At 55.5% G+C, this 57671-nt stretch carries 50 protein-coding genes, 1 tRNA gene and 2 pseudogenes (1 of these 53 running past the window's edge); 27 read left to right on the plus strand and 26 right to left on the minus strand.

The genetic code is table 11. The features are described from left to right. The 6 genes from dnaA to yidA all read left to right on the plus strand — a co-directional run bounded on the left by dnaA (position 1) and on the right by yidA (position 7650). A complete protein-coding gene (gene dnaA, locus ACG1VR_RS00440; protein ID WP_039898944.1) occupies positions 1-1383 on the plus strand; it encodes a chromosomal replication initiator protein DnaA in 1383 nt (460 codons plus the stop codon). A 4-nt stretch (positions 1384-1387) separates the two neighbouring features. After that, complete coding sequence (gene dnaN, locus ACG1VR_RS00445; protein ID WP_016538703.1) at positions 1388-2488, plus strand: DNA polymerase III subunit beta; 1101 nt, start codon at positions 1388-1390, stop codon at positions 2486-2488. Further along, positions 2489-3562: a DNA replication/repair protein RecF gene (gene recF, locus ACG1VR_RS00450; RefSeq protein WP_172568770.1), complete on the plus strand. Its 1074-nt coding sequence runs from the start codon at positions 2489-2491 to the stop codon at positions 3560-3562. Between the two features lie 28 nt (positions 3563-3590). Further along, entirely contained in the window at positions 3591-6005 is a 2415-nt protein-coding gene (gene gyrB / locus ACG1VR_RS00455; protein WP_016538701.1) for a DNA topoisomerase (ATP-hydrolyzing) subunit B, read from the plus strand. Positions 6006-6269: 264 nt separating this feature from the next. Continuing rightward, positions 6270-6668, plus strand: coding sequence for a YidB family protein (locus ACG1VR_RS00460; protein ID WP_016538699.1), 399 nt, complete (start codon positions 6270-6272; stop codon positions 6666-6668). Between the two features lie 169 nt (positions 6669-6837). Continuing rightward, entirely contained in the window at positions 6838-7650 is an 813-nt protein-coding gene (gene yidA, locus ACG1VR_RS00465; RefSeq protein ID WP_016538697.1) for a sugar-phosphatase, read from the plus strand. Between the two features lie 72 nt (positions 7651-7722). On the opposite strand, the gene ACG1VR_RS00470 is transcribed toward yidA, so the two are convergent. After that, the gene (locus ACG1VR_RS00470; protein ID WP_395489912.1) at positions 7723-8847 is read right to left on the minus strand and encodes an agmatine/peptidylarginine deiminase; all 1125 of its coding nucleotides are present in this window, start codon (positions 8845-8847) and stop codon (positions 7723-7725) included. 131 nt (positions 8848-8978) lie between these two features. Between ACG1VR_RS00470 and ACG1VR_RS00475 the strand changes: the two genes are divergently transcribed. Together ACG1VR_RS00475 and ACG1VR_RS00480 are read left to right on the plus strand one after the other, a co-directional pair. After that, positions 8979-9854, plus strand: a complete 876-nt coding sequence (locus ACG1VR_RS00475; protein WP_395489914.1) for a LysR substrate-binding domain-containing protein — start codon at positions 8979-8981, stop codon at positions 9852-9854. A 42-nt stretch (positions 9855-9896) separates the two neighbouring features. Next, positions 9897-11165 (plus strand): DUF3748 domain-containing protein, encoded by a 1269-nt coding sequence (locus ACG1VR_RS00480; RefSeq protein ID WP_395489915.1) that lies wholly within the window; start codon positions 9897-9899, stop codon positions 11163-11165. Positions 11166-11169: 4 nt separating this feature from the next. Here ACG1VR_RS00480 and ACG1VR_RS00485 read toward each other — a convergent pair whose 3' ends face one another. Continuing rightward, the gene (locus ACG1VR_RS00485) at positions 11170-11502 is read right to left on the minus strand and encodes a YceK/YidQ family lipoprotein (protein WP_039898939.1); all 333 of its coding nucleotides are present in this window, start codon (positions 11500-11502) and stop codon (positions 11170-11172) included. A gap of 314 nt (positions 11503-11816) precedes the next feature. Between ACG1VR_RS00485 and ibpA the strand changes: the two genes are divergently transcribed. The 3 genes from ibpA to ACG1VR_RS00500 all read left to right on the plus strand — a co-directional run bounded on the left by ibpA (position 11817) and on the right by ACG1VR_RS00500 (position 14554). Continuing rightward, positions 11817-12230, plus strand: a complete 414-nt coding sequence (gene ibpA / locus ACG1VR_RS00490; protein ID WP_016538691.1) for a small heat shock chaperone IbpA — start codon at positions 11817-11819, stop codon at positions 12228-12230. Between the two features lie 113 nt (positions 12231-12343). Next, entirely contained in the window at positions 12344-12772 is a 429-nt protein-coding gene (gene ibpB, locus ACG1VR_RS00495) for a small heat shock chaperone IbpB (protein WP_016538690.1), read from the plus strand. Between the two features lie 123 nt (positions 12773-12895). Then, a complete protein-coding gene (locus ACG1VR_RS00500) occupies positions 12896-14554 on the plus strand; it encodes a putative transporter (RefSeq protein WP_395491140.1) in 1659 nt (552 codons plus the stop codon). On the opposite strand, the gene ACG1VR_RS00505 is transcribed toward ACG1VR_RS00500, so the two are convergent. Continuing rightward, positions 14521-15294, minus strand: coding sequence for a GntR family transcriptional regulator (locus ACG1VR_RS00505; protein ID WP_039898936.1), 774 nt, complete (start codon positions 15292-15294; stop codon positions 14521-14523). The genes ACG1VR_RS00500 and ACG1VR_RS00505 overlap by 34 nt on opposite strands. 225 nt (positions 15295-15519) lie before the next feature. On the opposite strand from ACG1VR_RS00505, the gene ACG1VR_RS00510 reads away from it, so the two are divergent. The 6 genes from ACG1VR_RS00510 to ACG1VR_RS00535 all read left to right on the plus strand — a co-directional run bounded on the left by ACG1VR_RS00510 (position 15520) and on the right by ACG1VR_RS00535 (position 22156). Then, positions 15520-17142: an alpha-glucoside-specific PTS transporter subunit IIBC gene (locus tag ACG1VR_RS00510; RefSeq protein WP_395489916.1), complete on the plus strand. Its 1623-nt coding sequence runs from the start codon at positions 15520-15522 to the stop codon at positions 17140-17142. Beyond that, positions 17139-18461, plus strand: coding sequence for a 6-phospho-alpha-glucosidase (locus tag ACG1VR_RS00515; protein WP_172568775.1), 1323 nt, complete (start codon positions 17139-17141; stop codon positions 18459-18461). The genes ACG1VR_RS00510 and ACG1VR_RS00515 overlap by 4 nt, the downstream gene beginning before the upstream one ends. A 307-nt stretch (positions 18462-18768) precedes the next feature. Then, entirely contained in the window at positions 18769-19764 is a 996-nt protein-coding gene (locus ACG1VR_RS00520) for a glycoside hydrolase family 5 protein (protein WP_395489917.1), read from the plus strand. A 114-nt stretch (positions 19765-19878) separates the two neighbouring features. Further along, entirely contained in the window at positions 19879-20643 is a 765-nt protein-coding gene (locus ACG1VR_RS00525) for a basic amino acid ABC transporter substrate-binding protein (protein WP_167344803.1), read from the plus strand. A gap of 39 nt (positions 20644-20682) precedes the next feature. Beyond that, complete coding sequence (locus ACG1VR_RS00530; RefSeq protein ID WP_016538681.1) at positions 20683-21447, plus strand: amino acid ABC transporter permease; 765 nt, start codon at positions 20683-20685, stop codon at positions 21445-21447. Next, entirely contained in the window at positions 21434-22156 is a 723-nt protein-coding gene (locus tag ACG1VR_RS00535) for an amino acid ABC transporter ATP-binding protein (protein ID WP_395491141.1), read from the plus strand. The genes ACG1VR_RS00530 and ACG1VR_RS00535 overlap by 14 nt, the downstream gene beginning before the upstream one ends. Positions 22157-22185: 29 nt before the next feature. Here the strand turns inward: ACG1VR_RS00535 and ACG1VR_RS00540 are convergent, their stop codons facing one another. From ACG1VR_RS00540 to dsdX, 5 genes and pseudogenes are all read right to left on the minus strand, one after another. Then, positions 22186-23169, minus strand: coding sequence for a nucleoside hydrolase (locus tag ACG1VR_RS00540; RefSeq protein ID WP_395489918.1), 984 nt, complete (start codon positions 23167-23169; stop codon positions 22186-22188). A 5-nt stretch (positions 23170-23174) separates the two neighbouring features. Next, positions 23175-24191 (minus strand): LacI family DNA-binding transcriptional regulator, encoded by a 1017-nt coding sequence (locus ACG1VR_RS00545; RefSeq protein WP_395491142.1) that lies wholly within the window; start codon positions 24189-24191, stop codon positions 23175-23177. A 103-nt stretch (positions 24192-24294) separates the two neighbouring features. After that, entirely contained in the window at positions 24295-25689 is a 1395-nt protein-coding gene (locus ACG1VR_RS00550; protein ID WP_016538676.1) for an MFS transporter, read from the minus strand. 249 nt (positions 25690-25938) lie between these two features. Then, positions 25939-27267 carry a D-serine ammonia-lyase gene (gene dsdA, locus ACG1VR_RS00555; protein ID WP_395489919.1) on the minus strand — a complete coding sequence of 443 codons (1329 nt, stop codon included), beginning with the start codon at positions 27265-27267 and terminating at the stop codon, positions 25939-25941. A 17-nt stretch (positions 27268-27284) separates the two neighbouring features. After that, positions 27285-28627, minus strand: a pseudogene (gene dsdX / locus ACG1VR_RS00560) (D-serine transporter DsdX). 226 nt (positions 28628-28853) lie between these two features. Between dsdX and dsdC the strand changes: the two are divergent. Then, positions 28854-29789, plus strand: a complete 936-nt coding sequence (gene dsdC / locus ACG1VR_RS00565; protein WP_016538672.1) for a DNA-binding transcriptional regulator DsdC — start codon at positions 28854-28856, stop codon at positions 29787-29789. 1 nt (position 29790) lies between these two features. Here the strand turns inward: dsdC and emrD are convergent, their stop codons facing one another. Then, positions 29791-30975, minus strand: coding sequence for a multidrug efflux MFS transporter EmrD (gene emrD, locus ACG1VR_RS00570; protein ID WP_395489920.1), 1185 nt, complete (start codon positions 30973-30975; stop codon positions 29791-29793). 371 nt (positions 30976-31346) lie between these two features. Between emrD and fhuE the strand changes: the two genes are divergently transcribed. After that, positions 31347-33530 (plus strand): ferric-rhodotorulic acid/ferric-coprogen receptor FhuE, encoded by a 2184-nt coding sequence (gene fhuE / locus ACG1VR_RS00575; protein ID WP_395489921.1) that lies wholly within the window; start codon positions 31347-31349, stop codon positions 33528-33530. On the opposite strand, the gene ACG1VR_RS00580 is transcribed toward fhuE, so the two are convergent. Further along, positions 33527-34459, minus strand: a complete 933-nt coding sequence (locus ACG1VR_RS00580; RefSeq protein WP_395489922.1) for a LysR family transcriptional regulator — start codon at positions 34457-34459, stop codon at positions 33527-33529. The genes fhuE and ACG1VR_RS00580 overlap by 4 nt on opposite strands. A 108-nt stretch (positions 34460-34567) precedes the next feature. Between ACG1VR_RS00580 and ACG1VR_RS00585 the strand changes: the two genes are divergently transcribed. Then, complete coding sequence (locus ACG1VR_RS00585) at positions 34568-35347, plus strand: SDR family oxidoreductase (RefSeq protein ID WP_395489923.1); 780 nt, start codon at positions 34568-34570, stop codon at positions 35345-35347. On the opposite strand, the gene ACG1VR_RS00590 is transcribed toward ACG1VR_RS00585, so the two are convergent. Then, positions 35344-35622: a hypothetical protein gene (locus ACG1VR_RS00590; protein ID WP_395489924.1), complete on the minus strand. Its 279-nt coding sequence runs from the start codon at positions 35620-35622 to the stop codon at positions 35344-35346. The two genes, ACG1VR_RS00585 and ACG1VR_RS00590, sit on opposite strands and share 4 nt — an antisense overlap. Positions 35623-35922: 300 nt before the next feature. Between ACG1VR_RS00590 and ACG1VR_RS00595 the strand changes: the two genes are divergently transcribed. Further along, positions 35923-36534 carry a hypothetical protein gene (locus tag ACG1VR_RS00595; protein WP_395489925.1) on the plus strand — a complete coding sequence of 204 codons (612 nt, stop codon included), beginning with the start codon at positions 35923-35925 and terminating at the stop codon, positions 36532-36534. A 51-nt stretch (positions 36535-36585) separates the two neighbouring features. On the opposite strand, the pseudogene ACG1VR_RS00600 reads toward ACG1VR_RS00595, so the two are convergent. The 6 genes and pseudogenes from ACG1VR_RS00600 to ACG1VR_RS00625 all read right to left on the minus strand — a co-directional run. Further along, a pseudogene (locus tag ACG1VR_RS00600) lies at positions 36586-36713 on the minus strand (hypothetical protein); the annotation flags it as partial. A gap of 334 nt (positions 36714-37047) precedes the next feature. Then, complete coding sequence (locus ACG1VR_RS00605; RefSeq protein WP_395489926.1) at positions 37048-38562, minus strand: anti-phage dCTP deaminase; 1515 nt, start codon at positions 38560-38562, stop codon at positions 37048-37050. A 207-nt stretch (positions 38563-38769) separates the two neighbouring features. Beyond that, positions 38770-38864: transfer RNA gene (locus ACG1VR_RS00610), tRNA-Sec, on the minus strand. Positions 38865-39083: 219 nt separating this feature from the next. Further along, positions 39084-39419, minus strand: a complete 336-nt coding sequence (locus ACG1VR_RS00615; protein WP_395489927.1) for a nuclear transport factor 2 family protein — start codon at positions 39417-39419, stop codon at positions 39084-39086. Positions 39420-39595: 176 nt separating this feature from the next. Beyond that, positions 39596-39967 (minus strand): type II TA system antitoxin MqsA family protein, encoded by a 372-nt coding sequence (locus tag ACG1VR_RS00620; protein WP_395489928.1) that lies wholly within the window; start codon positions 39965-39967, stop codon positions 39596-39598. Between the two features lie 95 nt (positions 39968-40062). Then, positions 40063-40305, minus strand: a complete 243-nt coding sequence (locus ACG1VR_RS00625; RefSeq protein WP_395489930.1) for a type II toxin-antitoxin system MqsR family toxin — start codon at positions 40303-40305, stop codon at positions 40063-40065. 197 nt (positions 40306-40502) lie between these two features. Here ACG1VR_RS00625 and ACG1VR_RS00630 point away from each other — a divergent pair, with 197 nt between their 5' ends. The 3 genes from ACG1VR_RS00630 (at position 40503) to ACG1VR_RS00640 (ending at position 41604) form a co-directional block, all read left to right on the plus strand. Next, positions 40503-40724, plus strand: coding sequence for a YgdI/YgdR family lipoprotein (locus ACG1VR_RS00630; protein WP_227318581.1), 222 nt, complete (start codon positions 40503-40505; stop codon positions 40722-40724). Between the two features lie 292 nt (positions 40725-41016). Next, positions 41017-41271: an AbrB/MazE/SpoVT family DNA-binding domain-containing protein gene (locus tag ACG1VR_RS00635; protein ID WP_172568787.1), complete on the plus strand. Its 255-nt coding sequence runs from the start codon at positions 41017-41019 to the stop codon at positions 41269-41271. Continuing rightward, a complete protein-coding gene (locus tag ACG1VR_RS00640) occupies positions 41272-41604 on the plus strand; it encodes a type II toxin-antitoxin system PemK/MazF family toxin (protein ID WP_395489931.1) in 333 nt (110 codons plus the stop codon). A 55-nt stretch (positions 41605-41659) separates the two neighbouring features. Here ACG1VR_RS00640 and fdhE read toward each other — a convergent pair whose 3' ends face one another. Genes fdhE through fdnG form a run of 4 tightly spaced genes read right to left on the minus strand, consistent with a single transcriptional unit; the run spans position 41660 to position 47183 of the window. Continuing rightward, positions 41660-42589: a formate dehydrogenase accessory protein FdhE gene (gene fdhE / locus ACG1VR_RS00645; protein WP_016538657.1), complete on the minus strand. Its 930-nt coding sequence runs from the start codon at positions 42587-42589 to the stop codon at positions 41660-41662. After that, the gene (gene fdoI, locus ACG1VR_RS00650; protein WP_016538656.1) at positions 42586-43221 is read right to left on the minus strand and encodes a formate dehydrogenase cytochrome b556 subunit; all 636 of its coding nucleotides are present in this window, start codon (positions 43219-43221) and stop codon (positions 42586-42588) included. The genes fdhE and fdoI overlap by 4 nt, the downstream gene beginning before the upstream one ends. After that, positions 43218-44120, minus strand: coding sequence for a formate dehydrogenase subunit beta (fdxH, locus tag ACG1VR_RS00655; RefSeq protein ID WP_008458719.1), 903 nt, complete (start codon positions 44118-44120; stop codon positions 43218-43220). Before fdxH ends, fdoI begins: the two co-directional genes overlap by 4 nt. Before the next feature lie 12 nt (positions 44121-44132). After that, complete coding sequence (gene fdnG, locus ACG1VR_RS00660; protein ID WP_395489932.1) at positions 44133-47183, minus strand: formate dehydrogenase-N subunit alpha; 3051 nt, start codon at positions 47181-47183, stop codon at positions 44133-44135. A 211-nt stretch (positions 47184-47394) separates the two neighbouring features. On the opposite strand from fdnG, the gene fdhD reads away from it, so the two are divergent. Beyond that, positions 47395-48186 carry a formate dehydrogenase accessory sulfurtransferase FdhD gene (fdhD, locus tag ACG1VR_RS00665; RefSeq protein ID WP_395491143.1) on the plus strand — a complete coding sequence of 264 codons (792 nt, stop codon included), beginning with the start codon at positions 47395-47397 and terminating at the stop codon, positions 48184-48186. A 148-nt stretch (positions 48187-48334) separates the two neighbouring features. Here the strand turns inward: fdhD and ACG1VR_RS00670 are convergent, their stop codons facing one another. From ACG1VR_RS00670 to ACG1VR_RS00690, 5 genes are all read right to left on the minus strand, one after another. Continuing rightward, complete coding sequence (locus ACG1VR_RS00670) at positions 48335-49873, minus strand: aldehyde dehydrogenase family protein (RefSeq protein WP_016538652.1); 1539 nt, start codon at positions 49871-49873, stop codon at positions 48335-48337. A 180-nt stretch (positions 49874-50053) separates the two neighbouring features. Next, positions 50054-51892, minus strand: coding sequence for a selenocysteine-specific translation elongation factor (gene selB, locus ACG1VR_RS00675; RefSeq protein WP_395489933.1), 1839 nt, complete (start codon positions 51890-51892; stop codon positions 50054-50056). Next, the gene (gene selA, locus ACG1VR_RS00680) at positions 51889-53277 is read right to left on the minus strand and encodes an L-seryl-tRNA(Sec) selenium transferase (RefSeq protein ID WP_395489934.1); all 1389 of its coding nucleotides are present in this window, start codon (positions 53275-53277) and stop codon (positions 51889-51891) included. The genes selB and selA overlap by 4 nt, the downstream gene beginning before the upstream one ends. A 68-nt stretch (positions 53278-53345) precedes the next feature. Continuing rightward, positions 53346-53954, minus strand: a complete 609-nt coding sequence (locus ACG1VR_RS00685; RefSeq protein WP_172568792.1) for a glutathione S-transferase — start codon at positions 53952-53954, stop codon at positions 53346-53348. Positions 53955-54025: 71 nt separating this feature from the next. Next, positions 54026-54910 (minus strand): LysR family transcriptional regulator, encoded by an 885-nt coding sequence (locus tag ACG1VR_RS00690; RefSeq protein WP_395489935.1) that lies wholly within the window; start codon positions 54908-54910, stop codon positions 54026-54028. Positions 54911-55011: 101 nt separating this feature from the next. Here ACG1VR_RS00690 and ACG1VR_RS00695 point away from each other — a divergent pair, with 101 nt between their 5' ends. After that, complete coding sequence (locus tag ACG1VR_RS00695; RefSeq protein ID WP_395489937.1) at positions 55012-55611, plus strand: NAD(P)H oxidoreductase; 600 nt, start codon at positions 55012-55014, stop codon at positions 55609-55611. Between the two features lie 477 nt (positions 55612-56088). Then, on the plus strand, positions 56089-57671 hold the 5' portion of the coding sequence (locus tag ACG1VR_RS00700) for a PTS mannitol transporter subunit IICBA (RefSeq protein ID WP_016538645.1). The gene runs 337 nt beyond the window's last position; the window shows 1583 of its 1920 coding nt (coding positions 1-1583); it begins with the start codon at positions 56089-56091; its stop codon lies off the right edge, out of view.

Below are 57671 nucleotides of genomic sequence, written 5' to 3' on the forward strand. Positions count from 1 at the left end.
GTGTCACTTTCGCTTTGGCAGCAATGTCTTGCCCGATTGCAGGATGAGTTACCAGCCACAGAATTTAGTATGTGGATACGCCCCCTACAGGCGGAACTGAGCGATAACACGCTGGCTTTGTACGCGCCTAACCGTTTTGTGCTCGACTGGGTGCGCGATAAGTACCTTAATAACATCAACGGGCTTCTCAACGACTTTTGCGGCAGCGACGCACCGTTATTACGCTTCGAAGTTGGCAGCAAACCCGTTACTCAGCCCGTTGCAGCTATGGCAACGGCCGCAGCGCCGACTCATGTTGCGCGCGCGGCGGCCCCGATGCGCCCAAGCTGGGATAACATGCCTGCCCCGGCCGAACCTTCATACCGTTCTAACGTTAACCTGAAACACACCTTTGATAATTTCGTTGAAGGTAAGTCGAACCAGCTGGCCCGTGCGGCGGCTCGTCAGGTAGCGGACAACCCGGGCGGCGCTTATAACCCACTCTTCCTTTATGGCGGCACCGGCTTAGGTAAAACTCACCTGTTGCACGCCGTGGGTAACGGCATTATGGCGCGCAAGCCGAATGCCAAAGTGGTTTACATGCACTCTGAGCGCTTCGTTCAGGACATGGTAAAAGCGCTGCAAAACAACGCCATTGAAGAATTCAAGCGTTACTACCGCTCGGTGGATGCGCTGTTGATCGATGATATTCAGTTCTTTGCCAATAAAGAGCGCTCACAGGAAGAGTTTTTCCACACCTTCAACGCCCTGCTGGAAGGCAATCAGCAGATAATCCTCACTTCGGATCGTTATCCAAAAGAGATAAACGGCGTAGAGGATCGTTTGAAGTCCCGCTTCGGCTGGGGGCTGACCGTCGCTATCGAACCGCCAGAGCTGGAAACCCGCGTGGCTATCCTGATGAAAAAGGCCGACGAGAACGATATCCGTCTGCCGGGCGAAGTGGCCTTCTTTATTGCCAAGCGACTGCGCTCTAACGTGCGTGAGCTTGAAGGGGCGCTGAACCGCGTCATCGCCAACGCCAACTTTACCGGCCGTGCGATAACCATCGACTTCGTGCGTGAAGCGCTGCGTGACCTACTTGCCCTTCAGGAAAAGCTGGTTACCATCGATAATATTCAGAAAACCGTAGCCGAGTATTATAAAATTAAGGTCGCGGATCTGCTGTCTAAACGTCGCTCCCGCTCGGTAGCCCGTCCGCGCCAGATGGCGATGGCGCTGGCGAAAGAGCTGACCAACCACAGCCTGCCGGAAATCGGTGATGCTTTTGGTGGCCGCGACCATACTACGGTTTTACATGCCTGCCGTAAGATTGAGCAGCTGCGTGAAGAAAGCCACGATATCAAAGAAGATTTCTCCAATTTAATCAGAACATTATCTTCGTGACGCTATGAAATTTACCGTTGAACGTGAACATTTATTAAAACCGCTGCAGCAGGTGAGTGGCCCTCTCGGAGGCCGCCCGACTCTGCCTATCCTGGGCAATCTGCTGCTGCAGGTGGCTGAAGGTGCACTCTCTTTAACCGGTACCGATCTGGAAATGGAGATGGTGGCGCGCGTGGCGCTGGTACAACCTCATGAACCTGGGGCGACCACCGTACCGGCGCGTAAATTCTTCGATATCTGTCGTGGCCTGCCGGAAGGCGCGGAGATAGCTGTTCAGCTGGAAGGGGACCGTATGCTGGTTCGCTCCGGGCGCAGCCGTTTCTCGCTTTCTACGCTGCCTGCGGCGGACTTCCCTAACCTGGACGACTGGCAGAGCGAGGTAGAATTTACCCTGCCGCAGGCGACCATGAAACGCCTGATCGAAGCCACGCAGTTCTCGATGGCGCATCAGGACGTTCGCTATTACTTAAACGGCATGCTGTTCGAAACCGAAGGTGAAGAACTGCGCACCGTTGCCACCGACGGGCACCGCCTGGCGGTTTGCTCGATGCCGGTTGGCCAGGCTCTGCCGAACCATTCGGTTATTGTTCCGCGTAAGGGCGTGATTGAGCTGATGCGCATGCTCGACGGCGGCGACACTCCGCTGCGTGTGCAGATCGGCAGCAATAACATTCGTGCCCACGTCGGCGATTTCATTTTCACCTCTAAGCTGGTGGATGGCCGCTTCCCGGACTACCGTCGCGTGCTGCCGAAAAACCCGGACAAACATCTCGATGCGGGCTGCGACCTGCTGAAGCAGGCGTTTGCCCGTGCGGCAATCCTGTCGAACGAGAAATTCCGCGGCGTGCGCCTGTTCGTTAGCGAAAATCAGCTGAAAATCACGGCCAACAACCCGGAGCAGGAAGAAGCAGAAGAAATTCTGGACGTTTCCTACGACGGTACCGAGATGGAAATCGGCTTCAACGTCAGCTACGTGCTTGACGTGCTGAACGCCCTGAAGTGCGAGAATGTACGCATTTTGCTGACAGACTCCGTTTCCAGCGTGCAGATTGAAGATGCGGCAAGCCAGTCGGCTGCCTATGTTGTTATGCCGATGAGACTGTAGATGTCACTTTCGCGTTTGCTGATTAAAGACTTTCGCAACATCGAAAACGCGGATCTTGCTCTCTCTCCGGGCTTTAATTTTCTGGTCGGTGCAAACGGCAGCGGCAAAACCAGCGTGCTTGAGGCGATTTATACCCTCGGGCACGGGCGCGCTTTTCGTAGCCTGAAAATTGAGCGTGTGATCCGCCATGAACAAGATTCTTTTGTGTTGCACGGGCGGTTAAAGACCGGTGAAAGGGAAACCTCCATCGGCCTGACAAAAGACCGCGCGGGCGACAGCAAAGTGCGCATTGACGGCAGCGACGGGCATAAAGTGGCCGAACTGGCGATGATGATGCCGATGCAGTTGATTACCCCCGAGGGGTTTACTTTGCTCAACGGCGGCCCCAAATACCGTAGAGCCTTCCTCGACTGGGGCTGTTTTCACAACGAACCGGGCTTTTTTGTCGCCTGGAGCAACCTCAAGCGCCTGCTGAAGCAACGTAACGCCGCGTTGCGCCAGGTGACACGCTACGCGCAGCTGCGCCCGTGGGATCAGGAGTTGATTCCGCTGGCCGAACAAATTAGCCGCTGGCGCGCCGATTATAGCGCTGCCATTGCGGAAGACATGGCTGATACCTGCGCTCAATTTCTACCGGAATTTGCCCTTAGCTTCTCTTTCCAGCGCGGCTGGGAGAAGGAGAGCGACTATAGCGAGCTGCTGGAGCGTAATTTTGAACGCGACCGGATGCTGACCTATACCGCGCACGGCCCCCACAAAGCGGATTTTCGCATTCGTGCCGACGGCGCTCCGGTGGAAGATACCCTGTCGCGCGGGCAGCTTAAATTACTGATGTGCGCCTTAAGACTGGCGCAGGGTGAGTTTCTCACCCGGCAGAACGGGCGGCGTTGCCTGTATCTGATAGATGATTTTGCCTCTGAACTGGATGATGCCCGGCGCGGTCTATTGGCCAGCCGGTTAAAGGCCACGGAGTCACAGGTTTTTGTCAGCGCGATAAGCGCAGAACATGTGATAGATATGGCGGACAAAAATTCAAAGATGTTCGCTGTGGATCAGGGTAAAATAGCGGATTAACCCAAGATTAAATGAGCGAGAAACGTTGATGTCGAATTCTTATGACTCCTCCAGTATCAAAGTCCTTAAGGGGCTGGATGCGGTACGTAAACGCCCGGGCATGTATATCGGCGATACAGACGACGGCACCGGTCTGCACCACATGGTATTTGAGGTCGTGGATAACGCTATCGACGAAGCGCTCGCGGGCCACTGTAAAGACATCGTGGTCACTATCCACGCGGATAACTCCGTCTCGGTAACCGATGACGGCCGTGGCATTCCGACAGGTATCCACCCGGAAGAGGGCGTGTCTGCTGCGGAAGTTATCATGACGGTGCTGCACGCAGGCGGTAAGTTCGACGATAACTCCTATAAAGTCTCCGGCGGCCTGCACGGCGTGGGTGTTTCCGTGGTTAACGCCCTGTCCCAGAAGCTGGAATTGCTGATTCGCCGCGAAGGCAAAACCCATCAGCAAACCTACGTGCACGGTGTGCCACAGGCTCCGCTGGCGGTAACCGGTGAAACCGAATTGACCGGGACCCAGGTGCGTTTCTGGCCGAGCCACGAAACCTTTACCAACGTTGTTGAATTTGAATATGACATCCTGGCTAAGCGCCTGCGCGAGCTGTCGTTCCTGAACTCCGGCGTGTCTATCCGCCTGATCGACAAACGCGACGGCAAGCAGGATCACTTCCACTACGAAGGTGGGATCAAGGCATTTGTTGAGTATCTCAACAAAAATAAAACCCCGATCCACCCGAATGTTTTCTACTTCAGCACCGAAAAAGACGGCATTGGCGTAGAAGTGGCATTGCAGTGGAACGATGGTTTCCAGGAAAACATCTACTGCTTCACCAACAACATCCCGCAGCGCGACGGCGGTACTCACCTTGCGGGCTTCCGCGCGGCGATGACCCGTACCCTGAACGCCTACATGGATAAAGAAGGCTACAGCAAAAAAGCGAAAGTCAGCGCCACCGGCGACGATGCGCGTGAAGGCCTGATTGCCGTTGTTTCCGTGAAAGTGCCGGACCCGAAATTCTCTTCCCAGACCAAAGACAAACTGGTTTCTTCGGAAGTGAAATCCGCGGTTGAGCAGCAGATGAACGAACTGCTGGCTGAATACCTGCTGGAAAACCCGTCCGACGCGAAAATCGTTGTCGGTAAAATTATTGACGCGGCGCGCGCTCGTGAAGCCGCACGTCGTGCCCGTGAAATGACTCGCCGTAAAGGCGCGCTCGACCTGGCAGGCCTGCCGGGCAAACTGGCGGACTGCCAGGAACGCGACCCGGCGCTGTCTGAACTCTACCTTGTGGAAGGGGACTCTGCGGGCGGCTCTGCAAAACAGGGGCGTAACCGTAAGAACCAGGCGATCCTGCCGCTGAAAGGTAAAATCCTTAACGTTGAGAAGGCTCGCTTCGACAAGATGCTCTCTTCTCAGGAAGTGGCGACGCTGATTACCGCGCTCGGCTGCGGTATCGGCCGCGACGAGTACAACCCGGACAAACTGCGTTACCACCACATCATCATCATGACCGATGCCGACGTCGATGGTTCGCACATTCGTACTCTGCTGCTGACCTTCTTCTACCGTCAGATGCCGGAAATCGTCGAGCGTGGCCACGTCTACATCGCGCAGCCGCCGCTGTACAAAGTGAAGAAAGGCAAGCAAGAGCAGTACATCAAAGACGACGAAGCGATGGATCAATATCAGATCTCTATCGCTCTTGACGGCGCGACGCTGCATGCCAATGCCCACGCGCCAGCTCTGGCGGGGGAAGCACTTGAGAAGCTGGTGGCCGAGTACAATGCCGCGCAGAAAATGATCGGCCGCATGGAGCGCCGTTACCCTCGTAACCTGCTGAACAATCTGGTTTATCATCCGACTCTGTCGGCTGCTGACCTGACTGATGAAGCAAAAGTGACGCAGTGGATTTCCGCGCTTACCGTAACGCTGAATGAAAAAGAGCAGCACGGCAGCACCTGGAAATATGACGTTCGCCACAATGCGGAGCTGAACGTATTCGAACCTGTGGTGCGCGTGCGTACCCACGGCGTGGATACCGATTACCCGCTGGAAAAAGAGTTTGTTGAAGGTGGAGAATATGCTCGCCTGTGCACGCTGGGCGAGAAGCTGCGTGGCCTGATTGAAGACGATGCCTTCATCGAACGCGGCGAGCGCCGTCAGCCGGTGACCAGCTTCGAGCAGGCGCTGGAATGGCTGGTGAAAGAGTCCCGCCGTGGCCTGTCCGTTCAGCGCTATAAAGGCCTGGGCGAGATGAACCCGGATCAGCTGTGGGAAACCACGATGGATCCGGACAGCCGCCGCATGCTGCGCGTTACCGTAAAAGACGCGATTGCTGCCGACCAGCTGTTCACCACGCTGATGGGCGACGCGGTTGAGCCACGTCGTGCGTTTATCGAAGAGAACGCACTGAAAGCAGCGAACATCGATATTTAATATTGAGAGTCCGCCGTTAAGAAGGCCGCGCTTTTAGCGCGGCTTTATTTTTCTGACAAAGAAGGAAAAAACGTGGTTTTTCCTTCTTTGTGGTTAGCAGGCGAAAATCAATTCATTGATTTTCCTTGTTTATTTTTTGGTGCTCTCGGGTATTTCTTCTATACCTTTGACTTACCATCGTGATGGAGCCGCGCTTTTAGCGCGGCTTTTTTTATGGGCGCTATACTTTGCGTAGTCAGATTCATACATCGCAGAGGAAGAATCATGGGCTTTTTTGATCAAATTGCAGGCTCGCTGTTAAACGGCGATGCCGGTAAATATCAGGCAATTTTAAGCTGGGTGCAGCAGCAGGGCGGCGTTCAGGCGCTGCTGGATAAACTGCGCCAGGGCGGCCTTGGCGAGATAGTGTCGTCCTGGCTGAGCAGCAACAGCGCCAATCAGTCGCTCAGCGGCGACCAGATTACCCAGGCGCTTGGCTCCCCGTCCGTTGCGGCGCTGGGCGAGAAACTTGGCGTAGATAGCGGAGCGGCCTCGGCGCTGCTGGCGGAATATCTGCCGAAGGTTATCGACGCCCTGTCGCCAAACGGAGAGGTTAGCCCGGAGGCGCACAACGACCTGATGAGCGCTGGCGTTAACCTGCTGAAAGGAAAGCTATTTAGCTGAGCATTCATCCTGCCCCGGCCGCGGCGTCGGGGCAATTTTTCGATCTTTTTCCCCGGGCAAAAGAGGAGTTTCCTCAGCGCCTTTCATCCTCCTTTTCCCCTGAGTTTGCTGCTGTTTTTTGAGCGGAATCGCGTTAGCATGGGGTAAATCCATTACCTCAGAAGATCCCATGGCCATAAAACTCATAGCAATCGATATGGATGGCACGCTGCTGCTGCCAGACCACACCATTTCTCCGGCGGTAAAGCAGGCTGTTGCGGCGGCGCGCGAGCGCGGCGTGAATGTGGTTATCTGCACCGGGCGTCCTTTTGCCGGCGTTGAAAGCTACCTGCGTGAGCTGCACATGGATAAGCCCGGCGACTACTGCATTACCTACAACGGGGCGCTGGTGCAGAAGGCGAGCGACGGCAGCACGGTTGCCCAGACGGCGCTGAGCTATGACGACTACCGCTATCTGGAAAATCTGTCCCGCGAAGTGGGCTCTCACTTCCATGCTCTTGACCGCCACACGCTGTACACCGCAAACCGCGACATCAGCTATTACACGGTTCACGAATCCTTTATCGCCAGCATTCCACTGGTGTTCTGCGAAGCGGAAAACATGGATAAAAACGGCGAGTTCCTGAAGGTCATGATGATTGATGAGCCGGTGGTGCTCGACAAGGCCATCGCCAAAATTCCTGCCGAAGTCTTTGAGCGCTATACCCTGATGAAAAGCTCACCTTACTTCCTCGAGATCCTCGATAAGCGCGTCAACAAAGGCACCGGCGTGAAGTCTCTGGCCGAGAAGCTGGGCATTAAGCCAGAAGAGGTGATGACCATCGGCGACCAGGAAAACGACATCGCGATGCTGGAGTACGCCGGAATGGGCGTGGCAATGGATAACGCCATCGACAAGGTGAAAGCGGTCAGCAACTTTGTCACCAAATCCAACCTGGAGGACGGCGTGGCTTACGCCATTGAGAAATTCGTTCTTAACTAATTCTCACCTGAGCCCCGGTTATACCGGGGCCTTTTATCCTTCTGCCGTGAATTGCCCGATCTAACTTCTCTTTTATTTATTCATTGATGGTAACTGATTGGTTACGCAGTGGATCCCCCCGCCGCCTGCGGCAATGACATCTATATTTAACTGCACCACTTTGCGATCGGGATAGAGCTTAGAAAGCAGGCTGAAAGCAGCCTCGTCGGCTTCTTCATCGCCAAATTCAGGGGCGATTATTGCGCCGTTTATGACGAAATAGTTGATGTAACCGGCCGCAAAATCAGGGTTATCTTCGCTAAAACGACTGGCCCGCGGCTCCTGCGGAGGTGAGACAAGGTGAACCTGTAGCCTGCGGCCATCGGCATCGGTTGCCTGTTCCAGAATGGCCAGATGCGCCTTAGTGACCTGATGGTCATAAGAGTCCGGGTCAGGATCCAGGTTGGCGATAACCACGCCCGGCTCCACGAAGCGGGCATAAAAATCGACGTGTGCGTCGGTAATGTCTTTTCCTTTGATGCCGGGCAGCCAGATGATTTTTCTCAGGCCAAGCATCGCTTTAAGCTCCTGCTCCACGCGGTCACGGCTCCAGCCTGGGTTGCGGTTAGCGTTCACCCAACTGCTCTCGGTCATGATGCCGGTGCCGTGGCCGTCCACTTCGATACCGCCACCTTCTCCAACTAACGCGCTGCGGTGGAAGTTCGTTACGCCGTATTTTTCGGCCATCAGGGCCGCCAGCCGAGTATCTTTGCTATGCCGCTGTTTATTGCCCCAGCCGTTGAAGTTAAAGCCCACGGCGCCGGGTTCACCCGCTGAAGAGGTGACGAAGCAGGCTCCGGTATCACGCATCCAGATGTCGTCCAGCTCGGTGACAACATAGGTCACGTTGTGGCTGCCGCATTTTTCTTCGGCCAGGTCACGCTCATGCTCGCGGCAAAATACCGTCAGCGGCTGGTAGTCGGTAATGGCGCGTGCGATGCGGCCAAGAGCATCCTGGACGTCAGGGGTGAAATCTTTCCAGATTGCCTTCTGCGCGCCAAAAGCGATAAATGCCCGCTGTTGTTCTTCGCCTTCATCCGGCATGCGCCAGCCGCCATTCGCGGTGGCAAGGGCCTTAAAAGGTAGCCCCAGAGAGCCAGCCAGGCTTACACCTGCAAGCACTGATGCACATTTAATAAATTGACGACGCGTAGACATATCTGGCTCCCGTTTGCGTGCTTTAAGGTAAGTATTTCTGCTCAGAGAAAGAGGCTGATATTTCAACACTGGCTGCCTCAGGTATCTAACGATATATTTAGTGACCACCTGATTAGACAGGCTTATCAATCATGTTGAAGCACTGGCCTCCTTTAAATGCCCTGCGCGGGTTTGAAGCTGCCGCCCGACTGGGGAGTTTTCACCAGGCCGCCGCGGAACTGCATCTGACCCAGTCAGCTATTAGCCAGCAGATCCGCAGCCTGGAAGCTTATCTTGAGCAGCCGCTTTTCTTTCGCAGCGGGCGCAGCGTCAGCCTGACCGACGCGGGCCAGGATCTTTACAGCACCGCGCAGGTTATGCTCCAGCAGCTGGCGGTCGGCATTCGTCGCCTTGAGCAATACCGCAAGCCTAACCAGCTCATTGTGAATACCACGCCCGCTTTTGCGCGACACTGGCTGTTGCCGAGGCTGGGAGACTTCAATCGCCAGCACCCGGAGACTGATTTATGGCTGTTTACCAGCTTTGAACCACCCGATATGGCGACGGAAACCATCGACGTGGCAATACGCGATGATTTAAGCATTCAGGCGGAATGCGTTTTTGAGGTTTTGTACAAGGATAGACTTTATCCAGCCTGCCATCCCCGCATTCTGGAGGCTCTGGTCCCGCAGCGCATGACTCTTCACGGCGAGCGTGAAATGAGCTGGGAGCATTGGACCGTCGCCGGAGGTGCGGATGTCGGCCAGCGTAGCCAGGGGATGAACTTCTCCGACCCTGGGCTGCTGCTGGATGCTGCCGCAGAGGGACTTGGGATAGCGCTCGTCAGCCAGTTGCTGGCTGAACAGAAAACGGCGGCTGGTCTGCTTGTTCCGCTGGCAGAGCAAACCGTGCGCGGCGCTGACTGGGCGTGGCTTGTCCATCGCGATAGTGAAAACGATCCGCTGACGCGCCAGTTTTGTGAATGGCTGGCGGGCAGCTTGCCTGGCGCAGTGGAAAGGCATAACTAAATCTTTTACCCTGAGGCGTGTTCAGCGCTTCAGGGCAAATCCGTGACCAGACAACTCACCTTCGCACCACGTCATCATCAGCTTACTAATATCAACACCTGGACGCCGGACGGCCGTTGGCTGGCTTTCGATGTGCGCCCCTCCGGGTCTTCGTTTACCGGCGAGACTATCGAGCGGGTAAATGTCTTCAGCGGAGAAGTCGAGGTCGTGTACCGCGCGCCTGAAGGGGCCTGTGTCGGGGTGGTGACCGTAAGCCCGCAGCTGCCCGAGCGCTATGTTTTTATCCACGGCCCGGAAGCCCCGGACGCCAGCTGGTATTACGACTTCCATCATCGCCGAGGCGTGGTAGTTGAGCAGGGTAAAGCCAGCAATCTTGACGCGATGGATATCACCTCGCCTTACACCCCGGGAGCGCTGCGCGGCGGCAGCCACGTACACGTCTGGAGCCATGACGGCAGCCGTCTGAGCTTTACCTATAACGACCACGTAATGCATGAGTTGGGCGAGCGGTTCGATCTCCGTAACGTTGGCATCGCGCTGCCTTTTGGCCCGGTTCAGCCTCCGAAGCATCATCTGCGTGAATACGACGGCAGCCACTTCTGCGTGCTGGTGAGCCGCACTACGCCAGATCCCACGCCGGGCAGTGACGAGATAAACCGCGCCTACGAAGAAGGCTGGACAGGCGAGCGAGGTTACCGCAAACCTGACGGCAGCGTGCAGCGCTGGGCGCTGGCTTTTATCGGTGATACGTGCTCAGTCAGCGGCGAGAAGGTGCCGGAGCTGTTTATCGTTGATTTGCCTGATGAAGAGGACACGTATCGGCACGCCGGTGATGAGCCACTGTGCGGCACATCCACCACGCTACCCGCGCCGCCAAAAGGCGTTATGCAGCGCAGATTAACCTTTACCCACAATCGCCTTCACCCCGGCCTGGTGAGTCAGCCTCGGCACTGGGTGCGCAGCAACCCGGACGGCAGCCAGCTGGCATTTCTGATGCGTGACGACGACGGCGTTATACAGCTGTGGACGGTTTCCCCGAACGGCGGCGAGCCACGGCAGGTAACCTCCGGCGAGCACGACGTGCAGTCGGCGTTTAACTGGCATCCTTCAGGCAAAGCTCTGGGGTTTGTGCTCCAGGGCAGAATTGTGTTGTGTGATGCGCAAAGCGGGGGGATTACGGCATTAACCGTGGCCGGGGAACAAGCACCTTCCGGCGATGCAGTTGTCTTTTCGCCGGACGGAAAACACATCGCCTGGATGCAGGATGTCGACGGTTTCCGCCAGCTCTGGTGCGCGGAAACCGGGCTATAGCAGATTAGTGCGGCATGTCGGCCGGTGGGATAACGGAATTGGTCGCCAGATTCTGTTTTTCGCTGGCTTCCACTCGCGATTTCACCGAATTGTCCTTACGGAACACATCCCACGGCAGCAGCACCGTATCAAGCACGGCGGTAAAAGGCAGATCCAGCGCGACCAGCGGCTTGAGCGCCCAGCTTGTTTCGTCGTCACCAAGCGTTTCTGCACTTGCGCGCGTGCCCGGGTACAAGCCCTCTTTGCCACCGCTGTGCGACATCATACTGGAACAGCCTGTCAGGCAGAGCAGGCCTGTGCTTAACACCAGAGTAGAAAACAAATTTTTCGTTATCATTTTGCTGCCGTCGTCAATGGCTGGCTGAGTACCAGCACCTGCGGAGTTATAGCATCCGCCCGTGGTTTAAAAACCTTTGTCGCTCCGCTCTGTGGCGGTTATCGCATATTTTTACCATTTCATGCTCAACGCTAGTCTAAGTAAGGAATCCCTCTCTCGCAAAAAATTTGCGCTATGACGCCTTGAAAAATTCTAAGCCAGCCACATTTTACTAGTGTGACCAAAACGAGTACGCCGAATGGGTACTCCGATTTGTGGCCTGTCCTGATGGAAGGCTTTTACACTTTACTCGCTGATTTCAGGAGCTTTTTATTATGCGTAACTTCGATTTATCTCCGCTGTACCGTTCCGCCATTGGTTTTGATCGCCTGTTCAACCTGCTGGAAAACAACCAAAGCCAAAGTAACGGCGGCTACCCTCCGTACAACGTAGAATTAGTGGACGAAAACCACTACCGCATCGCTATTGCCGTTGCCGGTTTCGCTGAAAGCGAACTTGATATCACCGCCCAGGACAATCTGCTGATTGTTAAAGGCGCGCACGAAGGCGAGCAGCAAGAGCGAACCTATCTCTATCAGGGCATCGCCGAGCGTAACTTCGAACGTAAATTCCAGCTTGCAGAAAACATCCATGTGCGTGGTGCAAGCCTGGTGAACGGCCTGCTGTACATCGAGCTGGAACGTGAAATTCCGGAATCGATGAAGCCGCGCCGCATCGAAATTAATTAATTTATCGGGTCGCACAGCGCGGCCCGTCATCAGCTGGCTTGCCGTCAGGGAGCCCATCATGCCTGTTTATATGCAGGCAGGTCATTTCTTGCTTCAAAGAAGGAGAAAACACTATGCGTAACTACGATTTATCCCCACTGCTGCGTCAATGGATCGGTTTTGACAAATTAGCGAACGCGCTTCAGTCCAGCGGAGAAAGCCAGAGCTTCCCGCCGTACAACATTGAAAAAAGCGACGATAACCATTACCGCATCACCCTTGCGCTGGCCGGGTTCCGCCAGGAGGACCTGGATATCGAGCTTGAAGGTACCCGCCTGAGCGTGAAAGGGACGCCGGTAAAACCGGAAAAAGAGATCAACTGGCTGCATCAGGGGCTGGTCACCCAGCCGTTTAGCCTGAGTTTCACCCTGGCCGAGCATATGCAGGTTTCGGGTGCGACCTTTACCAACGGTCTGCTGCACATCGACCTGGTGCGCAACATCCCGGAAGCGATGGCTCCGCAGCGTATCGCCATTAGCGAACGCCCTGCGCTGAACAGCTAAGTCCCCCGAGTCTCTTCTAAGGCCCCAGAAATGGGGCCTTTTTTGTGCTCTCCAGCGCATTAAGCCGTCGGCCACTCTGCGAGAATCCTCAATAACAATAATGTTATTCACAGGGATTATATGATGAGTGGAATAGCGTTAACCGTAAGCGTGCTGGCGCTGGTCGCCGTTATTGGCTTGTGGATAGGCAATATCAAAATCCGCGGTGTGGGTTTCGGCATTGGAGGCGTGCTGTTCGGCGGAATTATCGTCGGCCACTTTGTTAATCAGGCCGGGATTGGCCTGAACAGCGATATGCTGCACTTCATTCAGGAATTTGGGCTGATCCTGTTTGTCTACACCATCGGCATCCAGGTGGGGCCGGGCTTTTTCTCCTCTCTGCGCGTGTCCGGGCTACGGCTCAACCTATTCGCTATTCTGATTGTTATCCTGGGCGCGTTCATGACCGCCGTCGTCTACAAATTGTTCGACGTGCCGCTGCCTGTGGTGCTTGGGATCTTCTCCGGCGCGGTCACTAATACCCCGGCTTTGGGCGCGGGACAGCAGATCCTCTCCGATCTCGGCACCACGCCAAAATTGGTTGACCAAATGGGCATGAGCTACGCGATGGCTTATCCGTTCGGTATCTGCGGCATTCTTCTCACTATGTGGCTGATGAGAATGGCTTTTCGCGTCAATGTTGAAAAAGAAGCGCAGCAGTTCGACGCCAGCAGCGGGCAAAGTCACGCTCAGCTGCAAACCATCAATATTTGCGTGGCCAACCCCAACCTTAACGGCCTGATGATTCAGGACGTGCCCATCCTCAACAGCGACGAGATAATCTGTTCCCGCCTCAAGCGCGGAGAGCTGCTCATGGTGCCTTCTCCCGGCACGGTGATTGAAACCGGCGATCTGCTGCATCTGGTCGGGGCGGAGAAAGATTTGCATAAAGCCCTGCTGGTTATCGGCAACCAGGTCGAGACTTCGCTTTCTACGCGCGGCACGGACTTACGCGTGGAGCGCGTGGTGGTGACTAATGAAAAGGTGCTGGGAAAGAAAATCCGCGATCTGCACCTGAAGCAGAAGTACGACGTGGTTATCTCCCGGCTCAATCGCGCCGGGGTTGAGCTGGTGGCGAGCAGCAATGCCAGCCTGCAATTTGGCGATATCCTTAACCTCGTTGGCCGCCCGCAGTCTATTGATGCGGTGGCGGCGGAGGTGGGTAATGCCCAACATAAGCTCCAGCAGGTACAGATGCTGCCGGTGTTTATTGGTATCGGGCTTGGGGTGCTGCTTGGGTCTGTTCCGCTGTTTATCCCCGGCTTCCCGGCCGCGCTGCGTCTCGGTCTGGCGGGCGGGCCGCTGATTATGGCGCTGATCCTCGGGCGTATCGGCAGCATCGGCAAGCTGTACTGGTTCATGCCGCCGAGCGCCAATCTCGCGCTGCGCGAGCTTGGGATTGTGCTGTTCCTTGCGGTGGTCGGACTAAAATCCGGCGGGGACTTTATCGACACCCTGCTGCGCGGCGATGGCGTGAGCTGGATTGGCTATGGGATTGTGATTACCGCCGTGCCGTTGATTAGCGTGGGTATTCTCGCGCGCCTGCTGGTGAAGATGAACTATCTGACGCTGTGCGGCATGCTGGCAGGCTCGATGACCGACCCGCCGGCGCTGGCCTTTGCCAACGGGCTGCATGCAACCAGCGGTGCGGCGGCGCTTTCTTACGCCACTGTCTACCCGCTGGTGATGTTCCTGCGCATTATCACGCCTCAATTGCTGGCCGTGCTGTTCTGGGGGCTTTGAGTGGCGGCGCTGTCCGGTGACACGGGCAGCGTTTTAGCGTGATCCCGCCGCAGGTGGTAATCCACCTGGTATTCGCTGGCGTTTCTGAACATCACTGAATAGTTCAGGAACTCGCCGCTGTCGCTGTAGGAAAGCGAGGTGATGCGCAAAATTGGCGTCGCCTCGGCGATATTCAGCAGCTTTGCCGTTTTGGCGTCCGCCAGCACCGGAGTCAGCGTTTCATAGTTACCGCTGATGATTATCCGGCACTCTTCTTCGATATAGCTGAACTTGGATCCTTCAAGGTGGGCCATGGATAAGTTGCGAAACAGCTTCACCGGCATATAGCTGTCTTCCACCATCAGCGGTTTTCCACCCACCGCACGCACCCGGCGGGAATAATAAATTTTCTCGTCGATTTTAATCCGCAACAGGCTGGCAATAGCGGGCGGGGCGGGCATGATGCTGAACTCCAGCACCTCGCTCATCACCTCTTTTCCCTGGCTACGCATCACTTCTACGAATCCGGTCAGGTTGGTGGTTTCATGGTGAACATCTTTTTTGGTCACCCAGGTTCCGCTGCCCTGGCGGCGCTGTACCAGCCCCCAGCCCACCAGTAAATCCACCGCTTTGCGAATTGTCATGCGCGATACGCCAAACTCCTCGGCGAGTTTTTTTTCGCCCGGCAGCGGGCTACCGATGGTGTAGTCGGCCGAATTCAGGCGTACACGTAACCTGTCTGCAATTGATTTGTAGATCACCAGTAGACCTCTCCAGGCGCTATATCGCCTTTTCACTTCAACCATTTGTCTAACTTTATTTTGAAAAGTAGACAACTTTGGCTAAATAAAAACCATGAAAGCGATCACGAATCACGCCGACCAACACGGCGGTTATCGGGCTGGCTCCTTATTCTCAGCTTCAGGCCAGACTACAAAAATAAGGCCACCTCTTACTCTACGAAGTTGTTACATGAGGATTAAAAAATGCTCAGTCAAATACAACGCTTTGGTGGTGCAATGTTTACCCCGGTCCTGCTATTTCCGTTTGCGGGAATTGTGGTTGGGATAGCCATTATGCTGCGTAACCCAATGTTTGTTGGGGAGGCGCTAACCGCTCCCGACAACTTATTTGCGCAGATTGTTCATATCATCGAAGAGGGCGGCTGGACTGTATTCCGCAATATGCCGCTGATTTTCGCCGTCGGCCTGCCTATCGGGCTGGCGAAACAAGCTCCGGGGCGCGCCTGCCTGGCCGTGCTGGTCAGCTTCTTAACCTGGAACTACTTCATCAATGCCATGGGGATGACCTGGGGGCACTATTTTGGCGTCGATTTTAATCTCGACCCCACCACGGGCAGCGGGCTAACGATGATAGCCGGGATCAAAACGCTCGATACCAGCATCATCGGAGCGATTGTGATTTCCGGCATCGTCACCGCCATTCATAACCGCTATTTCGACAGGCAATTGCCGGTATTTCTCGGCATCTTCCAGGGCAGTTCCTTCGTAGTGATTGTCGCCTTCCTGGTGATGATCCCCTGCGCCTGGCTGACACTGCTCGGCTGGCCAAAAGTCCAGCTTGGCATTGAGTCCTTACAGGCGTTTCTGCGCGGTGCCGGGGCGCTTGGCGTCTGGGTTTACACCTTCCTTGAACGCATCCTGATCCCGACCGGGCTGCATCACTTTGTCTATGGGCCATTTATCTTCGGGCCAGCGGCGGTAGAAGGCGGCATTCAGGTTTACTGGGCGCAGCACTTGCAGGAATTTAGCCAGAGCACCGCTTCCCTGAAATCTCTGTTCCCGGAAGGCGGCTTTGCCCTGCACGGTAACTCTAAAGTGTTCGGCTCCGTTGGGATTGCGCTGGCGCTCTACTACACCGCCTCGCCGCAGAATCGGGTTAAGGTCGCCGGGCTGCTTATCCCCGCTACGCTGACCGCGATGCTGGTCGGCATTACCGAACCGCTGGAATTCACCTTCTTGTTTATCTCTCCGCTGCTGTTTGCGGTCCACGCTTTCCTCGCCGCCACGATGGCTACGGTGATGTATATGGCGGGCGTGGTCGGCAATATGGGCGGGGGGCTTCTCGACCAGTTCCTGCCGCAAAACTGGATCCCGATGTTCCATAACCATGCCTCGATGATGTTTACCCAGATAGGCATCGGCATCGCTTTCACCGGCGTCTACTTTGTGGTGTTCCGCGCCCTTATCCTGCGCTTCAACCTGAAAACACCGGGCCGTGAAGACAGCGAAATTAAGCTCTACAGCAAGGCGGACTACCAGGCCGCTCGCCAGCAGACCAGCGCGGCGGTGAGCCAGGACGCAAAACACGGGCAGGCTCATGGCTTCTTACAGGCGCTGGGCGGTGCGGCGAATATCGCCAGCCTCAATAACTGCGCAACCCGGCTGCGCATCACGCTTGCCGATATGGCGCGGACCCAGGGTGACGACGTATTCAAAGCCCTCGGTGCACACGGCGTAGTGCGGAGCGGGAACGGTATTCAGGTGATTGTTGGGCTGCATGTCCCGCAAATCCGCGACCAGATTGAAATCCTCATCAAAGAGCAAGTCTCAGACGAACATCCATCCATGACGGAGGCAATATCATGAAAAAATTCTCGGTAGTAGTAGCAGGCGGCGGCAGCACATTTACTCCCGGCATCGTACTAATGCTGCTTGCCAACCAGCACCGTTTTCCGCTGCGGGCGCTGAAGTTCTATGACAACGACGGTGCACGCCAGGAAACTATCGCCGAGGCCTGCAAAGTTATCCTCAAGGAGCAGGCCCCGGAGGTCGAATTCAGCTACACCACTGACCCGAAAGAAGCTTTTAGCGACGTAGATTTCGTCATGGCTCATATTCGTGTTGGCAAATACCCGATGCGCGAAAAAGACGAAAAAATCCCTCTGCGCCACGGCGTGGTTGGTCAGGAAACCTGTGGCCCGGGTGGAATAGCCTACGGCATGCGCTCGATTGGCGGCGTGCTGGAACTGGTCGATTATATGGAGAAGTACTCGCCAAACGCCTGGATGCTGAACTACTCCAACCCGGCGGCTATTGTGGCGGAAGCGACCCGTCGCCTGCGCCCGAATGCAAAGATCCTGAATATCTGCGATATGCCAATCGGCATTGAAAGCCGTATGGCGCAGATAGTCGGCCTGAAAGATCGCAAAGAGATGAAAGTCCGCTACTACGGCCTGAACCACTTCGGCTGGTGGACCCATGTTGAGGATAAACACGGCAATGATTTAATGCCGAAAATCCGCGAACATGTGGCTAAATTTGGCTATGTTCCACCAACGGACGAGCACGGTACGGAAGCGAGCTGGAATGATACCTTCGGTAAAGCGAAAGACGTCTGGGCGCTGGATCCTGACACGCTGCCAAATACCTATCTCAAATATTACTTGTTCCCGGATTACGTGGTGCAGCACTCCAACCCGGAACATACCCGTGCCAATGAGGTTATGGAGCACCGCGAGAAACACGTATTTGGCTCCTGCAACGCCATCATTAATGCCGGGAAATCATCGGCAGGGGAGCTTGAAATTGATGAACATGCGTCGTACATCGTCGATCTGGCGACCGCTATCGCCTTTAACACTCAGGAAAGAATGCTGTTAATCGTGCCGAATAATGGCGCGATTAATAACTTCGACCCGGAAGCGATGGTAGAGATCCCATGCCTCGTAGGGAAAGACGGGCCAGAGCCGCTGGTGGTGGGCAATATTCCTCAGTTCCAGAAAGGGTTGATGAGCCAGCAGGTTGCGGTAGAAAAACTGGTGGTAGATGCCTGGGAGCACCGCTCTTACCAGAAACTGTGGCAGGCCATCACGCTGTCGAAAACCGTCCCAAGTGCCTCCGTCGCCAAAGCCATCCTCGACGACTTGATCGAAGCCAACAAAGCCTACTGGCCTGAACTGAAATAAGTTTTTCCAGCCATTAACAAAGCGCGGCGTTAACGTCGCGCTTTTTTCATGGTGTGGAAGTCGAGGCAGCATGACGATAGCAGCGCTTTCATATTGTTCGGTAACAGACTGAATACTGCGGCTCTCACACTGCAGGGGAAAACACGGAGTATTTTTACCGAGCCTGCGGTAGTTAATGAGGTGATGAGAATGGCAGCCAGGCTTGGGGTGGTGCTTAGCGATGAGTAACCGGCAAAAGCAAACCTACACACTATGAATCATTATTAATCTTTTATTGCAATCCGCACTCCCCGCTAACGGTAAAGGTATGCTAAATATTAGGTTTCCTTCGCTAAGTAGCGTGCCGCCGATGTTAAAGCCAATCCTTGCCCTGGTTGCTCTCTCTTTCTGTGCCGGTTCGTTTGCCGCACAAACAGAAGCTTTGCCGCCCAGTTGGACCAGCCAGCTTGGGGTGGGCATGAACGTTGACTGGGCCATTACAGAACGCGGTATACGCGAATTTGACCCGCTTGCGGTGCGGGACTTTCAGCAGCGCGGGTTTGGTCACGTACGCATCCGCGTTGCCGGGCCGATGACCCATCAAAAACTGGTTCACCTGCGGCGAATCGTGGATGCCTGCGAGCAATACAATATCGTTCCGGTTATCAGTTACCGCGCGGCCGAGCTGAAGGCAAAGCCCAATGCTGAAAACGCCACCGACATCGTAGAATGGTGGACAACCGTCGCCCGGTTCTTTGGCAAAAACGATGATTCTCTGGTCTTCGACATCATCGGCCAGCCGGAGGAAAAGCTCAGCGCTAACCCGCAGCTGCTCAACCAGGTGTATGACAAAACCGTTAAGGCGATTCATAAAATCAGCCCGCAGCGGCATATCTTTGTCGCGCCTCGCTATCACGGCTCGCCGGAAGCTTTGGCGGCATTAAAAATCCCCGAATCCCACCACGGGCTGGTCATGGCGGACTGGCATTTAATGCCGTCCGGCCCGCATGCCTTAAACGGTAAAAGCCAGTGGACCACCGGCACGGATGCGGAAAAAGCCGCAATCCATGCGCGTATAGAAGTCGCTTCACGCTGGCAGCAAAAAACCGGCCACCTGTCCTGGGTGGGCAACTGGTCGGTTGGCAGTAAGCTGCCGGTGGATCAGCAGGTTGCGATGGCGACTTTTGTTGCCTGCGAGCTGCAAAAGGCGCAGATCCCTTATGCGGTAAGCGGCGATGAGAAATTCTACGATGGCGAAGAGGGCGCGTGGCGGCCGGATATGGCACCGGTTCTGGACGCCATCCTAAAGCCTCAGTGCCAGTAATTATCGCCCCGGCGTGAATTTTCTGTTGCTGCCTTCCGGGTAATTATGTATTTTTATGCATATTAATTGCATAAAAACATCATATATCCAGGGGCTTCTATGTTAACTAAAGCGATGAAATCAGTGGTAGTTGGCGGGTGTTTGCTCGCGGCTTTGTTCAGTTCTGCTCAGGCTCTGGCGCAGACTTACGTGGTCGGCTCGGGCGGCACCTATCGTCCATTTGAGTTTGAAAACAGCCAGAAGCAGCTGGAAGGTTTCGATATCGATATCATCAAAGCCGTCGCTAAAGCCGAAGGTTTTGATATCAAGCTGGTTAACACCCCGTGGGAAGGCATCTTTGCGACGCTGAACTCCGGCGATCGCGACATCATCATTTCCGGCATCACCATTACCGACAAGCGTAAAGCGATGGTCGACTTCTCCGCGCCTTACTTCCCGGCAGAGCAGTCCATCGTGGTGCCTACGGATTCAAAAGTCGACTCCGTTAACGCGCTGAAAGGTAAGAAAGTTGGCGTGGTTAACTCCAGCACCGGCGACATCGTTGTTTCCGATGTTCTGGGCAAAAACAGCACCGATATTAAGCGTTTCGATAACACTCCTCTGATGCTGCAAGAGCTGACCGAAGACGGTATTGACGCGGCGGTTGGCGACGTGGGCGTGGTGAAATATTACATTAAATCTCACCCTGAAAAACCGCTGAAGTTGGTGCCGGACAGCAAGTTTGAACGCCAGTATTTCGGCATTGCGGTCGCGAAAGGCAATACCGAGCTGAAGGGTAAAATCGACGCCGGTCTGAAGAAAATCATCGCAGACGGCACCTACGCTAAAATTTACGCCAACTGGTTCGACGCCAACGTTCCAACCCTCCCGGCAGAGTAATTTTCAATCGGGGCCGTTCCGGCCCCAACAAGGACAGGTATGACCGGATTTCGCTGGGAGATAATCTCAGAATACGCGCCGCTATTTATGCAGGGCGCGCTGATGACCATCAAGTGCACCATCATCTGCGTGATTTTAGGCACCTCATGGGGCCTGCTGCTTGGCCTTGGGCGTATGGCTCATGCTGACGACGGCCCGTGGAAACATGTACTGCGTTATGCGGTGCAGTGGCCGGTGCGTATTTACGTCAGCGCGTTTCGCGGCACGCCTCTGTTTGTGCAGATTATGGTGGTTCACTTCGCCCTGGTGCCGCTGTTCATCAACCCGCGCGACGGGATAATGATAACCAGCGGGCTGATGTCCGTGGACTTTGCCCGCGAGCTGCGCTCTGAATACGGCGCATTCCTCTCCTGCGTGGTGGCGATTACGCTAAACGCCGGGGCCTATGTGTCCGAGATTTTCCGCGCCGGTATTCAGTCTATTGATAAAGGGCAGATGGAAGCTTCCCGCGCGCTGGGGATGGGCTGGGGTAAAACGATGCGCAAAGTTATTTTGCCGCAGGCGTTTCGCCGCATTCTGCCGCCGCTCGGCAACAACGCGATTGCCATTGTTAAAGACTCGTCGCTGGCTTCGGCTATCGGCCTTGCCGACCTGGCCTACGCGGCGCGTACCGTTTCCGGCGCTTATGCGACCTATTGGGAGCCGTACCTGACCATTTCACTGGTCTACTGGGTTCTGACGTTCCTGCTTTCGCTGCTGGTGCAACATATGGAAAAGAGGTTTGGCAAAAGTGATTCACGTTAAGGACTTACAGAAACAATTTGGCAAAACTCACGTCCTGCGCGGTATCTCCTGCGATATTGCTCCTCAGGAAGTGGTTTGCGTGATTGGCCCATCCGGCTCCGGCAAAAGTACCTTTCTGCGCTGCCTGAACGCGCTGGAAAAGCCGGACGGTGGTGAAGTGATGGTGAACGGTTTTGCGGTGCATGATCCAAAAACCAACCTCAACGGCCTGCGTGAAGGTGTTGGCATGGTGTTTCAGCGTTTCAACCTGTTCCCGCATATGACGGTGCTGGAAAACCTGATTATGGCGCCGATGTCGCTGAAAGGGCTGTCAAAAGCGGAAGCGGTAAACCGCGCGGAGAAGCTGCTGCAAAAAGTTGGCCTGATAGACAAAATCGACGCCTGGCCTTCCAGCCTCTCCGGCGGCCAGCAGCAGCGTGTGGCGATTGCCCGTGCGCTGGCAATGGAGCCGTCGATTATTCTGTTTGATGAGCCAACCTCGGCGCTGGATCCTGAGCTGGTGGGCGAAGTGCTGGCGGTGATGAAGCAGCTGGCGCAGGAAGGTATGACGATGATTATCGTGACCCACGAAATGGGCTTCGCCCGCGAAGTGGCCGACCGCGTGATCTTTATCGACCAGGGCGTGATTCAGGAGCAGGGCGTGCCAGCCCAACTGTTCAGCGCCCCGCAAAACCCACGAACCCAGGCGTTTTTAAGCAAGGTTCTCTAAAAAAAGGGCGCGAAAGCGCCCTTTGTCTTTCAGGAAAACTGGCGAATATTTTTGTCGATAAGCGCCAGCAGCGCCTCGTTATCCACGGTTTGCAGAATCATCACCGGTTTGCCCCGCGGCGGTTCTACATTTACCGTCAGCCTCAGGTTTTCTGGCCCGTAGCGCAGTGTTCTGCCCCGGCTCAGGCCGCTCAGCGACACGTCCACGTAATCCTCTACGCCGCTGACCAGCGCGGGTTCCAGCAGCAGGGCGACAGTCAGCACGTCGTGTATCCAGCAGCCCGGCAGATTACGGGTCTGCATTGAAAAATCCATCCACGGACGGATTGTTTCTACAAGAAAATCGCTTAATCGGTTATTGCAGGTCGCCAGCTTATCCAGGTCCTGGTGTGTCATCATCGTTTGGGTGGTGACATCCATCGGCACCAGGATGATGTTCGCTCCGCTGGTCAGCACCGCGTGGGCCGCCTCCGGGTCGACGCCAAAATTGGTGTCCTTCAGGTAGCCCTCAACGTTGAACACGCCTCCCATAATCACAATCTCTTTCACCGCCGCCGCCATTTGCGGATACAGCTGTAAAGCCAGCGCGACGTTGGTCAGCGGGCCGATGGCAATCAGGGTGATTTCGCCGGGATTATTGCAGATAAGTTCGCCCATTTTATGCACCGCCAGCGGCGCTGTGGCGGCGTTTATCTGCGGCGCACTGACGCCGTTCCATAAATGGCGCAGGCCGACTTTATCAACCTTGTGGTCAAGATGTTCCCGCCATGGAGCCGACGGCTCAATCAGGGCGCGGGATGCGCCGCGAGCGACCTCAACGAACATGCCAAGGCGTGCGATTAAATCAGAGGCAACGGCGTAGCCGACTTCGCTGGGCGTATTTCCCGAAACGGTGGTTATTAGCTCGAGGGAGATTTCCGGGGCTGCCAGGGCCAGAGCCAGCGCAAGGCCGTCGTCAACGTTGGCTCCGGCAACGCCGTTGCCCGGATCGCAATCAATAATTAAACGCTTCATGTTACTCATTTACTCATTCTGGCCTGAGGTGAAGGATGGCAGCCGCAGGACTCGCCGATTTCCAGCTCGAAAGCGAATTCGCAGTTGTGCGGCTCCCCGTCCCATCTCTTCAGCATCTCAATGGCCTTTTTCGCCATTTTAGTGACCGGCTGGCGCACGGTGGTTAAAGAGGGGACGTTAAAAGAAGATTCAAGGGTGCCGTTAAAGCAGACCAGCGCCAGGTCGGCGGGTGCCGAAAGCCCCCGTTCGGCCAGCGCTCTCAGGCAGCCAAAGGCCTGCTGCTCATTGGTGGCAAACAGGGCGCGGGGCAAGTCGCCGCTCAACATGCGCTGTGCCGCACTGTAGCCGCCCTGGCGGGTATAGTCGGTAGAAAAAATCCACTCAGGGCGCAGAGGCAAACCGGCTTCTTCCAGCGCCTGCTTCCAGCCGCTGATGCGGTCCTGGGTGTTCAGCATCTCCAGCGGCCCGCAAATAATGGCTATCTCGCGGTAGCCGTGCTCGATAAGGTGCCGGGTCGCCCGGTAAGCGGCATGTTGCTCATTAACCTGAATGGCGCAGACGTTCAGCTCCGGCGCAACTCTGTCCAGCATGACGCACGGCGTGCCGCTGGCCTGAATAAGCTCGATGTACGGGTGTCGGTCTACGCTGGTGTAAATCAGGCCATCCACCTGGCGATGCAGCAGGTTATTCACCAGCTCAAGCTCACGCGCCCGGTCGTCGCCGGAATCTCCAAGCAGCAGCACTCTGCCGTCGGCAAAGGCTTCCTGCTGTAGGGCGTGCGCCATCGAAGAGATAAACGGATTGGCAATATTGGGCACGATCAGGCCGTAGGTTCGTGTGGTTCCGCTGGCTAAAGCCCTGGCGATACCGTTCGGACGGTATCCGGTTTTTTTGATGGCGGCCAGCACCCGCTCGCGCGTTGCCTGCGCCACAGGGCGCGGGCCGTTATTAATCACATAGCTAACCACCGCGACCGAAGTCCCTGCTTCTTTGGCGACTTCAGCGCGGGTGACACGTTGCATATGAGGCTTAGTCACTGAATACCTGCTTTATTTGGGCTGGCGCTAAACAGAGCAACAGCATAAAGCTTTGCCTGGTAAAAATCGCCGGGAACCGTGAGCCGAATCAAATGGCGTCTTCCGGCAGGTTAAGATCCCGGCCTCTGGTTTCCGGCGCGAAGAAGGTCGTCACCAGCCCTATCCCCGCCATCACGGCGAAGTAGAGAGCAATAGGCCACCAGTGCCCGGTCCACGACAGCAGCGCGGCGGCAACCAGCGGTGCCGTGCCGCCGGAAAGAATGGAGCCAAGCTCTTTGGCAAACGCCATTTTTGTATAGCGGTTAGCTACGCCAAACAGCTCCACGCCCCACGCTGCCTGCACGCCAAAAATACCCAGCGAGGCCAGCCCCATCCCGACGACAATAGTCGGAATAACGATGATCGGTTCGCGGGAGTCCAGCAACATAAAAGCCGGGAAAGCATAGATAATCAGCAGCAGGCAAAACCAGCGATAAACGATGCGGCGGCCAAAGCGGTCAGACAGCCAGCCTGCAAACGGGATAATCGCGAAGCCGAGCACGGAGGCTATCAGCACCGCCAGCGTGGGAACGGATTTATCGACCGCCAGCACTTTAGCGACGTAGCCGATGATAAAGCCCTGCGCGAGGTAGGATGGGCCGTTTTCGCCGATACGCAGGCCGACCATCGTCCAGAAGGCGCGGGTGCGTTTCCAGAAACTGCGGGTGTCCTGCTGCTGTAGCGTGATGCCCTGTTCCAGGCTCTGCTTACGCTGCTCTTCAAGCAACGCTTTCTGGCGCTCGAATACCGGCGTCTCGCGCAACTGATGGCGGATAATTAGTGCGACAACGGCAATCAGCATGCTGCACAGGAACGGAATGCGCCAGCCCCAGGATAGCAGCGCCTGTTTATCCATTTGCAGCACCAGCAGCCAGGTCAGGGAGGCCAGCAGCGTGCCGCTGTTGGAGCCGAGGCCGATAATTGATGACACCAGCCCACGCCGTTTTACCGGCGCATATTCCCCCAACATAACGGTGCCGCCGGAAAGCTCTGCGCCCGCGCCAAGCCCCTGAGAGAAGCGCAAAATAACCAGGCAAACCGGTGCCCAGACGCCGATCTGGGCATAGCCAGGGATCAGGCCAATCAGCGTTGTAGAGCAGCCCATCAGCGCGATGGTAATCACCATTACCATTTTTCTGCCGTAGCGGTCGCCCAGTCGCCCAAACAACAATGCGCCAATTGGGCGGGCGATAAAGCCTACCGAATAGGCGGCGAAGCTTGAGAGCAACGCCATAACCGGGGTGGCATCCGGGAAGAACACGTCGCCAAAAATAATCCCGGCCGCCAGGCCATAGAGCGCAAAGTCGGCGTATTCCATCGTAGTGCCGAGCCAGCAGGAAAAGGTGGCGCGAATAAAGTCGCGTTTGCCTTCGGGGGTCGCCAGGCGCTCTTCAGCGGCGTGCTCCGAGCCTGCCGGAGGATGAGAAACAGATTTTGTTGTCATTGAGGTGCTCACAAAAGTCGGACGTTATCGGCCCAGGGGGCGTTTTTTAATCATTCGCTCAGTGTATCTACGCGCGTAGATTGATCAAATTATTAAACCGGAAATGAGAGTAAGGTAACTAAATGACAGAAAAATGACGGAAGGAATGCCCCTCTCCCTGTAAGGGCGAGGGGCAGAGGGGATTCAGTGCTGAAATATGCGGGATTTTCGCCCTCGCCCATTGGGGAGAGGGCGGGGTGAGGGGAAATATCAGCGTGCCTTTGCTAAGTACTGTTCCATCTCAGGTTCCGGAACCATGCCGCCGCCGGTCGCCCAGACCAGGTGCGTTGCATTATTCAACTGTTCGGCGCTCAGGCCATGCATGCTCTGGTAAGCTTCGTTGGCACAAACGTGCTGCGGGCCGGGCATTCCGGCCAGCGCCGAAGGCTCGAGACGAATATCTTCTTCTGCGGCCAGCCAGCCCAGCATGTTGTAAAGCGTTTGGTCTTCTGCGGTATAAAAACCGTCCAGCAGCCGCTGCATCGCCCGCCCGACAAAGCCGGAAGCGCGCCCCACGGCCAGGCCGTCGGCTGCGGTCAGGTTATCAATACCAATCTCCTGTACCGAAATGGCATCGTGAAGGCCGGTATGCACCCCGAGCAGCATGCAGGGAGAATGGGTTGGCTCGGCAAAAATGCAGTGGACGTGGTCGCCAAAAGCGATTTTCAGGCCAAACGCCACTCCGCCAGGGCCGCCGCCCACGCCGCACGGAAGGTAGACAAATAGCGGGTGCTGCTCATCAACGGTAATCGAGCGCTGAGTGAACTGATCCTTCAATCTTTGCCCGGCGACGGCGTAGCCAAGAAACAGCGTGCGGGAGTTTTCATCGTCGATAAAGAAGCAGTTAGCGTCAGATTCTGCGGCTTTGCGCCCTTGTTCAACGGCAACGCCGTAATCTTCTGCGTACTCAACCACTTCAACGCCGTGGCTGCGCAATTTGGCTTTTTTCCATTCTCGTGCGTCGGCGGACATGTGCACCGTAACCCGGAAGCCAACCCGCGCGCTCATAATCCCAATCGACAGGCCTAAATTGCCGGTAGAGCCAACGGCGATGCTGTAGCGGCTGAAAAATTCGCGGAACTCCGGTGAGAGAAGCTTGCTGTAGTCATCCTCCGGGCTAAGCAGCCCGGCTTCAGTAGCCAGTTTTTCTGCGTGGGTCAGCACTTCATAAATACCGCCTCGCGCCTTTATTGAGCCAGAAATCGGAAGATGGCTGTCTTTTTTCAGCCACAATTTACCGTAGATCTCCTGGCCCAATGCCGCGTGCAGCCGCTTTTGCATCGCCGGGATGGCCGCCAGTTCAGACTCGATAATCCCGTTTGTTGCCGCTGTTTCCGGGAAGGCTTTTGCCAGATAAGGCGCAAATCGGGCGAGGCGAGCATGCGCCTCTTTGACATCCTCTTCGGTCAAACCGACGTAGGGCAAGCCTTCGGCTAAGGAAGTGGTCGCCGGGTTGAACCAGGCCACTTCTTTCAGCGCAATCAAGTCGTTAAGCAGAGGAAATTTTTCAATCAAAGTAGTCATTTCAGCGTTGTTCATAACAAGTCCCGTGGCGCTCAGATGATAAAAGAAAGCAGGAAGGTGCCAGCTAGTGCAAGCAAGGAAGCGATAAATGTCGCCGTGGTGTAGTACTTAAAGGTTTCATGCAGCGTAGCGCCGCAGTACTGCTTGACCAGCCAGAAAAGAGAATCTGTGACAATCGTGCAGCCAATTGCGCCCGAACCTATCGCAAGTGTCACGATCTCCGGGCTAACGTCAGGATACAGCGGCAGCATTGGGGCAACGATGGCCGTTGCGCCCATCATGGCTACGGTTGCCGACCCTACGGCGGCGTGCAGGATAAGCGCGACCAGCCAGGCCAGCAGTATTGGATGCAGATGCAGGTTAGACAGGCTAATGGCGAGAGTATCCGCCATGCCGCTGGCCTTAAGAATGGCGTTAAACGCGCCTCCCGCACCGATAATCATCAGGATATTGGCTATCGAGCCGAAGCCGTTTTCAGTATGGCTGAGCAAGGTGCCCATGCTCATATGCTGGCGTAGCCCGAGCAGGTAATAAGCCACGAAGACGGCAATAAACATCGCGGTTATCGGGTTGCCGATAAATTCCAGCAGCGTGTAGAGCGTGCTGCCGGGCGTCATATTCAGCTCGGCAACGGTCTTAATCAGCATCAGAAAAATGGGCAGCAGGACGGTGAACAGCGTGGCGCCTAATGACGGCAGAGAAGCGGCATCGCGCGTTTGCAGATCTGAAAACTCGGGGGGAACCGGTTTAAACGGCAGGCGGCTGCCGATGCATTTTAAGAAGAGCGGCCCGCCAACCAGCGATGCCAGCAGGCCCACGGCAAGGCCATACACAATCACGGTCCCCACGTCGGCACCGAGCTTATTGGTTACAAACAGCGCCGCCGGGTGAGGAGGCACAACGCAGTGAACCGCCATCAGCGCGGTACAAAGTGGAATGGCCAGCTTGAGCAAAGAGGTTTGAGTCTTTTTGGCAATTGAGAAGGCCAGCGGGATCAGCAGCACGACGCCGACCTCAACAAACAGCGTAATGCCGCAAATCAGCCCCACCAGCACCATAATCACGTCGACAGAGAGCCAGCGGCAGCGCTCCAGCGCCAGGCCAATGCGTTCGGCCGCGCCGGATACTTCCATCATTTTACCGAGGCGAGGATAGTGCCGAGGCCGATTACCGCGGCCAGAAAGCCCAGCGTGCCGCCAATGCCGCTTTCGACGGCATTCACCATGTCGAGCGGCCCCATGCCCATCATGGTGCCGACAAAAAAGCTCGCTAACAGCAGCGCGAGGAAAGGATGAAACTTCAGTTTGACGATTGTGAATACAATTAAAACGATGCTGCTGAGTAACGAACCCACCACCCAGATTTGCGATCCCATCTCCCACCCCGACCCTGTGAATAATTTAGGGTTATTGGATAAAAAATGGCCCTGGCTGACAAACGATAAAATTGGCCGTTCACATGAACCAGATTGGATCAAATGAGTGATTTGAGTCGAAATAAGCGGTGTGAATGCGTGATGGTTCACTTTTCCTCAACTTAACGCTGCCTATTTGCCGTGGATTTTTTACACTTAGCCGGAAAGTAAACAGACAAGAGGCGCTATGGACGCGGGACGTGAAGTTAGAAATCGTTTATTAAACGGCTTGCAGTTGTCGAAGCTGTATACCTTTGAGGTTGCGGCGCGGCATCAATCTTTCGCCCTGGCGGCGAACGAGCTTTCACTCAGCCCCAGCGCCGTCAGCCACCGCATAAATCAGCTTGAAGAAGAGTTGGGGATACAGCTTTTTGTTCGCTCCCATCGCAAGGTGGAGCTGACGCATGAGGGAAAGCGGGTGTTCTGGGCGCTGAAGTCGTCGCTGGATACGCTTAACCAGGAAATTCTGGATATCAAAAACCAGGAGCTGTCCGGCTCTTTAACCGTTTATTGCAGGCCGTCCATTGCCCAGTGCTGGCTGGTGCCCTCTCTGGGTGACTTTTCGCAGCGTTATCCCGCCATTTCCCTGACCATTCTTACCGGCAACGACAACCTGAATTTACAGCGGGCGGGTATCGACCTGGCTATCTCGTTTGACGATGCGCCTTCGTCCCAACTGAGCCATCACTTTTTGATGGATGAGGCCATCCTGCCGGTGTGTAGTCCGCAATACGCGCAGCGTTTTGAGCTGCAAAGCAGGCCTTCGCATCTCCTCCACTGCACTTTACTGCACGACCGGCAGGCGTGGAGCAATGACTCGGGTACGGACGAGTGGTACAGCTGGGCGCAGCACTTTGGCATAGCGCTGCCTGCTTCTACGGGCATCGGGTTCGATCGTTCAGATTTGGCGGTGATAGCCGCGATGAACCACGTTGGCGTGGCGATGGGGCGAAAAAGGCTGGTGCAAAAGCGGCTGGAGCGGGGCGAGCTTGTCGCCCCTTTCGGTGAGATGGCGTTGAATTGCCATCAGCATTATTACATTTCGACCCTTGATGGCCGACAATGGCCGAAGATTGACGCTTTTATCCACTGGCTTAAAGCGCTGGCCGAAGAGGTTAAATAACTTAAATTGTTTCCCCGTGATGCTGGAATCGCTGGGCCAGCGGCAGCCAGCAGCAAAGGATAAGCACGCCCATCGCGGTCATCAGCAGGCCAATGCTGAACTGCCCGGTTTGCGGCATTAGCGCGGAGAGCCAGGCCATCACGCCGGAACCGATATTTTGCAGGCCGCCAACCAGCGCGCCTGCGGTGCCTGCGAGGAAAGGGAACGGCTCCATCGCGCCGCTGGTCGCCAGCGGGAACAGCATGCCTGCCCCGAAGAAGAACAGCGCGGCGGGCACCAGCAGCGTCCAGATATTCATGATGCCAAACCAGCCCGGTATCCACATGAGAATACCGGCCAGCAGGCAGCTCAGCACCGCCTGCCACATCAGGCTGGAGAAACGTGCGTTCTGGCGGCTCGCGTACCAGGAGCCAAAAAATGCCGCCGGAATGGGTAAAATAAACAGGATACTGACCACCACGCCGTTCAGACCAAGCACGCCGCCCATCAGCACGCCCGAGCAGGCTTCAAACACCGCCACGCCCGCCAGGCCGCCAACCAGCATCAGCAGGTAGCAATTAAAAGAGATGTTGCCGAGCAGCAGTTTATAGCTGCGCAGCAGCCGCGGAGGCGTTGCGTTTGCCGGGCGGGTTTCCGGCAGCCAGCGCCACATTGAAAAAGCGACTACCGCACACAGCAGCAGCAGGAAGCCGTAGCAGGCACGCCAGCCCCAGACGCTGTCCAGCAGGCCGCCAATCACCGGGGCCAGCAGCGGGCTAACCAAAATACCCATATTCAGCAGGCTGTTGGCGAGGCGTAAATCTCCGCCTTCATACAGGTCGCGCGGCATGGTTCTTGCCATTACGCCAGCCACGCCGGTGCCCATGCCCTGGAGCGCGCTTGCCAGCACCAGAACATGCAAATTAGTGGTAAACAACGCTCCGAGCGTCGCCAGCATAAAGATAACCATACCGGCCAGTATCACCGGGCGGCGGCCAATGCGGTCAGAGAGTGGGCCGTAAAACAGCTGAGAAATACCGTAGGTAAATAAATACGCTGCCATCACGCGCTGGATAGCGCCGTTGTGCACGCCCATCTCGTGAGCCATATCGGGAATAGAAGGAATATAAATGGTTTGTGTCATCTGCCCGACGGCAACCAGCAGAATTAACATCATCAGCAGGTGGATATTGGCTAACTTTCTCATGGCTTCCGACCGTTTACCCGAAAAGAGATAGATTGCTCGCAGCGTATTTCGCTGTGTATGTTTTAAAAGCGAGAGGAATCTATCATAACCCCACCAATAAGCCAGATGATGAGGCTGTTTTAAGCACAGATTTACGTGTCCGAATGTAAAGCGAAAGCGGCAATTTTTATTGCCAGCGAATGCATCAATTTGCCCTGAAAAGGTGCAGCTGCGGTCAACTTCTGGCAGATCACATTTATTTACATAGTGAATGCTAATGCGTATATTTCTCATCCGCATTAATCATGCGCGTCTTGATAAAAAATCAAAAAAAACGTGTCCAGCGCCGGAGTGCGCCGCAGCACGATATCCACTAAAAATGAGGGTTAAACATGTCTTTCGTTAACTTCTCCAGGGAACGGTTCACTTTGCGGGCAAATGGCCCGTCATGGCTGGCGGCATGTATTGCCCTGGCGCTTATTCCTTCGGCGCAGTCCGAAGAAAAAAAATCGGCGGAAGACACTATCACGGTGAACACCAGCGCCGACAATCCGCTGGCCGGGCAGGCGCAGGACTACAGCGTTAAAACCACCACTACCGGCACTAAACTGCTGCTGGTACCGCGTGATATCCCGCAGTCCGTCAGCGTAATCAGCAAGCAGCGCATGGAAGACCAGGATCTGCAAACCATCGGCGAAGTGCTGGACAACACGATCGGCATCACCTCCCGTCTGGTAGACAGCAGCCGCGCCACCTACTTCTCACGTGGTTTTTTCATCAGCAACTACGCCTACGATGACCTGCCGACCCAGGTCAGCGACGTCTGGGACTTCGGCGACACCGGCTCTGATTCCGCGATTTATGAAAATGTTGAAGTGGTTCGCGGCGCGGCGGGGCTGATGAGCGGCAGCGGAAACCCTTCGGCTTACATCAACATGGTGCGCAAGCATGCAGACAGCCGCGAGTTCAAAGGCAACGTCTCGGCGACTTACGGCAGCTGGGACAAGCAGCGCTATGTCGCGGATCTCTCCGCGCCGCTGAGCGAGTCCGGCAACGTGCGTGGGCGCGTGGTGACAGGCTACCAGGACAACGACACCTGGATGGATAAGAGCCATTACCGCAAGAAATTCATCTACGGCGTGGTAGACGCAGACCTGACCGACTCAACCACGCTCTCCGTGGGTTATGACTACCAGGAAAGCAACGACGACAGCCCGACCTGGGGCGGCCTGCCAACCTGGTATGCCGACGGCAGCCGCACGCACTTCAGCCGCAGCGCTACCACCGCGCCGGACTGGGCTTATTCCAATAAAGACGCCACTAAAGTGTTTGCAAGCCTGGTGCAGCGCTTTGATAACGGCTGGGAAGCTCGCGTTAACACGCTGCATGCCGAAACCAACTTCGACTCTAAGCTGATGTACGTGACCGGCTTCCCGGATAAGACCACCGGGGCTGGCACTAGCGCTTATGGTGGCTGGAACCGTGGCGAGCGCAAGCAGGATTCTGTGGATGCGTTTGTACGCGGCGGTTTTGATTTGTTTGGTCGCCAGCACGAACTGATGTTTGGCGGCAGCTACAGCCGCCAGCGCAACCACTATGACAACGCCATGCCGAATACCGGCCTGGACTACGGCGGCATTGCGATGCCGGGCTTCTATGAAAACGTAGCCGACCCGGCCTGGTCCGCCTTCTCGCTGTACAGCAAAGATGTTGTGCGCCAGCAGTCCGCGTATACCGCCGCTCGTTTCTCGCTGGCAGACCCGCTGCACTTAATCGTTGGCGCTCGCTACACCGAATGGAACGCGGACTACAACCCGTCTACCGCACCGCAAACCAGCCTTAACAGCAAAAAGCACGACGTTACGCCTTACGCAGGGCTGGTGTACGACATCAACGATACGTGGTCGGCTTACACCAGCTATACCTCCATCTTCCAGCCGACCGACAAGCGCGACGTTAACGGCGACTATCTCGACCCGACGACCGGTAAAAGCTACGAAGCAGGCGTGAAAGCAGACTGGTTTAACACCCGCCTGACCACTTCTCTGGCGGTATTCCGTATCGAGCAGGATAAAGTGGCGCAGGCGCTCGGCACGTCGATAAACGGTAATCCGGGCGAAACCGCCTACAAGTCGGTGGACGGAACGGTAAGCCGGGGGATCGAGTTTGAGGTGAACGGCGCGTTGACGGACAACTGGCAGCTCACCTTCGGCGCATCGCGCTTTGTGGCGGAAGACCAGAACGGCGATGCGGTGAACCCGGACCAGCCGCGCACCACGATGAAACTGTTTACCCGTTACCAGCTACCTATGCTGCCGGAAGTGACAGTGGGCGGCGGCGTGAACTGGCAGAATAAGACATGGCAGGACGCGTACGGCCCGAACGGCAATACCCGCATTGAGCAAGGCAGTTACGCGCTGGTGGATCTCTTCACCCGCTACCAGGTGAGCAAAAACTTTGCCGTGCAGGGCAATATCAACAACCTGTTCGACAAAGAGTATGAAACCTGGCTTTCTGACTACGTGGTTTACGGCGCGCCTCGCAGCTTCTCGCTGACGGCAAGCTACAACTTCTAGCCCGGATGAGGGAGGCTACTGGTCTCCCTTTTCCTTTCCTCAGCTATTTCTCTCGCCAGCGCCAGGAAGGCGGCCAGCCCGGCGGAAGGATGACGCCTGCCGGGGTAATACAGGCAAAGGCCGGGGAACGCCGGAGTCCACTCTTCCAGCAGGCGAACCAGCGCGCCGGAGCGTATTTCTGCCATCACGTTTTGCTCCATAAAAAAGCCAACACCCAGCCCCTCGATTACCGCATCGCGAGCCAGCGAGGCTTCATCCAGCGTCAGCGGCCCCTGCACGTCGATTTGCGCGACTTCTCCCTGTTTTTCAAGGTGCCAGCGATAAAGCGAGCCATCCGGCAGGCGCACACGAATACAGGCGTGAGCCATCAGCTCGCCCGGAGTTAATGGCGTTCCGTTTTTAGCCAGATAGGCCGGAGAGGCAACAACCGCATAACGCTGCGGCTGGCCCAGCGGCAGGGCAATCATATCGGCAGGCACCAGGTTTGCGACACGTACGCCCAGATCAAAACCTTCAGCAACGATGTCGATAAGCTTCCCTTCGGTAACCAGGTCGATGTGCATTTCGGGGTAGCGCCGCAAAAATTCAAACGCCAGAGAAGAGAGCAACTGGCGGGCGGCAAACGGCGGGGCGTTGATGCGCAGTACGCCAGAGGGCGTATCCCGGTGCGAGCGCACGCTTTCCAGAGCATCGTTTACGCCTTGCAAAGCCGGGCTGACTCTTTCAATAAACAGCCTTCCCGCTTCCGTCAGCGCAACGCTGCGCGTGGTGCGGTTGAACAGGCGAACCCCAAGTTCGGCCTCGAACTTCGCCAGCGCGTGGCTGAGCGCCGTGGTGGAGATACCGAGATCGATAGCCGCCGCGCGGAACGAACCCCGGCGGGCAATGGCCTGTACGGCTTCGATATCGGCGAGCGTTATGCGCGACATTGTCCCGATTTCCTCATTATTTCATCCCGGTTTGTCCTGATTGTTTAAATTATACCGCTTTCTTACAGTGTGGATACGGCACGTTTGCCGAAGACTGGAGAATGAAAGATGAGTGAGTTTTTAACGCTGAAGGGCAAGCGGGCGCTGGTGACATCCGGCACCAAAGGCGCTGGCGCGGCCACCGTGGCGCTGTTCCGCGAGCTTGGATCGCGGGTAATCACCGTTGCCCGCAACCGGCCAGAAGCGACGGCGGAAGAAGACTTTGTTGCGGCGGATCTTTCCACCCCGCAAGGCTGCGGGCAGCTGGTTAAGGCGGTGCAGGAGCGGCTGGGCGGCGTGGATATTATCGTGCATATGCTGGGCGGTTCATCTTCTCCGGCCGGGGGTTACGCCGCGCTGGAGGAAGAGCACTGGCAGCGTGAGCTGGCATTAAACCTGTTCCCGGCGGTACGGCTGGACAGAGCCCTGCTGCCGGGCATGACGGCGCGTGGCTACGGCGTGATTATTCACGTTTCTTCAATCCAGCGTATTTTGCCGCTGCCGGAGGCCACCACGGCCTACGCTTCGGCCAAAGCGGCGCTTTCTGCCTACAGCAAAAGTTTATCGAAAGAGGTTTCGCCCCGGGGCGTGCGGGTTCTGCGTGTGGCGCCAGGCTGGATTGAAACCGAAGCTTCTGTTCACCTGGCCGAGCGCCTGGCCTTGCAGGCGGGAACCGATTATGAAGGCGGCAAAAAAATGATTATGGATTCGCTGGGCGGCATCCCGCTGGGGCGGCCGGCTAAGCCAGAGGAAGTTGCGAACCTGATAGCGTTTCTGGCCTCTGACCGCGCGGCGGCCATCACCGGCACTGAGTACATTATTGACGGTGGAACGGTGCCGACCGTTTAGAAATGTACCGGCTGGCCGAAGCCGTCGCCGCTGTCGGTGCTGTTATCCCTGCGGCCACGGGCTTCAAGCTGGTCAGAGCGGATTTGATCGCGGATGTTCTGGCGCTGTTCCGGGGTCAGGTAGCGGCTATTGTAGTAAGGATCGGGCCACGGAGAGCGGTTAAAGCTGTCGTCCAGGCGTTGTTTGTCCTGACGATCAACGCTTGAATGATCGAGGGACGAGCAGGCGGAGAGCAGCAGCGGAGCAAGCAGTAAAAAAGCGTATTTATAAGCCATTTTTCTTCCTGAAACGGCAATCGACAAGAAGTCGGAATGCGGCATTATTGCGCATCAGCCTGGCGATGCGCTTTATCTGTTAGCAACAATGCGGAGCTTATCACGAATTGCTTATTGGCTCAGAATTTCGACAGCGTCAGCGAGCAGGCCATGCTGTTTCAAGCGGCAGACTCGCTTCACTAAAGAGCACGTTTCAGGCGGGTGAAGAAACGTTTGAACACACTCTTTAACGCCGGGGTTTTATTTGCCGGTTAAGCTTGGAAAAGCTGAAGGTAAACCGAACCTGACCCTGGAGAGAGCATGATGAAGTCTCGTTTTTTTGTTCCGGCATTAAGCGCCCTGTTGCTGAGTTTTGGCGCAGCGGCGGCGGACAATGTGATTACCCCGGTGCGCGGCACCATTGATGCGGTAAATGATTCCTCGCTGCAAATCACCACCCGGCAGGGTGAAAAGCTCTCCGTTGGCCTGACGGACAAAACCAGAATCAACGGCGTGAGCGAAGCGAAGATGAGCGACATCAAGCCCGACAGCTTTATTGGCACCGCCGCTGTCCCACAGGGAGACGGCACGCTGAAGGCGCTGGAAGTCCACGTTTTTGCCCCAAGCCTGCGCGGATCCGGGGAAGGTTTTAACCCCTTCGAATCGGCCAACGGCCAGGTTAACACTATGACCAACGGCACGGTCGGCACTCTGGTAAACAGCCACGGCCGCACGATGACGGTGAAATTCCACGGCCAGCAGAAAACCGTTCAGGTCCCGGACGACGTACCGGTGGTGCTGATTAGCCCAGCCAACAAATCCGTGCTTAAACCGGGCGCAAAAGTGGTGCTGTTTGCCACCAAAGACGATAAAGGCCAGGCCGTTGCTCGCGGGATTTCTGCTGGGGTTAACGGGCTGACGCCGCCGATGTAATTTATGGTGATTGTCAGAACAACGGCGATGCGAGCTTGCTTCTGTATAGAGAACCTGTAAGTAAGCCTTACAGGTTGCGTTTTGCTCAAGTTCGCCTTCATCATAAATAGCTTTGATGAAGGCGTAATAGCCTGAGATGTGACTTGGTATAGGCTTGCGTTTGAAGTTGTAGCGAAGGGTGCAGGCATGAGTCTTGGTAATTGGTTAAAGGAGTTGGGGCGGAAGGAGCTGAAGCGGTTGAAGTGTGGAGCACACAACGACAAGGATAGTGTTACGCTTTGATTTTTATTTGTTTATTATACTTTATAAGGCAGGGTGATATCCCTACCTTATGAATATGAAACTTATTTAACATTGCCAGATTGTAATGAGAGAGTACCTGGATGAGGGGCTTTAACCAATTCATGTGTTGATTGAGAGTTTCTGGTTGGAGCATTTAAGCCACTTTTTTTCCAGTCAGGCCATTTGTCAACGGTCTCACTCGCCTGCTTAAGGAAAGCTAAAAATTCCTCTTTACTGTTCACTTTGTAACCTCTCTGCTAGTCTCGCTACAATATTAGCCGAGATAGATTCTCTTTCGATATAGGATGATGGTAGCATCTGCATGCGTAATCTTCCATCCCTTCTTGACCAGTTAAGTTTATTACCGTCTTTATCTTTTCTCTTTATTTTATACCCAATGCCTTGGTTTATTGAGAATAAATTAAAGAAGCATCTAGGCCCAACACCAACAAAAGGTTCAAATACAACACGGGTGTTACGGTTTTCAGAGTCTGCTGTGGAAATAGAATCGGGATGAAAATCAAAAGCTTTGCTTTTAGGGTAAGGTTCAATGTAAAACACACGGTTTATGCCACTAGCAACAATATGTTTCGCACAATTATGACAAGGAAATGTTGTACAATACAATACACCATTATTTGTGCTGATGTTGCTTCGTGCACATGCTAATATTGCCTCCATTTCTGCATGCACAACCCTTCCATATTCAGTGATATATTTTAACTTGCTATTTTCTAATATTTCTCTTAGATGCTCTTTCTGATCATCTTCTATATTGCTAAGTATGTCATTAATAATATCCTTTCTCTCTTTTACATTTGAATCTCGACCTAATGTATAATCTCTACCATTTTCATGGTCTTGTATTCTACCATTGATATATTCTGGCCAATATAATCCTCCGCCATAAGCCGGAACGTCATTCGCGCCTGTCGATATTATGTTTTTATTTTTAGTTAGTACTGCACCGACTTGCCGTGATAAATCAGCTGACCTGAGAGATGCGGAAAATGCCATAAACATAGCATATTCATCAAATGTAGGGGTTATATATGGATTACCGAAAATTAAATCAAGAATTCTCCACAAATCATGATTTATTTTATCTATGCTTCCAGTGTAATTAATAAAAAAATCAGAAAGTTCGTAGGTATCACGTGTGTGTTGCCCCCAGTCATCCAATTCTTCTGAATCCCTGGCTATCAATGATTTGGCATTTATAAGTTCAATGAATTTGTTATCTACCAGATAATCAGTTCGACGATCTTCATCTGCATAAACACCTATAAGGTAAAAGCCATTTGTGTAAATCTCTCTGAGCATTTTAACTTCTTCAGGATGTTTTAATGAGCTTATTATATATGCTTTTCTTGGAGCCGGTTGCGCAACTATATTTTCCCCTTCTGTATTTTTTTCTCTTCGTTGATTTATTTTTGCAGCGACAACTCGTGCTAGTATAGAGTTGTCTTTGCTTATTTTTCTTAGTTCATTTCCAGCAGTCATTAAGCTGCTTATCTTATCAAAATTATCATTTGTTACAGGAGGATCTCTAAATATAGAAATTATATCTGATGATACTCTTATTTCTTCAGTGGTATATCTAAATGCATTTAGCCTTTCTTTTATTGCATTTCTTATATTGTCCATGTCAGTGCCAACTGCACCAACTAAGCCAATAACTAATTCAGAGTTCCCCTCATTGTCGTGAATATTATCCTCAAGTCTTTTAATTATTTTTAGTGACATTAAAATTCCTTTTTGAAGGGGTTTTGGGAGATCATTTCATATAATGTTAAGTATGAATTCTTAAATCGCAAGTGTTTTTACAAAATAAAATAGAAGTATTATGATCTAGATCCCAAATATATATTATGAATTTACAAATAAAATATAACTGCTGGGCTAGTAAGCTGCTTTGATGGGATCTTGAGTTGATTCCTTAGAGGTATTAATTGGCGGAAAGTCACAGGAGTCGAACCTGCCCGGCGCCGCTGGCGGCACCACCTGGATTTGAAATCCAGCCGCCTCACCGGAGACGACGACCTTCCGCGCCTTCATTGCTACATGGAGGCGGGGCGCATTATACCGGGTTTCATGCTGCTGCCCAATGGGTCAGTAAGAATATATGCTGCGCTTAAAGTGAAATTATTCACCAAATCAATCTAACGGCACAGGAATTGCTCATTGCAGCAGCGTTTGCAGGAGCACCAGCGCTGCTGCTTGCGTCGAAATTCCGCCCTACAAGTGCGAGGGCGGGCAACGCCGATTCAGCTAAAGAAAAACCATGCGGTTTTTATCAGCCCGTTTTCAACTTCAAAAACGGCAATGCTTTCAATTGGTTCTTCACTGAGGCCGTGAATCTTCTCATGGTCGAAAACCTTGTTGCCCAGCGTGGTGCGGGAAATAATTTCGGCGCGCAGGGCAGGATTATTAAAACGATGCTCTTTATAGAAGGCATAAAGCGCGTCTCGCCCTTCCAGAGAAGGAGCGGCAGCAGGGGGGCGGTAAGCAATGAAGTCTTCGCTAAAGCAGGCGGCAAAGGCTTCGAGATCGTGGGCGTTGTACGCCTCATACTGGCGGATTACAGGCTCTGTGACGGACATAGATATTTTCCTGATGAGAGAAAGTTACGGGTTGTCAAAGCGTTGTCGTTATTGTGTGCAATGACAGATTCTCCTGCCCGGAGGAAAATGTCTAATGAAAGGATGGGGCAGATTGTGCGATGGCCGGGTGTGTAACAGGCAAAAGCAAAAAGCCCGCTGGCGCGAGCTTTAGTTCATCAGGCTGATTTCAGTTCTTCAAGTAATTCAGGACGTTTATCAAGCACCTTAAACAGCAGCACCAGGGGGCGTGGCGGAGCGATGCGGCCTGTTTCATAGCGGCTGAAGGCGTTAGCACCGCCACCAAAAATTTCTGCCGCCTGCGCCTGGTTCAGATTCAGGCGCTTACGCACCGAGGCGATAAAATTGGGATCGACTTCTTCGGCGTTCACTTCCCTGTGAAAGGCTGCAATAGCAGCCATGTACCGATCGCCGGAGTCACTATCTAAAATAGCCTCTCCGCAATTGTCACAAAAGTCACCGATCACGTTTTGGATCGTGGTTTTACGATTCTTGTACTCATATTCAACGTCGCGTGTTTCCTGCTTCATTTCCGCACCGCCGCAAACAGGGCATCTCATCTTTATTGCTCCTTAAACGATACGATTAAGACATCATCTTTCACGATTAGCTTCAGGTAAATTTGTTACCCGTTGTAGCTTGGGCGATAAACATCATGCCAGCAGGTATGATCGTGATATGCCGTCATGCTTTTATGAAAATCCGCCGTGTTCAGCGCTAACACTACGTCAAACATTTCCTGCCTGGTGGTGAAACCCAGAGCCAGTGCTCCATTATATGAGGTGAGTGTTGCTTTTGCCTTACCGGCCCGTACCATCTCTTTGACGATGAATAAACGGGTATGAGCAGTCCTTTTCTCTGGCATCATTATTAACCTATATGCAAAATTATGCAAATAGGTTAATTCTTGCCTGTATCGCTGTAAACCGCCATGCATGCGAAGTGCGAGGCCGCTCGAAGCTCTTTTACCTATGCCCCTTGTTTCCCTTAGCAATACACATTAACAACCGGTTGCATCTCGTCCAGTTACAATCCGGCGTCTATAACAATAACGGGCTGGAAAAAGTGAAAAAAATATACGGGATGCTGCTGTTTGGCGTGGTTGCGTTATCGGTCGCGGGCTGCTCCAGCAGCTACGTGATGTCGACTAAAACAGGCGAGATGATCGTGACCAAAGGCAAGCCGGAGCTGGATAAACAAACGGGGCTGACGCGTTACTACGACGAGCAGGGCGTGGAGCATCAGATCCAGAACGAGCAGGTTGTACAGATGATTAAGCGCGGCTGATTTTAGCGTCTGGCTCCGGTTGTACCGGGGCTATCCTTCGCGTAACGCGTATCCGATTATTTCGAGCTTTCACGCAAATAAATGCAACAATTTGCTGCCGTTCCCGTCCCCCCTGGAAGTCCGCTCTCAACGCTGTGAATAATATCTAACTTTCTATTTATTATAGAATTTCAATCTCTATAGTATCTCGCTGTAATGTATACAAGCCTGAGGTTTGGCCCTTAGCATCCAAAGCGTGCCTGGATAAAATTTGTGCTATTATGGTTTAAACATTGTTTATCCAGGCGAAAGAATGAAAACGTTGATTCGTAAATGGGGCAACTCGGCTGGCGCAATTATTCCGGCCGCCGTACTGGAGCAGGCAGGGATGAGATTAGGTGACAAAGTGGAAATTGAAGCCATCGAAGGAGGCATTATGTTGCGAGCAGCGAAGCCGGTTTACACACTTGATGAACTTTTAGCTCAGTCCCCTGAAGGGAGTTTCGAGTTAGGCGATGAGGATTGTGAGTGGCTGAATGCTGAACCTAAGGGCAGGGAGGTAGATTAAGTGGGCTCTTACCTACCTGAACGAGGGGATATAGTCTGGCTAGATTTTGATCCCGCCGTGGGGCATGAGCAGGCAAAAATTCGGCCAGCTCTGGTACTTACGCCTGAGCAATTCAGTCGTGTCACAGGTTTAACGATCGTTGCCCCCGTGACTTCTCGTGTAAGAGGGAATGCACTTGAGGTTCATTTAAACGCGAAGAGAACTCAAGGAGTGGTGATTTGCCATCATGTAAAATCGATTGATTTCCGTGCCCGGCAGATCCGTTTTATTGAAAAAGCCCCTGAAAGCGTTATTGAGGAAGTTTTGTCCAAAGTGAAGGTATTCTTCGATTAAAGCTTTGCACGAGACAGAAAACTACCAGCCAGCAAAAGCTGACCGGTAGGCGGGTTTACTCCCCTTCGCCGGGGAATAAGAATGGGTTGATGCTACTGCGGGCGAAGCCTTCCTGCTCCATGCGGGCGTCCAGCACCAGCGAAGCCAGGTCGTCGGCTACGGCTTCCACTTTCGGGTCCTTCTCCTGGTACAAGATCTTCAGGTAGGTGCCGCAGTCGCCGCAGGTTTCAGCCTTGATGGCGGCCTGTTCGCTGTCCAGTGACCAGTAGTTCAGGTCGCGGGTTTGCTCGCAGTTGCTGCATTTCACGCGCACAACGTGCCACTCGGTTTCACACAGGTTGCAGTGCAGGTAGCGCAGGCCGTTTGTGGTGCCGATGTGAACCATACTGGAGACCGGGATCGAGCCGCAAACCGGGCAGAACTGGCGCTGTTCGCCGTATTCCGCTTTCGCTTTGCCGGGGATTAAGGTTGCCATTTGCGCCCAGTAAAGCGACAGCGCGGCCCAGATGAACGGGGCTTTGTCGCTGCTGACTAACGCGAAATCGGCGTTGAACAGCGCGGTCGCCATCTCTTCCAGCTCCAGGGAAGAAGCTTTTTCGAGATTTTCGATAACGGCCAGCGCCGGGCCGTCCATTTCCGGCTTCAGTTCGGCAATCAGCGACTGTAGCAGGCGCTGCCAGTGCGGGTCGCGCGGCAGGACGTGAATATCCAGCGGCGGCTTGCCGGTTTTGGCGGACTCAACAATCAGGGCGGTTAAATCCATCTCCAGCGGGTGGTCGTAAAGCACCACTTCCTGGGCGTGGGCGATCAGCGCGGCAAAGCGCAGGTAATCGCCCAGCGGATTACTGGCTGCCAGCTCGCGCAGGCGTTCTGCGCGGCGGTTGTAGAGATTTTTCAGCCTGGGGAACAATAACGGCGGAATGACTTCCGCCGTGCGTTTCTCGCTCTTCTCCAGCTGATCTTGCGGGATTATGCGAATACTCATTCAGATGACTTTTCCTGTTTCCGGCGGACTTCACGGTACCATTTCGGGTGATGTTTCTTCGCCCACGTCGTGGTAACCCAGCCCTCCACCATCGCGGTAATGGTGCCTTTCACCCAAAGGGCGGCGTAGATATGCACCATGATAACCACAATTAGCGCTACTGCGGCAAATGAATGCAGCATTAACGCAAATCGGATAAGTGGGATCGGGAACGCTGGCGCAAAGTAAGGGCGCCAGATAATCACGCCGCTCACCAACAGCAGCACCAGGAAAATAATTGCCGCCCAGAACACGCATTTCTGGCCGAAGTTATAGCGCCCGGTGTCTCCCACTTCTTCGTTGACGACTATCTTACGGATATTCTTAGCCCAAAAGATATCATCCCGATTGATTAGGTTGTGGTGCCAGTAGCGGAAGAACATGATGATAAACGAGGCGAACATCACCACGCCGACGAACGGGTGGAGAATGCGCGCCAGCTGCGGCGTACCGAGAATGCCCATCAGCCAGTTGAAGGACGGGAAGAAAAAGCCCAGTCCGCTCACCGCCGCCAGCACGAAGCAGAAGGCGGTGACCCAGTGGTTGATACGCTCCGGCGCACTATAGCGCTGAATGGTCGGTTGCTTTTTCATTTACGCACCTCGTCGTCGTCATGGTGCAGGTTGTCGTCTTCTTCATCGGCACGGTTCGGGCCGACACCAACATAGTGGAACACGCTGGCGGCGAAGGTTGCGGCAAAGCCAATAGCGGCGAGCGGCTTCCAGACGCCTTTCCAGAACTTCACGGTTGGGCTGATGGACGGGTTCTCCGGTAAGCCGTGGTAAAGCGTCGGCTTGTCCGCATGGTGCAGCACGTACATGACGTGCGTTCCGCCAACGCCTGCCGGATCGTACAAACCTGCGTTGTCGTAACCGCGGGTTTTCAGTTCCGCCACGCGCTCGCCCGCAAGGGTCTTCATATCCTCTTTCGAGCCGAAATGAATCGCCCCGGTCGGGCAGGTTTTCACACATGCAGGCTCCTGCCCCACGGTAACGCGGTCCACGCACAAGGTGCATTTGTAGACTCGGTTATCTTCCGGGTTCAGGCGCGGCACGTCGAACGGACAGCCCGCTATGCAGTAGCCACAGCCGATGCACTGTTCGGACTGGAAGTCGACGATGCCGTTGGCATACTGAATAATCGCCCCTTCCGACGGGCAGGCCTTCAGGCAGCCCGGATCCGCGCAGTGCATACAGCCGTCTTTGCGGATCAGCCATTCCAGTTTGTCATTTTGCTCCACTTCCGAGAAGCGCATTACCGTCCAGGATTTGGCGGTCAGGTCCGCCGGGTTGTCGTAAACCCCGACGTTGTGCCCCACTTCATCGCGGATGTCGTTCCACTCCGAGCACGCCACCTGGCAGGCCTTGCAGCCGATGCAGGTGGTGACGTCGATAAGCTTGGCGACCTCTTGCTGATGATCCCGCGCCTGGGGCGCGGGCGTGAAGCCGTTGGTAGCGGAACGACGGATAATGTCCTGAGATTGATAAGCCATAATTCGTCTCCGTTACACCTTTTCCACGTTGACCAGGAACGCCTTGAACTCCGGCGTTTGCGTGTTGGCATCCCCGACAAACGGCGTCAGGGTGTTGGCGATAAAGCCTTTCTTCGCCACGCCTTCGTAACCCCAGTGGATAGGGATCCCGATGGTATCCACCTTCTGACCGTGAACATCCAGGGTGCGGATGCGCTTGGTCACCACCGCTTTGGCTTTGATGTAGCCCCGGTTGGAAGAAACCTTCACCGTATCACCGTGGGCGATGCCGAGCTTGTTGGCAAGTTTCTCGCCAATCTCGACAAACTGCTCAGGCTGTGCGATGGCGTTCAGCAATGCGTGTTTGGTCCAGTAGTGGAAATGCTCCGTCAGACGATAGGTGGTGCCGACATACGGGAACTTGTCATGCGTGCCCATCGCTTCCAGGTCATCTTTAAACACGCGCGCCGCCGGGTTCGAAACCACGTTCGGGTGCAGCGGGTTGGTGCCAAGCGGCGTTTCAAACGGCTCGTAGTGTTCCGGGAATGGCCCCTCTGCCATCTTGTCGAGGGCAAACAGGCGTCCCAGGCCTTCCGGCTGCATGATAAACGGCCCGACGCCGCTGTCCGGTGCGGCAGCGCTGTAGTCCGGCACGTCAATGCCGCCCCATTTCGCGCCATCCCAGGAGATCAGGCGGCGTTTTTCATCCCACGGTTTACCCGACGGATCTGCGGAGGCGCGGTTATACAGAATGCGGCGGTTGAGCGGCCACGCCCATGCCCAGCCCAGCGTATTACCCAGGCCCGACGGGTCGGCGTTGTCGCGGCGTGCCATCTGGTTGCCGTCCGGTGTCCAACTGCCCGCGAAGATCCAGCAACCGCTCGAGGTGGTGCCGTCGTCGCGCAGTTGGGCAAAGGAGCTAAGCTGCTGCCCTTTTTTCACCAGCACCGCGCCGGTGGCCGGGTCGATAACGTCTTCCAGCGCCTTGCCGTTGCTTTCCATGGCCACTTCTTCCGGCGCAGGATTGTCCGGCGTCAGGTATTTCCAGGTCATGTTCAGCACCTGCTCAGGCACTTTACCTCCGTCGCGCTCGTACATCTGGCGCAGGCGGGTGAAAATGCCGGAGAGGATCTCACCATCGTTCAGCGCTTCCCCTGGCGCATCCGCGCCCTTCCAGTGCCACTGTAGCCAGCGCCCGGAGTTAACGATGGAGCCGTTCTCTTCCGCGAAGCAGGTGGACGGCAGACGGAACACCTCGGTCTGAATTTTCGACGGATCAACGTCGTTCATCTCGCCGTGGTTCTGCCAGAAGTTGGACGTCTCGGTATTCAGCGGGTCGATGGTGACCAGGAACTTCAGCTTCGAGAGCGAGGCCACAACCTTGTTCTTGTTCGGGAACGAGGCAACCGGGTTAAAGCCCTGGCACAGATAGCCGTTGACCTTGCCCTGGCTCATCATCTCGAAGTACTGCAACACGTCGTAGCCTTTGTCCCACTTCGGCAGCCAGTCGTAGCCCCAGCCGTTTTCCTTCGTCGCCTTGTCGCCAAAGAAGGCTTTCATCATCGAGACGAAGAATTTCGGGTAGTTGCCCCAGTAGTTCACCTGGTCTTTCAGCAGCGGTTTCGGCGTGTTGGCGGCCAGATAAGTTTCCAGATCGGGCTGTTTCTCGCTTGGCAGCGTCATGTAACCCGGCAGGCTGGTGGAGAGCAGGCCGAGGTCGGTCAGACCCTGAATGTTGGAGTGGCCGCGCAGGGCGTTAACGCCGCCGCCTGCCATCCCCATGTTGCCCAGCAGCAGCTGGATCATCGCCATGGTGCGGATGTTCTGCGCGCCGATGGAGTGCTGTGTCCAGCCCAGGGCGTACAGGAACGACGCGGTTTTATCCGCCACGCTGGTTTCGGCGATGTACTCGCAAACCTTCAGGAAGTCTTCTTTCGGGGTGCCGCAGATACTGGTGACCACGTCCGGCGTATAACGTGAAATGTGCTCTTTCAGCAGATTCCACACGCAGCGCGGGTGCTGGAGCGTCAGGTCGCGTTTGGCGAAGCCTTCTTCATCCAGTTCGTAGTTCCAGCTTGTTTTGTCGTACTTGCGGTTCGCCGCGTCGTAGCCGGTGAACAGACCGTCGTCGAAGCCGAAGTCCTCACGCACAATCAGGTTGGCGTTGGTATAAGACTCGACGTACTCGCGGTTGAATTTGTTGTTGTTTATCAGGTACAGCAATACGCCCGACAGGAAGGCAATGTCGGTCCCGGAACGGATAGGCGTGTAGAAATCCGCCACCGAAGCGGTTCGCGTAAAGCGAGGATCGATAACAATCAGCTTCGCGCCGTTGTGAATTTTGGCTTCCATCGCCCAGCGGAACCCAACCGGATGCGCTTCTGCCGCGTTCCCACCCATCACTACGATGAGGTTGGCGTTTTTGATATCAACCCAGTGGTTGGTCATCGCACCGCGACCAAATGTTGGAGCAAGACTTGCTACCGTTGGTCCGTGTCAGACACGCGCCTGGTTGTCCACGGCAAGCATGCCGAGGGCGCGGGTAAATTTCTGGGTTAAATAACCGGTTTCATTGCTGGAGGCGGAAGCGCAAAGCATCCCCGTGGAGAGCCAGCGGTTGACCGTGGTGCCCTGGTCGTTTTTTTCGATGAAGTTGGCATCGCGGTCTTCTTTCATCAGCTTAGCGATGCGGTCAAAAGCATCTTCCCAGCTGATTTGCTGCCATTTATCGGAACCTGGCGCGCGGTATGACGGGGTTTTCAGGCGGCTTTCGGAGTGAATAAAGTCCACCAGACCGGCCCCTTTCGGGCACAGCGCACCGCGGTTTACCGGATGGTCCGGGTCACCTTCGATATGGAAAATTGAGGCTTTTGCGTTTTTTGCGCCGTCACCGAGGCTATACATCAATAGCCCACAGCCCACGGAGCAGTATGTGCAGGTATTACGGGTTTCACGGGTACGCAGCAGCTTGTACTGCCGGGTTTCCGCGAGCGCTACGCCGGGGGCAAAGCCCAGCGCGGCTGCCGTGGTGCCTGCCATACCGCCAGCACAGATCTTAAAGAACTGCCTTCTGCTGACCTGCATGGATCGCTCCTTACATTCGACATTTCACATTGCTTAGGATTATTTTTTGCGGGGCGACCCGCAAAGGTTCACAATTGGAACCCTTATAGATTTTGATGGCTTACTTCCCTTCATCCAGAAGGGGTATTTCCAGAATACCACAATGGTCGTGATGGTGTTCCCGGCAGGTTAAAACAAAGTGAATAAAATTGACGGGTCTGACAAAAAAGAGATGGATAAGATAACCGGCGCCAGCACCATAGAGCTGTGGCATCGGGGCAATCTCACGCAGGCTGAAACCGACTGGCTGGCTGAAGAAGTGCCCGTTGCGCTGGTCTACAACGGCATCTCGCACGTTGTGATGATGGCTTCGCCAAAAGATCTGGAAGCTTTTGCGCTCGGTTTTTCCCTTTCGGAAGGCATCATTGAAAGCCCGTCAGAGATTTATGGCATGGATGTGTTGCAGTCTTGTAACGGCATTGAAGTGCGGATAGACCTCTCCAGCCGCCGTTTTATGGGGCTGAAGGAGCGACGCCGGGCGCTGGCCGGGCGCACCGGCTGCGGCGTATGCGGCGTTGAGCAACTGAGCGATATTGGCCGCCCGGTGCCGCCGCTGCCGTTTACCCAGACCTTCACGCTTGCCGCGCTGGACGAACCGTTAGGTAAAATGCGCAGCTACCAGCCCATTGGGGAGTTAACCGGCTGTACCCACGCGGCGCTGTGGCTTGATGCAGAAGGCAATATTCTGGATGGGCGGGAAGATATAGGCCGCCACGTCGCTCTGGATAAAATGCTGGGCGTTCGCAGCCGTAATCCGTGGCATAACGGCGCAGCGCTGGTCTCCAGCCGTGCAAGCTATGAAATGGTGCAGAAAGCCGCGATGTGCGGGGTAGAGATTTTATTCGCCGTCTCGGCGGCCACCACGCTGGCTGTGGAAGTGGCTCAGCGCAGCAATTTGACGCTGGTGGGCTTCAACCGCCCCGGCCGCGCCACCGTTTACACCCATCCTCAGCGGTTACGCTAGATTTTCCCCTCACCCCGGCCCTCTCCCCAGAGGGGAGAGGGGGAAAGAAGTGGAAGGAGTATCGGCCTTCTCCCCAAAGGGAATAGGGGGAAAGTAGCGGAGCGGGAGCCAAATCGTTCCCTCTCCCTTCCAGGGAGAGGGTCAATCCTCAGAATAGCCCCAAAGGTTTATCCGAGTAGCTCACCAGCAGGCACTTGGTCTGCTGATAATGTTCGAGCATCATCTTGTGGGTTTCACGCCCGATCCCGGACTGTTTATACCCGCCAAACGCCGCGTGTGCAGGGTAGGCGTGGTAGCAGTTAGTCCACACGCGCCCGGCCTGAATACCGCGCCCCATTTTGTAGGCCAGGCTGCCGTTGCGGCTCCATACGCCAGCGCCCAGCCCGTATTCCGTGTCATTCGCCAGCTCCAGCGCTTCTTCCACGGTTTTAAATGTGGTGACGGCGAGCACCGGGCCGAAGATCTCCTCCTGGAATACGCGCATGTTGTTTTTGCCAAACAGTATGGTTGGCTCCAGGTAATAGCCCGATTGCAGGTCGCCCGCCAGCGCTTTTCTACGCCCACCGGTCAGTACATCCGCCCCTTCTTTCTTACCGATGTCGATGTAGTTGAGGATGGTTTCCATCTGTCCCTGAGAAACCTGAGCGCCCATCTGGGTGCGGCTGTCGAGTGGGTTGCCGCTGCGAATGGCTTCCACGCGGCGAATCGCACGTTCGATAAACCGTTCGTAGATGGACTCCTGCACCAGCGCGCGGCTCGGGCAGGTACAGACTTCGCCCTGGTTAAAGGCGAACAGCGCAAAGCCCTCCAGCGCTTTGTCGAAGAAGGCGTCCTCTTCATCCATTACATCGGCAAAGAAGATGTTCGGGGATTTACCGCCCAGCTCCAGTGTGACAGGAATAATGTTCTGCGTGGCGTACTGCATGATCTGTTGGCCGACTTCCGTGGAGCCGGTAAAGGCCACCTTGGCGATGCGTTTGGATGTCGCAAGGTATTCGCCTATCTCGCCGCCCGCGCCGTTAACCACGTTAATCACGCCTGGGGGCAACAGGTCGCCAACCAACTCCATCAGCAGCAGAACAGAAAGTGGCGTCAGCCGAGCGGGTTTCAGTACGATACAGTTGCCCGCGGCCAGTGCCGGAGCCATCTTCCAGCTAGCCATTAGCAGCGGGAAGTTCCACGGAATAATTTGTGCCACCACGCCGAGCGGCTCGTGGAAGTGATAGGCCACGGTGTCTTTATCCACTTCGCTGATGCCGCCTTCCTGGGCACGAATGCAGGAGGCGAAATAGCGGAAGTGGTCGATGGCCAGCGGCACGTCGGCGGCGCTGGTTTCGCGGATGGGCTTGCCGTTATCCCAGGTTTCCGCCGTCGCCAGCAGCTCGATGTTCTGCTCCATGCGGTCGGCGATTTTCAGCAGGATGTTGGCGCGTTCCTGAACGGACATTTGCCCCCAGCCCGATTTTGCTTCGTGGGCGGCGTCCAGCGCCAGGTCGATGTCGGCCTTGCCGGAGCTGGCGATTTCGCACAGCGGCTGGCCGGTGATGGGTGTCAGATTTTCATAATACTGGCCGCCCACGGGAGCGACCCATTTGCCGCCGATAAAGTTGTCATAGCGGGGTTTCAGTTTAAGCGGAAAGCCATATTCGCCGGGGATGATACGGGTATCGGGAGGATTATTTGTCATAGCCGTCTCCTTGTAGCGGTTCACTCTCAAGGGTAGATGGCATTGCTTGTTTCTTCGCCGCCTGGCATCTGCTTTACGACGTGGCTCACGGATCGAATATTTACCCGCTATACCGAACAGGTGTTCACCTTGTCCGTGAACACCTGTCTGTTCTCTCCCGGAACCTACACCGGGATAACCTCAGTTTGAAGGTAAAAATAGCGCCCTGTCCCTGAGAAGATGCTCGTTCCCGCGCCGCCGGGTAAAGCCGGTTCTGTCAAAATACTCCAGAATCTGAATTGCCAGTTTGCGGCCAACGCCCAGCTTATCGCGGAAGTCGGCTGCGCTGGTGGCACCGTGGACTTGATCCATTTCGCGGATCAGATCGGCGAAGGTTTGCAGGCGATCGTTCCGATAATAACGATCTTTAAGAATCGCGGTGACCAGCCCCTGCTGAGCGGCGGATCTTAATAGCTGGCGCATGGCCTGCTCTTCCTGCCCGGTCTCTTTTGCCAGGTCTCGCACCCACCACGGTTCGTCGCCAAACAGAGCATCGACTTTGCTCCACACTTCCTGTTGTGCTGCGGAAAATCCAGGCTCGTACCCCGGAAGATGTAGCCAGCCCTGGCGGCTAACCAGCAGGCCTTCGCCACGCATCCGTTCGATAAGCGACAGCACCAGGCCTTCGTCCTCGGCGGGCAGGGCCATGCGGCGCAGGCGTTCTCGGCCAGGTCCGGGCTGATCGTCGTGCTGCTGGTGGTAGCGTTCCAGTACATCGAGCAGCTTCTGCTGCCAGCGGGCGGCTACTTCGTTGCTGAGCAGCGCGCTGCCCGCCTGCAAATAGCCGGGCGCGTTGATCAGCGCCTGTAGTCCTTCCGCCGTGAGCTGGCGTGCCCAACTGAAGTCGGCCAGTTGCACCGATCCCCGCTTTAAATGCGCTTTCAGAGCCTGGTTGTCATCTCCGGCGTTGCTTAATTCTGCCAGCCAGCTCAGGAAGGCGGGCTGGCGCTTACCGCGCCGCGGCGCGTGGAGCAGGATGGCGCGGGCACCTGCAAGCGTGGTGCGGGCACCGATGTCGCGCAGCACGAGGCGGTCGTTGTCCGCCAGCCACAGCGGCACATCCAGTACAAGCTCGGCCAGGTTGTCTTCCAGCAGCGAGACGCGGCCGGTGACGTGGCGAGCGGCGTGGTGAATGTGCAGCGGCTGCCACTGCTGGAGCGGGTGCAGGGTTTGCAGCTCGACGATGACCCGCTCCACCGGCAATAGCGGTTTTTCGCTAAGCAGCCAGTCACCGCGGCTGAGGTCTGCTTTTTCCGCATCACCGCTGATATTGAGCGCGATGCGCTGCCCGGCCATCGCGGTGGAAACCGGCTGATTTTGGGCATGCAGGCCGCGCACGCGCATCGGTTTGTCGGCTCCGGTCAGCCATAAGGTGTCCCCGACGTTAACCTGGCCGCTCAGCGCCGTGCCCGTCACCACCAGCCCCGCGCCTTTCACGGTAAAGGCCCGGTCTATCGCAAGGCGGAAGCGGTGCGCGGTGGCGTGAGGGCGTTCGCCGAGCTGTCGCAGATGCTGTTGCAGAGCCTCAATACCTGCTCCGCTTGTTGCCGCGGTAACAAAAATGGCTGCCTGGGGATCGCCCAGCAACGCGATGACTTCAGCTTTTACTTCTTCAACGCGGCTTTCACTGACGCGGTCGGATTTAGTGAGCGCCACGGTGATCGCTGGGTTGCCCGTTAGCTGCAAAATGGCCAGATGTTCGCGGGTTTGCGCCATCACGCCGTCGTCACAGGCGATGACCAGCAGCGCATGGTCGATGCCGCCGACGCCCGCCAGCATGTTAGCCAGAAACTTCTCGTGACCCGGCACGTCGATAAAACCAATCACTCTGCCGTCGGGCTGCGGCCAGTAGGCATAGCCGAGGTCGATGGTCATGCCGCGCTTTTTCTCTTCCGGCAGGCGGTCGGCGTTTATGCCGGTTAGCGCCTGTAGCAGGGTAGTTTTGCCGTGATCGACGTGTCCGGCGGTAGCGATAATCACAGGGCAATCACCTCCAGCAGCAATGCTTCATTCTCAAGGCAGCGCAGGTCCAGCCACAGGCGACCATCGGTGATGCGACCGATAATCGGGCGTTTCAGCTCGCGCAGGGTCTGTGCCAGAGCGGCGAGGGAAGAGCCGCGCCCGTCTTTCGGGGTAAAGGTCAGCGCCGCGCCCGGCAGGCGGTCAACCGGCAGGGAGCCGCTGCCAATCTGCGAGAGGCTATCTTCAACGCGTACGGTAAATTGCTCGCTAAAGCGCTGCTCAAAAGCAGGTAACAGACGGCAAGCCTGAAGATGGATCTCTTCGGCTTTGCGCGTCAGCAGGCGCAGCGTGGGGAGGCGTTCGGCCAGCGTTTCCGGGTGTTGATACAGGCGTAGCGTTGCCTCCAGCGCCGCAAGCGTCATTTTGTCGGCACGCAGCGCGCGCTTCAGCGGGTGGCTCTGGATGCGTTCAATAAGCGCTTTTTTGCCGACGATAATGCCCGCCTGCGGGCCACCGAGCAGTTTATCGCCAGAAAAACTCACCAGGCTTACGCCGTCGGCAATGAGCTGCTGCGGCATCGGCTCCGGCGGCAATCCCCACTGGCTTAAATCCACCAGCGAGCCGCTCCCCAAATCGGTCACTACCGGCAGGTTCAGCTCGGTGCCTAACGCGACCAGTTCCGCCTCGCTCACCGCTTTGGTAAAGCCTTCGATATGGTAGTTGCTGGTATGGACTTTCATCAGCAGGGCGGTATTTTCCCCCGCCGCTGCACGGTAATCTTTTAGATGGGTGCGGTTAGTTGTCCCGACTTCTACCAGCCCACAGCCTGCCTGGCGCATGACGTCCGGGATGCGAAATGCCCCGCCAATTTCTACCAGTTCCCCGCGAGAGACGATGACTTCTCCGCCGCCCGCGCAGGCGGCCAGCATCAGCAGCACCGCCGCCGCGTTGTTATTGACGATGCAGGCATCTTCCGCTCCGGTCAGCTCGCACAGCAGATCGGCTATTGCCCTGTCGCGGTGGCCGCGCCCGGCATCGTCCAGCGAGTATTCCAGCGTCACGGCAGAACGCATGGTTTCGCTTACTGCCTCAATGGCCGCTTCGGCCTGTAAAGCACGGCCAAGGTTGGTATGCAGCACCGTGCCGGTGAGGTTAAACACCGGCTGTAAGGCACTACGCTGGCCGTTTTGCAGTACGGCTCGCGTTTTCTTCGCCCAGTCTTCACACCAGTCCGGCAGTTGGCCGGCGGCGCGAATGTGTTCCCGCGCTTCGTTTTGCAGCGTTCTGACGGCGGCAACCACGCGAGTGTGGCCGAATTCGGCAAGCAGAGAAGTAAAGGCGGCATCACGCAGCAGGCGGTCAGTCGCCGGAAGATGGCTAAAGAGTTTTTGAGCGATTGTCATGGCAGAGGCTGAAGTAGAATATTTTGGTTAGTTTACAGGGGGACAAAGCCCCCTGTCCTGGCCGCAGATCATGCTGCGGGCGGTTCTGTACGGGCAAAACTCTCGCGCAGGAACAATTTTTCGACCAGCTTCACCAGGTGCGGGCGGTTTACGCACCAGCCCGGCGAAACGCGGCGGAAGTTGAGATAGCCCACGGCGCAGGCAGCGGAAATATTAGCGAGGTTCAGCGGCTCGGCGGTCAGAGTGCCATCTGCGGCGTACTGCTCCAGCATGTCGAGCGCGCGGCTAATTTTCTCGCGCTGGCGCACCAGAATCTCTTCGGACTGCTGCTCTGGCGGGCGGAACTTCTCGCGTACTGAGGTCAGCGCGGCATCGAGAATGCCGTCAGACAGGGCTTCGAGCTGGCGAACTTTTAGCGCTGCTTTTGGGTCGCGCGGAATAATCTCGGGGGCAATATCGAGCAGCTCAAGGTATTGGGCGATGATGGGAGAGTCAAACCACTGTTCACCTTCATCGGTAATCAGCGTCGGCACTTTGCCCAGCGGGTTGAACTGCGGTGCCGGGCTGTCATCAACCCACGGATTAACGTTTACAAACTCAAATGTGAGCCCTTTTTCCAGCAGGATCACCGAGATTTTACGCACATACGGGCTGGTGTAATTGCCGATCAGTTTCATGACATTATCCATTTTCGCCAACACGGGGTAAGTATGGAACAGATACCCAACATTGGCGGAAATGTCTACGGCTACTGCTCTTTTATGTAGTCGACGAAGGCGCGCAGCGTGCTGGGCATGTACTGGCGGCTCGGGTAGTAGAACTGGAAGGGCGGGAGGTCAGGCAGCCAGGGCTCCAGCATGGAAACCAGCCTGCCGCTTGCGAGGTGGTCCGCTACCTGCGGCTGATAGAGATAACCGATGCCGGCGCCGCACAGCACGGCCTCCAGTTCGGAGTCGAGGTCGTCCACCACGATGTTGCCGCACGGCGAAACCTCCAGCTTGCCTTCCGGCCCGTAAAACTCCCAGCAATACGGTCGGCCGCTTGGGTAGCGGAAAACCACGCTGCAATGGTTCACCAGCTCGCGCGGATGTGAGGGCGCCGGGTAGCTCGCAAGGTATTCCGGCGTGGCGACTACACAAATTTTTGCCTTCGGGCCAATCGGCACCGCAATCATGTCCTTTTCCACAGTAGTGCTCAGGCGAATGCCTGCGTCATATTCCTGTTTGACGATATCCACCAGCCGGTCGTCGGTAGTGATTTCAACTTTGATATCCGGGTAGCGGCGGGTGAACCCGGCGACCAGCGGCATTAAAATCAGGCGTGAAGCCAGCCGGGAACTGTTGATCTTCAGGGTGCCCATCGGCGTATCGCGAAACGAATTCACCTCGTCGAGAATGGTGTTTATTTCGTCGCAGGCCGGGCGCAGACGCTCATACAGGTTAAACCCCGCCTCGGTGAGCGACACGCTGCGGGTGGTGCGGTTGAACAGCCGGATTTTCAGGCGCTGCTCCAGCTGTTTGATGCCGTGGCTGATGGCGGAGGGCGACAGCCCAAGCTCGTCCCCGGCGGCACGGAAGCTTTTATGGCGAGCCACGGCGATAAAGGTCGCAAAGTCGGAAAAATTCAGCGCCATTAGTGAAAACCTTTCATTAACCCATCTTAAATACTACGTTTTACAGAATTATCCGGGGGCCGTAAAGTGGATGTCACTTCCCAACAGGATGAGATAACTCCATGAAATCAGAGAATATGTATATTGTTTGGGCCCATCCGCGCAGCGACTCGTTAACCGCGCAGGTGGTACAGGAAATTCAGGGCGAGGCGGCGGAGCGCGGCATCAACGTCTCTTCTCTTGATCTCTACCGCAGCGGCTTTGATCCGGCGCTGGGCGTGGACGACGAGCCGGACTGGAACAACCCTGAAAAACAATACTCCCCGGAAGTCCACCGCCTGTTTGGCGAGATAGAAGACAAAGATACCGTGGTCGTGGTGTTCCCGGTGTGGTGGTACAGCTTCCCGGCGATGCTCAAGGGCTACCTCGACCGGGTGTGGAACTACGGCCTGGGTTACGGTCCCGGCGGTAAATTGGGCGGCAAAAAAATTCGCTGGGTGGCGCTGGTGGGCGGCTCGCAGGAAGGCTTTGTGAAATACGGCTGGGAAAAGAACATGACCGACTTCATCAATGGCTCAATGGGCTACCTGGGCGTGCAGGATGCGAAAATCGACTTTCTGTATAACACCATCGGCGTGGAAGAGGGCATTGGCGATAGCGATGCTCACTATCAGCAGCTGTTTGCTCAGGCCCGCGGCATTGTCGTGGATTTAGCTAAATAATCATCCATCAGGGCGCGGCGTTTTTCGTCGCGCTTGCTTCCTCTCAACGCGCCCCCGCTTCGCTGTAATTTACTTTCATCGCGCAATTAATGTTCGCCCGCTGTCAACTGCCATATTTTAACTGGATCACACTCGGATTAATCTGCCTGAAAATATCTTGTGAGATAGATCACAAATAAATAACAAAGGCGTCATAAGTAAATGTGATATTTGTCACATAAAAAGGTCAATCAGGGTTAAAAAAGCAGCCGTGTATTTTTTTTACACAAACATTTTGTGACGCTGATCACTCAATGATGGCGGGTGATCCCTGATTATTGGTGATCTAAGTCACATATTTTGTCGTCGGCTGGACAGCTAAACGATTCAGTGCCAGATTCGCCTCACTTTACTGCATCAGGCCGGCGACCCTGCCGCTACGTTAACAATAAACCTCGGGCTGCTTCCCAGCGCGTAACACCAACAAGGGGTACGAGTATGTCATCCGATATCAAGATCAAAGTGCAAAGCTTTGGTCGTTTCCTCAGCAATATGGTCATGCCAAATATCGGGGCGTTTATCGCCTGGGGTATTATCACGGCCTTATTTATTCCCACCGGATGGTTGCCAAACGAGACGCTGGCGAAGCTGGTAGGCCCGATGATCACTTACCTGCTGCCGCTGTTAATCGGTTACACCGGTGGCCGCCTGATTGGCGGTGACCGCGGCGGCGTGGTGGGTGCTATCACCACCATGGGTGTTATCGTCGGCGCGGATATGCCGATGTTCCTCGGCGCAATGATTGCCGGTCCGCTGGGCGGCTGGGCGATTAAACACTTTGATAAGTGGGTCGACGGTAAAATTAAGTCCGGCTTTGAAATGCTGGTGAACAACTTCTCTGCCGGTATCATCGGGATGATCCTGGCGATTCTGGCGTTCATGGGGATTGGCCCTGCGGTTGAAGTTCTGTCCAAGGTTCTGGCGGCGGGCGTTAACTTCATGGTTGTGCACGACATGCTGCCGCTGGCGTCTATCTTCGTAGAACCGGCGAAAATCCTGTTCCTGAACAACGCCATCAACCACGGCATCTTCTCGCCGCTGGGTATTCAGCAGTCCCACGAGCTGGGCAAATCCATCTTCTTCCTGATTGAAGCTAACCCGGGCCCGGGTATGGGCGTGCTGCTGGCGTACATGTTCTTCGGTCGCGGTAACGCCAAGCAGTCCGCTGGCGGCGCGGCTATCATCCACTTCCTGGGCGGTATCCACGAAATTTACTTCCCGTATGTGCTGATGAATCCACGTCTGATCCTGGCCGTTATCCTCGGCGGTATGACCGGCGTGTTCACCCTGACCGTACTGAACGGCGGCCTGGTTTCCCCGGCTTCTCCGGGTTCTATCCTGGCCGTTCTGGCGATGACCCCGAAAGGCGCTTACTTCGCTAACATCGCAGCTATCTGTGCGGCAATGGTTGTCTCCTTCGTGGTTTCCGCCATTCTGCTGAAAACCAGCAAAGTGAAAGAAGAAGACGACATCGAAGCTGCGGCTCGCCGTATGCAGGAGATGAAAGCCGAGTCCAAAGGTGGCGCAGCGCCGCTGGCGGTAGGTGCTGGCCTGTCTAACGACCTGAGCCACGTACGCAAAATTATCGTGGCCTGCGATGCTGGTATGGGTTCAAGCGCCATGGGTGCGGGCGTGCTGCGTAAGAAAGTGAACGACGCGGGCCTGAAAAACATCTCCGTGACCAACTGCGCAATCAACAGCCTGCCGGACGATGTTGACCTGGTGATTACCCACCGCGACCTGACCGAGCGCGCTATGCGCCAGGTGCCTCAGGCACAGCATATCTCCCTGACCAACTTCCTCGACAGCAGCCTGTATGCCAACCTGGTTGAGCGCCTGGTTGCCTCTCAGAACCTGAGCGACAAAGAAGTGAAGGTGATGCACAGCCTGGAAGACAGCTTTGTTTCCAGCGAAGAAGGCGTATTCAAGCTGGGCGCGGGTAACGTGTTCCTCGGCCTGAAAGCGAGCACCAAAGAAGAAGCTATTCGCTTCGCCGGTGAGCAACTGGTAAACGGCGGCTA

The sequence above is a fragment of the Cedecea davisae genome, assembly GCF_044095835.1.
Classification (GTDB): domain Bacteria; phylum Pseudomonadota; class Gammaproteobacteria; order Enterobacterales; family Enterobacteriaceae; genus Cedecea; species Cedecea davisae.

What these genes read in the sequence shown, in the direction of transcription:
- dnaN (WP_016538703.1), top strand. Translation starts at nt 1,388, where the DNA reads ATGAAATTTACCGTTGAACGTGAACATTTATTAAAACCGCTGCAGCAG.
- recF (WP_172568770.1), top strand. Translation starts at nt 2,489, where the DNA reads ATGTCACTTTCGCGTTTGCTGATTAAAGACTTTCGCAACATCGAAAAC.
- gyrB (WP_016538701.1), top strand. Translation starts at nt 3,591, where the DNA reads ATGTCGAATTCTTATGACTCCTCCAGTATCAAAGTCCTTAAGGGGCTG.
- ACG1VR_RS00460 (WP_016538699.1), top strand. Translation starts at nt 6,270, where the DNA reads ATGGGCTTTTTTGATCAAATTGCAGGCTCGCTGTTAAACGGCGATGCC.
- yidA (WP_016538697.1), top strand. Translation starts at nt 6,838, where the DNA reads ATGGCCATAAAACTCATAGCAATCGATATGGATGGCACGCTGCTGCTG.
- ACG1VR_RS00470 (WP_395489912.1), bottom strand. Translation starts at nt 8,847, where the DNA reads ATGTCTACGCGTCGTCAATTTATTAAATGTGCATCAGTGCTTGCAGGT.
- ACG1VR_RS00475 (WP_395489914.1), top strand. Translation starts at nt 8,979, where the DNA reads ATGTTGAAGCACTGGCCTCCTTTAAATGCCCTGCGCGGGTTTGAAGCT.
- ACG1VR_RS00485 (WP_039898939.1), bottom strand. Translation starts at nt 11,502, where the DNA reads ATGATAACGAAAAATTTGTTTTCTACTCTGGTGTTAAGCACAGGCCTG.
- ibpA (WP_016538691.1), top strand. Translation starts at nt 11,817, where the DNA reads ATGCGTAACTTCGATTTATCTCCGCTGTACCGTTCCGCCATTGGTTTT.
- ibpB (WP_016538690.1), top strand. Translation starts at nt 12,344, where the DNA reads ATGCGTAACTACGATTTATCCCCACTGCTGCGTCAATGGATCGGTTTT.
- ACG1VR_RS00500 (WP_395491140.1), top strand. Translation starts at nt 12,896, where the DNA reads ATGAGTGGAATAGCGTTAACCGTAAGCGTGCTGGCGCTGGTCGCCGTT.
- ACG1VR_RS00510 (WP_395489916.1), top strand. Translation starts at nt 15,520, where the DNA reads ATGCTCAGTCAAATACAACGCTTTGGTGGTGCAATGTTTACCCCGGTC.
- ACG1VR_RS00515 (WP_172568775.1), top strand. Translation starts at nt 17,139, where the DNA reads ATGAAAAAATTCTCGGTAGTAGTAGCAGGCGGCGGCAGCACATTTACT.
- ACG1VR_RS00520 (WP_395489917.1), top strand. Translation starts at nt 18,769, where the DNA reads ATGCTAAATATTAGGTTTCCTTCGCTAAGTAGCGTGCCGCCGATGTTA.
- ACG1VR_RS00525 (WP_167344803.1), top strand. Translation starts at nt 19,879, where the DNA reads ATGAAATCAGTGGTAGTTGGCGGGTGTTTGCTCGCGGCTTTGTTCAGT.
- ACG1VR_RS00530 (WP_016538681.1), top strand. Translation starts at nt 20,683, where the DNA reads ATGACCGGATTTCGCTGGGAGATAATCTCAGAATACGCGCCGCTATTT.
- ACG1VR_RS00540 (WP_395489918.1), bottom strand. Translation starts at nt 23,169, where the DNA reads ATGAAGCGTTTAATTATTGATTGCGATCCGGGCAACGGCGTTGCCGGA.
- ACG1VR_RS00545 (WP_395491142.1), bottom strand. Translation starts at nt 24,191, where the DNA reads ATGCAACGTGTCACCCGCGCTGAAGTCGCCAAAGAAGCAGGGACTTCG.
- ACG1VR_RS00550 (WP_016538676.1), bottom strand. Translation starts at nt 25,689, where the DNA reads ATGACAACAAAATCTGTTTCTCATCCTCCGGCAGGCTCGGAGCACGCC.
- dsdA (WP_395489919.1), bottom strand. Translation starts at nt 27,267, where the DNA reads ATGAACAACGCTGAAATGACTACTTTGATTGAAAAATTTCCTCTGCTT.
- dsdC (WP_016538672.1), top strand. Translation starts at nt 28,854, where the DNA reads ATGGACGCGGGACGTGAAGTTAGAAATCGTTTATTAAACGGCTTGCAG.
- emrD (WP_395489920.1), bottom strand. Translation starts at nt 30,975, where the DNA reads ATGAGAAAGTTAGCCAATATCCACCTGCTGATGATGTTAATTCTGCTG.
- fhuE (WP_395489921.1), top strand. Translation starts at nt 31,347, where the DNA reads ATGTCTTTCGTTAACTTCTCCAGGGAACGGTTCACTTTGCGGGCAAAT.
- ACG1VR_RS00580 (WP_395489922.1), bottom strand. Translation starts at nt 34,459, where the DNA reads ATGTCGCGCATAACGCTCGCCGATATCGAAGCCGTACAGGCCATTGCC.
- ACG1VR_RS00585 (WP_395489923.1), top strand. Translation starts at nt 34,568, where the DNA reads ATGAGTGAGTTTTTAACGCTGAAGGGCAAGCGGGCGCTGGTGACATCC.
- ACG1VR_RS00590 (WP_395489924.1), bottom strand. Translation starts at nt 35,622, where the DNA reads ATGGCTTATAAATACGCTTTTTTACTGCTTGCTCCGCTGCTGCTCTCC.
- ACG1VR_RS00595 (WP_395489925.1), top strand. Translation starts at nt 35,923, where the DNA reads ATGATGAAGTCTCGTTTTTTTGTTCCGGCATTAAGCGCCCTGTTGCTG.
- ACG1VR_RS00605 (WP_395489926.1), bottom strand. Translation starts at nt 38,562, where the DNA reads ATGTCACTAAAAATAATTAAAAGACTTGAGGATAATATTCACGACAAT.
- ACG1VR_RS00615 (WP_395489927.1), bottom strand. Translation starts at nt 39,419, where the DNA reads ATGTCCGTCACAGAGCCTGTAATCCGCCAGTATGAGGCGTACAACGCC.
- ACG1VR_RS00620 (WP_395489928.1), bottom strand. Translation starts at nt 39,967, where the DNA reads ATGAAGCAGGAAACACGCGACGTTGAATATGAGTACAAGAATCGTAAA.
- ACG1VR_RS00625 (WP_395489930.1), bottom strand. Translation starts at nt 40,305, where the DNA reads ATGATGCCAGAGAAAAGGACTGCTCATACCCGTTTATTCATCGTCAAA.
- ACG1VR_RS00635 (WP_172568787.1), top strand. Translation starts at nt 41,017, where the DNA reads ATGAAAACGTTGATTCGTAAATGGGGCAACTCGGCTGGCGCAATTATT.
- fdhE (WP_016538657.1), bottom strand. Translation starts at nt 42,589, where the DNA reads ATGAGTATTCGCATAATCCCGCAAGATCAGCTGGAGAAGAGCGAGAAA.
- fdoI (WP_016538656.1), bottom strand. Translation starts at nt 43,221, where the DNA reads ATGAAAAAGCAACCGACCATTCAGCGCTATAGTGCGCCGGAGCGTATC.
- fdxH (WP_008458719.1), bottom strand. Translation starts at nt 44,120, where the DNA reads ATGGCTTATCAATCTCAGGACATTATCCGTCGTTCCGCTACCAACGGC.
- fdhD (WP_395491143.1), top strand. Translation starts at nt 47,395, where the DNA reads ATGGATAAGATAACCGGCGCCAGCACCATAGAGCTGTGGCATCGGGGC.
- ACG1VR_RS00670 (WP_016538652.1), bottom strand. Translation starts at nt 49,873, where the DNA reads ATGACAAATAATCCTCCCGATACCCGTATCATCCCCGGCGAATATGGC.
- selA (WP_395489934.1), bottom strand. Translation starts at nt 53,277, where the DNA reads ATGACAATCGCTCAAAAACTCTTTAGCCATCTTCCGGCGACTGACCGC.
- ACG1VR_RS00685 (WP_172568792.1), bottom strand. Translation starts at nt 53,954, where the DNA reads ATGAAACTGATCGGCAATTACACCAGCCCGTATGTGCGTAAAATCTCG.
- ACG1VR_RS00690 (WP_395489935.1), bottom strand. Translation starts at nt 54,910, where the DNA reads ATGGCGCTGAATTTTTCCGACTTTGCGACCTTTATCGCCGTGGCTCGC.
- ACG1VR_RS00695 (WP_395489937.1), top strand. Translation starts at nt 55,012, where the DNA reads ATGAAATCAGAGAATATGTATATTGTTTGGGCCCATCCGCGCAGCGAC.